At 61.4% G+C, this 57,065-nt stretch carries 49 protein-coding genes and 1 pseudogene (2 of these 50 only partly in view); 27 read left to right on the forward strand and 23 right to left on the reverse strand.

Going from position 1 to position 57,065, the window contains the following annotated elements:
* The 7 genes from alr to rpsF form a co-directional block, all read right to left on the reverse strand.
* Positions 1-1,184, reverse strand: the 5' portion of a protein-coding gene (gene alr, locus ACOQOT_RS06090) for an alanine racemase (protein ID WP_420561457.1). The gene continues 46 nt to the left of window position 1, outside the view; 1,184 of the gene's 1,230 nt are visible here — the first part of the coding sequence; it begins with the start codon at positions 1,182-1,184; its stop codon lies beyond the left edge, outside the window.
* Positions 1,181-2,671, reverse strand: a complete 1,491-nt coding sequence (locus ACOQOT_RS06095; protein WP_420561458.1) for a replicative DNA helicase — start codon at positions 2,669-2,671, stop codon at positions 1,181-1,183. The genes alr and ACOQOT_RS06095 overlap by 4 nt, the downstream gene beginning before the upstream one ends.
* 179 nt (positions 2,672-2,850) lie before the next feature.
* Positions 2,851-4,098: a class I SAM-dependent methyltransferase gene (locus ACOQOT_RS06100; protein ID WP_420561459.1), complete on the reverse strand. Its 1,248-nt coding sequence runs from the start codon at positions 4,096-4,098 to the stop codon at positions 2,851-2,853.
* Between the two features lie 279 nt (positions 4,099-4,377).
* Positions 4,378-4,968, reverse strand: coding sequence for a 50S ribosomal protein L9 (gene rplI, locus ACOQOT_RS06105; protein WP_420561460.1), 591 nt, complete (start codon positions 4,966-4,968; stop codon positions 4,378-4,380).
* Positions 4,968-6,020 (reverse strand): DUF2232 domain-containing protein, encoded by a 1,053-nt coding sequence (locus tag ACOQOT_RS06110; protein WP_420561461.1) that lies wholly within the window; start codon positions 6,018-6,020, stop codon positions 4,968-4,970. The genes rplI and ACOQOT_RS06110 overlap by 1 nt, the downstream gene beginning before the upstream one ends.
* A 126-nt stretch (positions 6,021-6,146) precedes the next feature.
* Positions 6,147-6,392: a 30S ribosomal protein S18 gene (rpsR, locus tag ACOQOT_RS06115; RefSeq protein WP_045447431.1), complete on the reverse strand. Its 246-nt coding sequence runs from the start codon at positions 6,390-6,392 to the stop codon at positions 6,147-6,149.
* Positions 6,393-6,411: 19 nt separating this feature from the next.
* Positions 6,412-6,855, reverse strand: coding sequence for a 30S ribosomal protein S6 (gene rpsF, locus ACOQOT_RS06120; RefSeq protein WP_420561462.1), 444 nt, complete (start codon positions 6,853-6,855; stop codon positions 6,412-6,414).
* A 717-nt stretch (positions 6,856-7,572) separates the two neighbouring features.
* Between rpsF and ACOQOT_RS06125 the strand changes: the two genes are divergently transcribed.
* Complete coding sequence (locus tag ACOQOT_RS06125) at positions 7,573-8,403, forward strand: KilA-N domain-containing protein (RefSeq protein ID WP_420561463.1); 831 nt, start codon at positions 7,573-7,575, stop codon at positions 8,401-8,403.
* 186 nt (positions 8,404-8,589) lie between these two features.
* Here the strand turns inward: ACOQOT_RS06125 and ACOQOT_RS06130 are convergent, their stop codons facing one another.
* Positions 8,590-9,207 (reverse strand): GNAT family N-acetyltransferase, encoded by a 618-nt coding sequence (locus tag ACOQOT_RS06130; protein WP_420561464.1) that lies wholly within the window; start codon positions 9,205-9,207, stop codon positions 8,590-8,592.
* A gap of 119 nt (positions 9,208-9,326) precedes the next feature.
* On the opposite strand from ACOQOT_RS06130, the gene ACOQOT_RS06135 reads away from it, so the two are divergent.
* From ACOQOT_RS06135 to gmk, 8 genes are all read left to right on the forward strand, one after another.
* A complete protein-coding gene (locus tag ACOQOT_RS06135; RefSeq protein WP_420561465.1) occupies positions 9,327-9,836 on the forward strand; it encodes a DUF192 domain-containing protein in 510 nt (169 codons plus the stop codon).
* A gap of 781 nt (positions 9,837-10,617) precedes the next feature.
* The gene (gene fabD / locus ACOQOT_RS06140) at positions 10,618-11,559 is read left to right on the forward strand and encodes an ACP S-malonyltransferase (RefSeq protein WP_420561466.1); all 942 of its coding nucleotides are present in this window, start codon (positions 10,618-10,620) and stop codon (positions 11,557-11,559) included.
* Positions 11,560-11,801: 242 nt separating this feature from the next.
* The gene (gene fabG / locus ACOQOT_RS06145) at positions 11,802-12,542 is read left to right on the forward strand and encodes a 3-oxoacyl-[acyl-carrier-protein] reductase (protein ID WP_420561467.1); all 741 of its coding nucleotides are present in this window, start codon (positions 11,802-11,804) and stop codon (positions 12,540-12,542) included.
* 254 nt (positions 12,543-12,796) lie between these two features.
* Positions 12,797-13,033, forward strand: a complete 237-nt coding sequence (locus ACOQOT_RS06150; protein ID WP_045444330.1) for an acyl carrier protein — start codon at positions 12,797-12,799, stop codon at positions 13,031-13,033.
* 89 nt (positions 13,034-13,122) lie between these two features.
* Entirely contained in the window at positions 13,123-14,376 is a 1,254-nt protein-coding gene (fabF, locus tag ACOQOT_RS06155) for a beta-ketoacyl-ACP synthase II (protein WP_420561468.1), read from the forward strand.
* A 13-nt stretch (positions 14,377-14,389) separates the two neighbouring features.
* Positions 14,390-15,454 carry an endolytic transglycosylase MltG gene (mltG, locus tag ACOQOT_RS06160; protein ID WP_420561469.1) on the forward strand — a complete coding sequence of 355 codons (1,065 nt, stop codon included), beginning with the start codon at positions 14,390-14,392 and terminating at the stop codon, positions 15,452-15,454.
* Positions 15,455-15,677: 223 nt separating this feature from the next.
* On the forward strand, positions 15,678-16,568 hold the full coding sequence (locus ACOQOT_RS06165; RefSeq protein ID WP_420561470.1) for a YicC/YloC family endoribonuclease: 891 nt from the start codon (positions 15,678-15,680) through the stop codon (positions 16,566-16,568).
* Positions 16,565-17,203: a guanylate kinase gene (gene gmk / locus ACOQOT_RS06170; RefSeq protein ID WP_420561471.1), complete on the forward strand. Its 639-nt coding sequence runs from the start codon at positions 16,565-16,567 to the stop codon at positions 17,201-17,203. Before ACOQOT_RS06165 ends, gmk begins: the two co-directional genes overlap by 4 nt.
* Positions 17,204-17,417: 214 nt before the next feature.
* Here gmk and ACOQOT_RS06175 read toward each other — a convergent pair whose 3' ends face one another.
* The 7 genes from ACOQOT_RS06175 to lptF form a co-directional block, all read right to left on the reverse strand.
* Complete coding sequence (locus ACOQOT_RS06175; RefSeq protein WP_420561472.1) at positions 17,418-18,467, reverse strand: alcohol dehydrogenase; 1,050 nt, start codon at positions 18,465-18,467, stop codon at positions 17,418-17,420.
* A 132-nt stretch (positions 18,468-18,599) separates the two neighbouring features.
* Positions 18,600-19,451: a 16S rRNA (adenine(1518)-N(6)/adenine(1519)-N(6))-dimethyltransferase RsmA gene (gene rsmA / locus ACOQOT_RS06180; RefSeq protein WP_420561473.1), complete on the reverse strand. Its 852-nt coding sequence runs from the start codon at positions 19,449-19,451 to the stop codon at positions 18,600-18,602.
* The gene (gene pdxA / locus ACOQOT_RS06185) at positions 19,448-20,443 is read right to left on the reverse strand and encodes a 4-hydroxythreonine-4-phosphate dehydrogenase PdxA (protein ID WP_420561474.1); all 996 of its coding nucleotides are present in this window, start codon (positions 20,441-20,443) and stop codon (positions 19,448-19,450) included. The genes rsmA and pdxA overlap by 4 nt, the downstream gene beginning before the upstream one ends.
* Before the next feature lie 9 nt (positions 20,444-20,452).
* Positions 20,453-21,751, reverse strand: coding sequence for a peptidylprolyl isomerase (locus tag ACOQOT_RS06190; protein ID WP_420561475.1), 1,299 nt, complete (start codon positions 21,749-21,751; stop codon positions 20,453-20,455).
* A 104-nt stretch (positions 21,752-21,855) separates the two neighbouring features.
* On the reverse strand, positions 21,856-24,045 hold the full coding sequence (locus ACOQOT_RS06195; protein WP_420561476.1) for an LPS-assembly protein LptD: 2,190 nt from the start codon (positions 24,043-24,045) through the stop codon (positions 21,856-21,858).
* Between the two features lie 35 nt (positions 24,046-24,080).
* Positions 24,081-25,178: an LPS export ABC transporter permease LptG gene (lptG, locus tag ACOQOT_RS06200; protein ID WP_420561477.1), complete on the reverse strand. Its 1,098-nt coding sequence runs from the start codon at positions 25,176-25,178 to the stop codon at positions 24,081-24,083.
* 6 nt (positions 25,179-25,184) lie between these two features.
* Positions 25,185-26,333, reverse strand: coding sequence for an LPS export ABC transporter permease LptF (lptF, locus tag ACOQOT_RS06205; RefSeq protein WP_420561478.1), 1,149 nt, complete (start codon positions 26,331-26,333; stop codon positions 25,185-25,187).
* A gap of 246 nt (positions 26,334-26,579) precedes the next feature.
* Between lptF and ACOQOT_RS06210 the strand changes: the two genes are divergently transcribed.
* The 4 genes from ACOQOT_RS06210 (at position 26,580) to ACOQOT_RS06225 (ending at position 29,841) form a co-directional block, all read left to right on the forward strand.
* A complete protein-coding gene (locus tag ACOQOT_RS06210; RefSeq protein WP_420561479.1) occupies positions 26,580-28,073 on the forward strand; it encodes a leucyl aminopeptidase in 1,494 nt (497 codons plus the stop codon).
* Between the two features lie 2 nt (positions 28,074-28,075).
* On the forward strand, positions 28,076-28,525 hold the full coding sequence (locus tag ACOQOT_RS06215; protein ID WP_420561480.1) for a DNA polymerase III subunit chi: 450 nt from the start codon (positions 28,076-28,078) through the stop codon (positions 28,523-28,525).
* A 92-nt stretch (positions 28,526-28,617) separates the two neighbouring features.
* Entirely contained in the window at positions 28,618-29,532 is a 915-nt protein-coding gene (locus tag ACOQOT_RS06220; RefSeq protein WP_420561481.1) for an MBL fold metallo-hydrolase, read from the forward strand.
* 6 nt (positions 29,533-29,538) lie between these two features.
* Complete coding sequence (locus ACOQOT_RS06225) at positions 29,539-29,841, forward strand: GIY-YIG nuclease family protein (RefSeq protein ID WP_420561482.1); 303 nt, start codon at positions 29,539-29,541, stop codon at positions 29,839-29,841.
* A 197-nt stretch (positions 29,842-30,038) separates the two neighbouring features.
* Here ACOQOT_RS06225 and ACOQOT_RS06230 read toward each other — a convergent pair whose 3' ends face one another.
* Entirely contained in the window at positions 30,039-31,946 is a 1,908-nt protein-coding gene (locus tag ACOQOT_RS06230) for an ABC-F family ATP-binding cassette domain-containing protein (RefSeq protein WP_420561483.1), read from the reverse strand.
* 165 nt (positions 31,947-32,111) lie between these two features.
* On the opposite strand from ACOQOT_RS06230, the gene ndk reads away from it, so the two are divergent.
* The gene (gene ndk / locus ACOQOT_RS06235; RefSeq protein WP_420561484.1) at positions 32,112-32,534 is read left to right on the forward strand and encodes a nucleoside-diphosphate kinase; all 423 of its coding nucleotides are present in this window, start codon (positions 32,112-32,114) and stop codon (positions 32,532-32,534) included.
* A gap of 181 nt (positions 32,535-32,715) precedes the next feature.
* Here ndk and purN read toward each other — a convergent pair whose 3' ends face one another.
* Together purN and purM are read right to left on the reverse strand one after the other, a co-directional pair.
* Entirely contained in the window at positions 32,716-33,360 is a 645-nt protein-coding gene (purN, locus tag ACOQOT_RS06240) for a phosphoribosylglycinamide formyltransferase (protein ID WP_420561485.1), read from the reverse strand.
* The gene (purM, locus tag ACOQOT_RS06245) at positions 33,360-34,454 is read right to left on the reverse strand and encodes a phosphoribosylformylglycinamidine cyclo-ligase (RefSeq protein ID WP_420561486.1); all 1,095 of its coding nucleotides are present in this window, start codon (positions 34,452-34,454) and stop codon (positions 33,360-33,362) included. Before purM ends, purN begins: the two co-directional genes overlap by 1 nt.
* A gap of 278 nt (positions 34,455-34,732) precedes the next feature.
* On the opposite strand from purM, the gene ACOQOT_RS06250 reads away from it, so the two are divergent.
* From ACOQOT_RS06250 to ACOQOT_RS06275, 6 genes are all read left to right on the forward strand, one after another.
* Complete coding sequence (locus ACOQOT_RS06250) at positions 34,733-35,827, forward strand: DUF2066 domain-containing protein (RefSeq protein WP_420561487.1); 1,095 nt, start codon at positions 34,733-34,735, stop codon at positions 35,825-35,827.
* Positions 35,828-35,868: 41 nt separating this feature from the next.
* Positions 35,869-36,471, forward strand: coding sequence for a CDP-alcohol phosphatidyltransferase family protein (locus ACOQOT_RS06255; protein ID WP_420561488.1), 603 nt, complete (start codon positions 35,869-35,871; stop codon positions 36,469-36,471).
* Positions 36,468-37,574: an AI-2E family transporter gene (locus ACOQOT_RS06260; protein WP_420561489.1), complete on the forward strand. Its 1,107-nt coding sequence runs from the start codon at positions 36,468-36,470 to the stop codon at positions 37,572-37,574. The genes ACOQOT_RS06255 and ACOQOT_RS06260 overlap by 4 nt, the downstream gene beginning before the upstream one ends.
* A 35-nt stretch (positions 37,575-37,609) precedes the next feature.
* Positions 37,610-38,293 carry an HdaA/DnaA family protein gene (locus tag ACOQOT_RS06265; protein ID WP_420561490.1) on the forward strand — a complete coding sequence of 228 codons (684 nt, stop codon included), beginning with the start codon at positions 37,610-37,612 and terminating at the stop codon, positions 38,291-38,293.
* A gap of 199 nt (positions 38,294-38,492) precedes the next feature.
* Positions 38,493-40,664 carry an RNA degradosome polyphosphate kinase gene (locus tag ACOQOT_RS06270; protein ID WP_420561916.1) on the forward strand — a complete coding sequence of 724 codons (2,172 nt, stop codon included), beginning with the start codon at positions 38,493-38,495 and terminating at the stop codon, positions 40,662-40,664.
* A 15-nt stretch (positions 40,665-40,679) separates the two neighbouring features.
* Positions 40,680-42,200: an exopolyphosphatase gene (locus ACOQOT_RS06275; protein WP_420561491.1), complete on the forward strand. Its 1,521-nt coding sequence runs from the start codon at positions 40,680-40,682 to the stop codon at positions 42,198-42,200.
* Between the two features lie 22 nt (positions 42,201-42,222).
* Here the strand turns inward: ACOQOT_RS06275 and rnd are convergent, their stop codons facing one another.
* Positions 42,223-43,401, reverse strand: a complete 1,179-nt coding sequence (gene rnd / locus ACOQOT_RS06280; RefSeq protein ID WP_420561492.1) for a ribonuclease D — start codon at positions 43,399-43,401, stop codon at positions 42,223-42,225.
* Positions 43,402-43,646: 245 nt separating this feature from the next.
* On the opposite strand from rnd, the gene aspS reads away from it, so the two are divergent.
* Positions 43,647-45,464, forward strand: coding sequence for an aspartate--tRNA ligase (gene aspS, locus ACOQOT_RS06285; RefSeq protein ID WP_420561493.1), 1,818 nt, complete (start codon positions 43,647-43,649; stop codon positions 45,462-45,464).
* 303 nt (positions 45,465-45,767) lie between these two features.
* Positions 45,768-49,052 (forward strand): carboxyl transferase domain-containing protein, encoded by a 3,285-nt coding sequence (locus ACOQOT_RS06290; RefSeq protein WP_420561494.1) that lies wholly within the window; start codon positions 45,768-45,770, stop codon positions 49,050-49,052.
* Positions 49,053-49,054: 2 nt separating this feature from the next.
* Here the strand turns inward: ACOQOT_RS06290 and ACOQOT_RS06295 are convergent, their stop codons facing one another.
* Positions 49,055-50,299, reverse strand: a complete 1,245-nt coding sequence (locus ACOQOT_RS06295; RefSeq protein WP_420561495.1) for a cation:proton antiporter — start codon at positions 50,297-50,299, stop codon at positions 49,055-49,057.
* A 330-nt stretch (positions 50,300-50,629) separates the two neighbouring features.
* Between ACOQOT_RS06295 and ACOQOT_RS06300 the strand changes: the two genes are divergently transcribed.
* Positions 50,630-51,013, forward strand: a complete 384-nt coding sequence (locus ACOQOT_RS06300; RefSeq protein WP_420561917.1) for a YHS domain-containing (seleno)protein — start codon at positions 50,630-50,632, stop codon at positions 51,011-51,013.
* 117 nt (positions 51,014-51,130) lie between these two features.
* Here ACOQOT_RS06300 and ACOQOT_RS06305 read toward each other — a convergent pair whose 3' ends face one another.
* Positions 51,131-52,036, reverse strand: coding sequence for an MBL fold metallo-hydrolase (locus ACOQOT_RS06305; protein ID WP_420561496.1), 906 nt, complete (start codon positions 52,034-52,036; stop codon positions 51,131-51,133).
* An 80-nt stretch (positions 52,037-52,116) separates the two neighbouring features.
* On the opposite strand from ACOQOT_RS06305, the gene ACOQOT_RS06310 reads away from it, so the two are divergent.
* From ACOQOT_RS06310 to ACOQOT_RS06325, 4 genes and pseudogenes are all read left to right on the forward strand, one after another.
* Positions 52,117-52,443, forward strand: coding sequence for an ArsR/SmtB family transcription factor (locus ACOQOT_RS06310; RefSeq protein ID WP_420561497.1), 327 nt, complete (start codon positions 52,117-52,119; stop codon positions 52,441-52,443).
* 46 nt (positions 52,444-52,489) lie between these two features.
* Positions 52,490-52,717, forward strand: a pseudogene (locus ACOQOT_RS06315) (rhodanese-like domain-containing protein); the annotation flags it as partial.
* A 96-nt stretch (positions 52,718-52,813) separates the two neighbouring features.
* Positions 52,814-53,011 carry a YgaP family membrane protein gene (locus ACOQOT_RS06320; RefSeq protein ID WP_420561918.1) on the forward strand — a complete coding sequence of 66 codons (198 nt, stop codon included), beginning with the start codon at positions 52,814-52,816 and terminating at the stop codon, positions 53,009-53,011.
* Positions 53,012-53,043: 32 nt separating this feature from the next.
* Positions 53,044-53,835 carry a sulfite exporter TauE/SafE family protein gene (locus tag ACOQOT_RS06325; RefSeq protein ID WP_420561498.1) on the forward strand — a complete coding sequence of 264 codons (792 nt, stop codon included), beginning with the start codon at positions 53,044-53,046 and terminating at the stop codon, positions 53,833-53,835.
* Between the two features lie 11 nt (positions 53,836-53,846).
* Here ACOQOT_RS06325 and ACOQOT_RS06330 read toward each other — a convergent pair whose 3' ends face one another.
* Both ACOQOT_RS06330 and ACOQOT_RS06335 read right to left on the reverse strand, forming a co-directional pair.
* Complete coding sequence (locus ACOQOT_RS06330) at positions 53,847-54,392, reverse strand: fasciclin domain-containing protein (protein WP_420561499.1); 546 nt, start codon at positions 54,390-54,392, stop codon at positions 53,847-53,849.
* Positions 54,393-54,704: 312 nt separating this feature from the next.
* Positions 54,705-57,065 carry the 3' portion of a vitamin B12-dependent ribonucleotide reductase gene (locus ACOQOT_RS06335; protein WP_420561500.1) on the reverse strand. It continues 1,404 nt past the right edge of the window, so only the last 2,361 of its 3,765 coding nucleotides appear in the window; its start codon lies off the right edge, out of view; it ends in the stop codon at positions 54,705-54,707.

Consider the following 57,065-nt stretch of genomic DNA (forward strand, 5'->3'; position numbering starts at 1 on the left):
GCCATGCCATGCGGCGCGGAATGCCCGGATACAGCCGGTTTATACGTCCTATGGTAGCGGTTTCCCAAGCGCGTTAGCACTTCATAGCCAATTGTTCCGGCGGCTGTTGCAAGATGGTCAATGCTCACTCTAGCACCCAGGATTTCCGCCATATCTCCCACTTTGGGTAAATCCTTCGGGAGCGCGCTGACATCCGCCGTGATCAGGTCCATGGAAACGCGCCCGGCGAGCGGCACGCGGTACCCGCAAATCACAACTTCTGCTTGTTGTTTTTGATCCCCCACCCGGCGGAAAAACCCGTCCCCGTACCCTACCGCAATCGTGGCGATTCGCATGGGGCCGTGGGCGGTAAAGGTGGCGCCATAGCCCACCGTCTCCCCCGCTTCCAAATGCCGGACCTGCAGGATGCGGCCCGAGGCATAGACGGCGGGCTCGAAAGGGCTTTCCCGGTGCTCATGCATGGGATTGCCGCCATAAAGCCCGATGCCGGGCCGCACGAGGTCGAAATGATAATCCGGCCCGAGAAAAACCCCTGCCGTGTTGCAAAGGCTGGCGCGCGCTTCGGGAAAACGCGCGCGCAAGGCGCGGAAGCGCTCAAGCTGGCGCTCGTTCATTGGGCTTTCCGCTTCCTCGGCGCAGGCGAGATGGCTCATCACGAGCTCGACCTGAAGCGCGGCACGCGCCTCCTCATTCGCCAGCAGCCAGTCCGCTTCTTCCCGCTCGAGGCCGAGCCGGTTGATGCCCGTGTCGAAATGAAGACCGGCAGGCAGCTTGCCCGCGCTTTCAGAGTCTGCGCTCTGGGTAAAGGCAAGCCAGTCTTCGACCTGCGCGCGCGTCGCCAGCATGGGGGTAAGTCCATGCTCCGCATAAAGAGGACCGGCGCCCGCAAAGAACCCGTCCAGCACGTAAATCTGCGCGTGCGGCAGGAGCGCGCGCAGCCGCACCCCTTCCAAAGGTTCGGCGACGAAGAAGTCCGTACAGCCGGCTTCGGCTAAAACCGGCGCGACTTTTTCCATGCCAAGCCCGTAAGCATCGGCTTTGACGCAAGCGGCGGCTTTCGCCGCGCCCGCTTCCTTTGTGATGCGCCGGTAATTCTCCGCGATTGCGCCCAGATCGATGGTCAGGCTGCTGCCGCTCGCCGCCAGGGCCAGCGCGGGATCTATGTCGATGGGCGTGAGGCTCAATACATTTCTTCCGGCAGGTGGTCCTGGGCAATGTAATCGCCGAACCGAGTAATCTCGGACTGGAACTGCAGCTTCACGGTGCCGGTCGGGCCGTGGCGCTGCTTGCCGATAATCACTTCGGCAAGGCTATGCACCTTTTCCATTTCTTCCTGCCATTGCAGGTGCTCGGGCGTTCCCTCGCGGGGTTCCGAGCGGGCGACGTAATATTCCTCGCGGAACACGAACATTACCACGTCGGCGTCCTGCTCGATGGAGCCGGATTCGCGCAGGTCCGAAAGCTGCGGGCGCTTGTCCTCGCGCGCTTCCACTTGGCGCGACAGCTGGGAAAGGCCGATGATCGGCACATTGAGTTCCTTGGCGAGCGCTTTCAGACCCGTGGTGATTTCCGTCACTTCCTGCACGCGGTTTTCGGTGCGCGAGCCGGCAAGGAGCTGAATATAGTCGACCACCAGCAGGCCGAGCCCGTGCTGGCGTTTCAGGCGGCGGGCGCGGGCGGCAAGCGTTGCGATGGTCAGCCCGCCCGTGTCGTCGATATAGAGCGGCAGGCCCTCAAGCTCCTGCGCGGCCTGCACGAAATGATGCCATTGATCCTGGTCGATCTTGCCGCGGCGCAGCTTTTCGGACGGAATGCCCGAATGCTCGGCCAGAAGACGCGTGGCAAGCTGCTCGGAGGACATTTCCAGCGAGAAGAACCCGACAACCGCCCCGTCCGTCACATGCACCGAGCCATCAGGCCGGTGCTCGGCCTTATAGGCGCGCGCCGCATTGAAGGCGATATTCGTGGCAAGCGCGGTCTTCCCCATGGAAGGGCGCCCGGCCAGAATGATGAGGTCGGAGGCCTGCAAGCCGCCCAGCCTTTCATCGAGATCGCGCAGCCCCGTGGAAATGCCCGAGAGCCCCCCGTCGCGCTGATAAGCGGCAGCGGCCATATCGACGGCGGTGGTGATGGCGCTCGCGAAAGCCTCGAAGCCGCCTTCATACTTGCCTTTTTCCGCCAGGCTGTAGAGTGCTTGTTCCGCATCCAGAATTTGCGCGGAAGGTGGATCGTCCACCGGCGCGTCATAGGCGCGGTTATGCACTTCCTCGCCGATATGAATGAGATCGCGGCGGATGGCGAGATCGTAGATCGTGCGTCCGTAATCTTCCGTGTTGATCAGCGTCGTCGCGGAGGCGGCGAGGCGGGCGAGATATTGCGTGCCGCCGATTTCCTTGATCGCCTCGTCCTGCTCGAAATAGTGCTTGAGCGTGACGGGGCTGGCGAGATGGCCTTGCGTGATCAGCTTCGTGGCGGTTTCGAAAATGCGCCCATGCAGCGGCTCGTAGAAATGGCTCGCATCCAGAAAGGCCGCGACCCGGTCATAGGCCTCGTTGTTGATCAGGATGGCGCCCAGAAGCGCTTGCTCCGCCTCCAGGTTATGGGGCGGTGTGCGGTACGTGATGTCTTCGTCGCTCCCATGCGGGGCGAGCCGGTCGAGTGCTGTTTCCATGCGTTCTTTATGCCAGAGGCCGGAGCAAGGGGATAGGGCTTCGCGGCCCCGCCGCTCAAGGTTTCACAGGAAAGATTTTCATGCCTGTGAGTAACGGGGAAAACTGTGGCTAACACATGGCAAGGACAGGCGTTTTGAGGCGCCTGTCCTTTGTGAGTAATTGAGCTGCGATGCTCGCGTCAGTCCGCTCCGATGGCGGTCTGGCGCGGCGGCACATCGTCCCGGTGCGCCCGCTCCCAGTCCAGCATGTAATCGCGGGTGATGGGCAGCGCGCCGATCTCCTTGGCGATCTGGAACTGGAAGACCACCATGCCTTCATGCCGGAAGGAGGTTTCGGAGCCGGCGAGATAGAACTCCCACATCCGGCAGAAGCGCTCATCGTAAATGCGCGCGGCAAAGTCCCGCTTGGCCATGAAGCGGCGGCGCCATTCGCGCAAGGTCTCGGCGTAGTGCAGCCTGAGCACTTCCAGATCGCCGAGCAAGAGGCCTTCTTTTTCCAGCACCGGCGCGACTTCGGAAAGGGCGGGAATATAGCCGCCGGGGAAAATGTATTTCTTGATCCAGGGATTGGTGGAACCTGGCACGTCGAGCCGCCCGATCGTGTGAATGAGCGCTACGCCGTCGGGTTTGAGCAGGTTGCGCACATGCTGGAAATATTCGGTGTAATGGGTCACGCCCACATGCTCGAACATGCCCACCGAGACGATGCGGTCGAACTGATCATCGAGCACCCGGTAATCCATCAGGCCGAATTTCGCTCTGTCGGCAAGGCCGCGCTCGGCCGCCCGGCGCAGCGCCACGCGGTGCTGCTCCTTGGAAAGAGTGACACCCAGCACCTTGGCGCCTGTCTCCTCGGCGAGATAAAGCCCGAGCCCGCCCCAGCCGCAGCCGATATCGAGCACGCGCATCCCCGGCTCGATCTTCAGCTTGGCCGCGATATGGCGCTTCTTGGCAAGCTGGGCTTCTTCCAGGCTTTGGCCCGGCCGCTCGAAATAGGCGCAGGAATATTGTTTGTCTTCGTCGAGGAAGAGATCGTAGATGCCGCCATCGAGGTCGTAATGATGGGCGACATTGGCCTGCGCCTTGCCGATGGGATTGTACTGGTCTATGCGGCGGCGCGCCCGGCGCAGCGTACCCAGAAGCGAGGCGAGGGGATGCGCCCAGCCGGTGCCGATATTGGAGAGCAGAAGATCTAGAAGATCGTAAATGCCCGCCGGCTCGTCCACCGTCAGCGTGCCGTCCATATAGGCTTCGCCGAGATGAAGATAAGGATTGAGCGCCAGCTTGTGGTGCAGGGACTTGTGATGCAGGCGCATCGTCACCGGATGCCCCGTCCCGTCGCCGAAACGCAGCTCCTTGCCATCGGCACCAATGACGGTGAGATCACCGTGCCGGACGATTTTCTGTAAAACCCAACCAAACAGCATGCTTGCCTCCTCTAGCGCCAAGATGAACGCGGCTACGCATAGTTCGGTCTTCCGTCACTGCCCGAATGGTTCCTGCAACAGGCACCCCCCTTGCCCGGAGCGGGGGCGCATCCGGGAACAGGCAGAACGACACTTCTATTCAAGAGGCAAGGCAGGGGGGCGTGCAAGCCCTATCTGCGACAAAAAACGGTCATGATGGGCCCCATGAAAGGCGCATGAAAAAGGGCGCGGCGGGAAGGCCCAGCGCGCCCTTTTGAAAAGTAGAACGGGAACAGCAGCTTAGCTGTTCAGTTCCTCGTCTTCGCCTTCGGTTTCTTCGTCGGCGGCGAGCACGCCTTCCTCGAAGAATTCTTCGGCTTCGATCTCGTCATCCTCGTCCTGGCGGCCGAGAACGTTTTCACCGCGGGCCTGCGCCTCGGCTTCGTCCTGGGTGCGGGCGATGTTCAGCGTCACGGTGGAAAAGACTTCCGGGTGCAGCATGATGCGCACGCTGACGAGGCCCAGTTCCTTGATCGGCTTGTCCAGGATCACCTGGTTGCGGGCGGTGCTGAAGCCGCCATCGGTCAGAAGACCGGCAATGTCGCGGGTGCTGACGGAGCCGTAAAGCTGGCCGGTTTCACTGGCCGAGCGGATCACCACGAAGCTTTCGCCGTCGAGCTTGGCATGGACGCCTTCGGCCTCCTTGCGCAGCTCCAGGTTGCGCGCTTCAAGCTGAGCGCGCTCTTCTTCGAAACGGCGAAGATTGTCCTTTGTGGCACGGCGTGCTTTGCCGCGCGGCAGAAGGAAGTTACGGGCAAACCCGTCCTTCACCCGGACCACATCACCCATTTGACCGAGCTTTTCCACCCGCTCGAGAAGCACGATTTCCATTAATCTCTCTCCTTGCCCGGGCTCCCGCTTGCCGCCGACAACCGGCCGCGCAGGTTCAACCAGGGATCCATCATGCCCAGGAGACCGACCGGAACGGCAAGCCACCCGAAAAACAGCAATAGGAAGTAAAAAAGGCCCAGAACGACGATCCGGGCTTTCCAAGCGCGGGAGATAGCATGGATTATCGCCAGACCCAACAGAAAATATGGGATGAAAAGGGCAATAATCAGCGCGCCCATGAAATGGGCGATTTCCCCCGGAATGAAGGTAAAGAGGAAGCAGGCCCCGAAGGCCCAAAGCAGCGGGCGGGGCAGTTCCATGCGGTCAAAATCGGGCATGGGCCTGAGATTATGGCCGAAACGCATCAAAATCCGCTGTCCGGCGGCCATGGTGGCTAGAATGACGAAGAGCCAGAGCGCGGTGGCCGCTGCCGGCAGGAGCGCGGCGGCGAGCGCTACAAGGCGCTGCGGCTCGACCGGCAGGCCCTGCTCGGCCACGAAACGCGCGGCGGCCCCTGATTCCAGCAGGGACTGGCCCGCCGTTTGGCGGAGCGCGGCGGCAAGCCCCTCATAGCCCACCCAGATGATTCCCGCCTCCGCGATGACGAGCAGGAGAGCGGCTACCAGCGCCGCCCAGACCGCGATATCGCCGGGCGGGCACCAGATCACCCCTTCGGCGGGGGCGGGATGGGCATCGCTTGCCTCTTCTTCCCCGCGCTCTTCAGCAGGTTCGGGCGGATAAAGCCCCCGGCGGGAGACATGCGGGGCGGGGCGCTCGTAAAACAGCGCCTGCCGGCTCAGCCAGAAAGCGGGAAAAGCGGCGAACAGGAAAAAGGTCAGCCCGGCCGAAAAGCTGGAAATGAGGGAGAGGAACACGAACCCGGCGGCCCCGGAAAACGCGGCCATGCGCCCGCCCCAGCCGAGCCCGGCAACGAAAAGCGGGATGGGCGAGAGCAGCAAGGGCAAAAGAGCGAGAAGCGAGCCAGAGGCCGTTGTGAGAAACAGAACGGCGCTGACGAGACCGGCCCCCAGTCCAATTATCCATTGCGGCATTGGCAAGGCTCCTTGGGGCGGCGGGACAAGGGGGCGCGGGCTTTAAGGCTCCAGGCCTCCCCTGAAGATAAGGAAGATAAGAAACGGGCGCGGAACCTGGGTCCCGCGCCCGTCAAATCCGGCTGCTTACTTGATGATGTAAGGCAGCAGGGCCAGGAAGCGGGCGCGCTTGATGGCGCGGGCCAGCTCACGCTGCTTCTTGGCCGAGACAGCCGTGATACGGCTGGGGACGATCTTGCCGCGCTCGGAAATGTAGCGCTGCAGCAGTTTCACGTCCTTGTAATCGATTTTCGGCGCGCCTTCCCCGGAGAAGGGGCAGGTCTTCCGGCGGCGGAAGAAAGGACGGCGAACGGGTACTTGCGGAATAGCCATGTGTCTTTCTCCTTAAGCCTTAGTCGTCGGAGCGGCGCGGGCCGCGTTCGGAACGCTCACCGCGGTCGCCGCGGTCACCTCTGTCACCACGATCGCCGCGGTCACGGTCGCCCCGGCGTCCGTCCCGGTCGCCGCCGCGGTTCTTGCTCTGCAGCATGGCGGAGGGGCCTTCTTCCAGCTCGTCCACACGCAGCGTCAGCGAGCGCAGCACGTCTTCGTTCAGGCGCTGCTGGCGCTCCAGCTCCTGCACGGCTTCGTGCGGGGCGTCGATGTTCAGAAGCGTGTAGTGGCCCTTGCGGTTCTTGCGCACCCGGTAGGTGAGCGAGCGCAGGCCCCAATATTCGGTCTTGGCGATGGAGCCGCCATTTTCGGAGATGACGTTTTTGAACTGCTCGACGAGATTGTCGACCTGTTGCTGCGACACGTCCTGACGCGCGATAAATACATGCTCGTAGAGAGCCATGATGCCTTTCCTTCACTTTGGACGTCCCCGGCGCCGAGCCCCCTTTGAGCCCGGATATTGGAAAGGCTCGAAAGGACCAAAGAAGCGGGGACACGGGAGCCCGGGATTTCTGGCGAAATGCCCTGCCGGAGATCGCTCTCCAGTGCTCCGTTCAGCCCCCAACCGAGGCACGTTGTTTAAGGTGGCGGAATATACGGATTTCCCGCCCCGATGCAAGGGGGGAGTGGGGGAAGGGGCGAGGCCCGGCTGGACGGGGCAGGGCATGCCACCTCTCGTTAATCTCCGGCGTCACCCCGCGGCCCCGCCCGCGGGGTCCACTCGCCTCCCAGCCCGGCGGAAAGGTGGAGGGTGCGGGCAGCCCCGCGAGCAAATCGCAGGGCGACATCTGTTGCTTCTAAGAGAGTTTTGGGGGCAGGCGCAAAAAAAGCTGCTTTTCTGCCAAGATCGCCGCTTTTTTGAGCTTAGCGCTTGTGTTTTAAATTGTCGCGACGCGACACCATGAAGCGCGAATGCTGCCCACGGCCCAAAGCAACGCTTGTTGCAAAATGGTACATTATGTGATAGAATATAAGGTGAACGGAAAAAGGCCAGCGTTGCCCCGCTGGCCCTTTCCTAACATCAACGCCCTAAAGCGTCCCTTTTGTTATTAGCGCGGATAATACGACGTCCGGTTGAATTGTCAACACGTTTTAGGGCTCCACATAAGGATCCCTTTATATGCAGTATGAGTTACAGCTCATTGAGCACAATGTACGTGGAAATATCATCCGTCAGCGAGCTTCGGATGGTTATATTAATGCAACGGCCATGTGCCGAGCCGCAAAAAAAGAATGGCCTCGCTATAGGGAGCTTAAGTCCACTGGGTTGTTTTTCAGAGCCCTTTCTATGGACCTCGGCTTAAATGAGGCTCAGCTTGCCATCAATAATCTTGGCACCCTTGAGGCAGACAGGAAGAATCAAGGCACTTGGGTGCATCCGCAGGTCGCAATCGATCTAGCTCAATGGTTATCACCAGAATTTAAGGTCCTCGTGACCCGTTGGGTCTTTGAATGGATGTCGGGCAAAGAGATGCCCGGCAATCGCAACCGTGGACATATTCCGGATTTTGTAGACCGTTTTCATCGAAACCAAAAACAAGTGCCCGCAGGGCATTTTTCGGTAATCAGTGAATTGTTTGTCGTCGCATATGCTCTGTTGGAGCGAGAGGGGTACGTACTCCCAGAGAAAGGAATACACGGCAAGGCCGTTAGTCCGGACATTAGCGTCGGTAAGCATTTTTCGAAATGGCTTCATGAAACGTATCCAGACATAGCCTCAACTCACAGAACATACACACATCTTTTTTCAGATGGGCGAACAATATCTGGCGTGAAGGCATACCCAAATCGAATGCTGGGCGTCTTTAGAGATTACGTAATTAATACGTGGATGAGAGAGCACGCACTGACGTATTTCAAGCGTGTTGATCCACCGGCTATCCCATACGTTCAGTCCGTCATTCAATCGCTTCCATCTCCTCAGGCGTACGAAATGTTGACTTCAGACTAATTACAGAATGGGAGACTTCGGTCTCCCATTTATCTGTATACAATTGGAATGGCAGCGTTGTTGTGTAGTGTCTCCCGTCGATGCAACGGTTCGAAACCAGCACAGATTAATCATTAGATACACACGGCCAATAGCAATGCTGCATGGACCCTCAGGGCAAGCTAGAGGGTGACGCGTGATGGGCGCTCACCCCACCTCCAGCTGCATTTCCGTTGCCGATGAAAAGCCGAAGAGAAGGCGCAGCGGGCCCATATGCTGTGTACGGACGGGTTTGAAGCCGAAGCGGGTATAGAGCGCGCGGGCGCGGGGGTTGATGTCGATGACATCGAGGCGGACGGCTGAAAGGCCGCGATGGCTGGCTTCTTCCGCAATAGCCTTGAGCAGTGCGGTGCCGACGCCTAGGCTGCGCGCTTCGGGCCCGACGAAAATCCCGTCCATCAGAAGAATGCCCTGGCTGGTCGGCCGTTCGAGCAGCTGTAGCAAAAGCCCCCGCCAAAGCCCGCCGAAAGTGCCGTAAACGCGTGCTAGGTCGGCCATCTCCCCGCCGACGAAGGCGCCCTCCGGCGTTTTGAACCCGGCAACGCCGAGCAGCTTTCCCCCATCCGAGACCGCGCTGATGGCATGGGAAGGATCGAGCACGCTTTCGATGAAGCGGCAGGCCTTTTCCGGCGGGTTCAGCATCAGGCCGAGCTTGCCCTGAAACGCCTCCCAGAAATACGCCGTGGCCTGCGCCCGGTGTTCTGGGGCAAGCCCCTTTGCGACAGTGAAAGCGCGCGCGGCGGAAACGGGGGGCGTTTCGTCCATCTCTCATCCTCCCTTATTCTTTTGTAGATCGGGAGCGCGTGCGAAAGATCAAGCGCGGGCGCGCACCAAAGTGGGGGAAAGCGCAGACAGGAGAAAGCCGCCGCGCTAAACTTGCGCGCATGACCGCATCTTTCTCTTTCCGTTTTCTGCTCCCCGCCGCGCTGCTGCTTTTGGCGCTGGCGGCAAGTTTTGCGCTTGCCGGTTTCACGTTGCCGCAAACTTACAGCGACGCGCAGGGCGAGCTGCCGCGCGCGCCGCTGACGCTGGTAACGGAAAAAGGCCGCTTCGATTTTTCCGTGGAAGTTGCCGATGAGGAAGAAGAGCGCCAGCGCGGGCTGATGCACCGCCCCGCGCCGGGTGCGGATGAAGGCATGCTCTTTTTATGGCCGGGCGAGGCGCCGCGCGAGCGGGCCTTCTGGATGCGCGCGACGCCGGCCTCCCTCGACATTCTTTATCTCGGCCAGGACGGGCGCATTCTTTCCATCGCCCCTGAAACGGAGCCGAATTCCGATAAATTCATTCCCTCGCGCGGGCCCGCGCACGGCGTCCTGGAACTGCGCGCCGGCCGCGCGGCGGAGATGGGCGCAAAGGCAGGGGACAAGGTGCTGCACCCTTATTTTGCGGAGTGAGGCACACCCACGACTGTCACCCCGGCCCCCGTGCCGGGGTCCAAGCAACCCCTCCGCCTGCCGCAGCGCCGCATGGACCCCGGGACAGGCCCGGGGTGACGTTTTTAAGTGGGGTGAGGAAGTGCGTTCTTGCAGCATTCGGGCGTGTGTCGACGTGCAGGATGCACCGCGCCCTGCAACACCCACTCACTGTCACCCCGGCCCCCGTGCCGGGGTCCAAGCAGCCTCTCCGCCTGCCTTGACGCTGCATGGACCCCGGGACAAACCCGGGGTGACACTTTTATGTGGGGTGAGGAAGTGCGTTCTTGCGGCGTGCGGGCACGTGTCGACGTGCGGGATGCGCCGCGCGCCGCAACACCCACTCAATGTCACCCCGGCCCCCGTGCCGGGGTCCACGCGCCCCCTCCGCCTGCCGCAGCGCTCCATGGACCCCGGGACAAGCCCGGGGTGACGCTTTTATGTGGGGTGAGGAAGTGCGTTCTTGCGGCGTGCGGGCGCGTGTCGACGTGCGGGATGCGCCGCGCCCCGCAACACCCACTCACTGTCACCCCGGCCCCGTGCCGGGGTCCACGCGGCCACGCCGCCTGCCGCAGCGCTGCGTGGAGCCCGGGTCAAGCCCGGGGTGACACTTTTATGTGGAGCGGGGAAGTGCGCTCTCTTGGCGCCGGGTGGGGCCCGCATATGCCGCAAGCAGCCCCCTCCCGCTTGACACCGCGCCCGTCCGCGTTATCCATGACGGACCCGCGCGGGACGCGGGAGCACAGCGTCAAAGGGAGCAAGCATGACACGCGCATTCACTTTTCCGGGGCAGGGGTCGCAGGCCGTCGGCATGGGCAAGGAACTGGCCGAGGCGTTTCCCGCCGCCCGCGAGGTTTTCGAGGAAGTGAATGAGGCGCTGGGCCAGAATCTTTCGAAACTCATGTGGGAAGGCCCGGGCGAAGAGCTGACGCTGACGGAAAACGCGCAGCCCGCGCTGATGGCCGTCTCGCTCGCCGCCATGCGCGTTTTGGAAAAAGAAGGCGGCTTTGCGCTCGCCGATAAGGCGGCTTACGTGGCCGGTCATTCGCTCGGCGAATATTCCGCTCTTGCCGCCGCCGGCACGTTCACGCTGGCGGATACGGCGCGGCTTCTCAAAACGCGCGGCCAGGCCATGCAGAAGGCCGTGCCCGTGGGCGAAGGGGCGATGGCCGCCGTGCTCGGCCTTGAATTTGAAGATGCAAAGGCGGTGGCGGAAGCGGCCTCCGACGTCGGCGTCTGCCAGACCGCCAATGACAATGCGCCGGGCCAGATCGTGCTGTCGGGCGCCAAAGCTGCTGTCGAGCGCGCCGCCGAGCTTGCCAAGGAAAAAGGCGCCAAGCGCGCCATGCTGCTCGACGTGTCCGCGCCTTTCCACTGCGCGCTGATGCAGCCGGCCGCCGACAAGATGGCCGAAGCGCTGGGCACGGTTGAAATGCGCGCGCCTGCCGTGCCGCTCGTCGCGAATGTGACGGCGGGCCCGGTGGATGATCCTGAAGTGATCCGCAAGTTGTTGGTCGAGCAGGTGACGGGCATGGTGCGCTGGCGCGAAAGCGTTGCCTGGCTTGCGGAAAATGGCGTCACCTCGGTGGTGGAAGTCGGCTCCGGCAAAGTGCTCTCCGGCCTTGCCAAGCGCATTTCCAAGGAACTGACGGCGGCCAATGTCGGCGCGCCCGGCGATGTGGAAGCGTTTCTGGCTTCGCTCTAACGGCCTTCTGTCGTCACCCACGGGCTTGACCCGAGGGTGACGAAGAAACAAAGCACAAGCCCGTGGGTGACGAGGCGGACGCAGAAATAAATGCAGTTGAGGCTTGCGCAGCCACGGCGAATAACGGCAGATAGAAGCCAGGTTTTATAAAGCCGGATTTTGTAAAGGCGGACGCGCTGTCCGGTTCAACGATAGGCCGGTTCAATGACACGCCGGTTCAATGACACGAAGGGGGAGGGATCATGTTCGATCTCACCGGAAAAAAAGCTCTGATCACCGGCGCCTCGGGCGGCATCGGCTCGTCCATCGCCAAGGCGCTGCACGGCCAGGGCGCAACGCTGGCCATTTCCGGCACGCGCCGTGAAGCGCTCGAAGCGCTGGCCTCGGAGCTGGGCGGCGAGCGGGTGCATATCACGCCCTGCAATCTTTCCGATCTCGAAGCCGTGGACGCCCTGCCCAAAGAGGCGAGCGAGGCCATGGGCGGGCTCGACATTCTGGTCAACAATGCCGGCATCACCCGCGACAACATCTTCATGCGCATGAAGGATGAAGAGTGGGAAGAGGTGCTGAAAGTGAACCTCACCGCCGGTTTCCACCTCTCTCGCGCCGTTTTGCGCGGCATGATGAAGGCCCGCTGGGGCCGCATCATCGGCATCACCTCGGTGGTGGGCGTCATGGGCAATCCGGGCCAGGCGAATTATGCCGCCTCCAAGGCCGGCATGATCGGCATGTCGAAATCGCTCGCCCAGGAGGTCGCCAGCCGCAACATCACGGTGAATTGCGTCGCCCCCGGTTTCATCAAAACCGCCATGACGGATGCGCTGGACGACAAGCAGCAGGAGGCCATTTCGGGGCGAATCCCTGCCGGGCGTCTCGGTACTTCCGAGGAAATTGCCGCCGCCTGCCTCTATCTGGCGAGCGAGGAAGCGGCCTATGTCACCGGCCAGACCATTCACGTAAATGGCGGCATGGTGATGATCTGACGAAATTTCCTTGTGAAAACAAGGGCTTGCCGGCAAGTTTCAATTCCCGTGAAGAATTGGCTGCTTATTGGCAAACATCGGGAAAGTGTGGTACTCAAGCCGCGAATTTTTTCTTGCGGCGGGTAACGGGACAGGCCACAACCTGTTCAATTTCCTGATGAAGGAAAGCGCCACGTTTGCATCCTTGACGCCATCTATTTGTGAGTGCGGGGGGCGCGAGGCTGGTCAACCTGGAGAGGATCTGAGGACTGGAAATGAGTGATATTGGAGAGCGCGTTAAAAAGATCGTGGTGGAGCATCTGGGTGTCGAAGCCGACAAGGTGACGGACAATGCCAGCTTTATCGACGATCTCGGCGCCGACAGCCTGGACAACGTCGAACTCGTGATGGCGTTTGAAGAAGAATTCGGCGTGGAAATTCCGGACGATGCGGCAGAGACCATCCAGACGGTTGGCGATGCCATTCGCTTCATCGACGCGAATTCGAACTAAACAAGTAAAATGAGGCCGCGGCACATCGGGTGCTGCGGCCTTACTTGCGTTTGCTGCCCCGGGTGGGCCGCGCACACGGGAGGAATGTCATGCGACGGGTCGTAGTCACCGGGTTGGGCATGGTCTCCCCGCTAGGTTGCGGTGTAGACACCACCTGGAAACGTTTGATCGCCGGGGAATCCGGCGCCAACACCATCACCTCATTCGATACAAGCGACTTGCCCTGCAAGATCGCCTGTGACGTGCCGCTGGAAGGCGAGGGCGCGTTCAATCGCGACGATTGGATGGACCCGAAGGAATCGAAGCGCGTGGACGAGTTCATCGTCTATGCCGTTTCCGCCGCCACCCAGGCGCTGAGCGATGCGGGCTGGAAGCCCTCCACCGAGGACGAGCGCTGCCGCACCGGCACGCTGATCGGCTCCGGCATCGGCGGGCTGCAGGGTATTGCCGACACCGCGCTCACCTTGCATGAAAAAGGCCCGCGCCGCGTCAGCCCGTTCTTCATTACCGGCCGTCTGATCAACCTGGCCTCAGGCTATGTCTCGATCCAGCACGGCCTGAAAGGCCCGAACCATTCCGTCGTCACCGCCTGCTCGACCGGCGCCCACGCCATTGGCGATGCGGCCCGCCTGATCGCGCTCGACGATGCGGATGTCATGGTTGCGGGCGGCACGGAATCGGCCATTTCGCGCATCGGCATCGCGGGCTTCGCTGCCTGCCGGGCGCTTTCGACCGCTTATAACGATACGCCTACCAAAGCCTCCCGTCCTTACGACAAGGACCGCGACGGCTTCGTCATGGGCGAGGGCGCAGGCGTTGTCGTGCTCGAAGAGTATGAGCATGCCAAAGCGCGCGGCGCGAAGATTTACGGCGAGATCGTGGGCTATGGCCTCTCCGGCGATGCCTATCACATCACCGCGCCCTCCGAGGATGGCGATGGCGGTTACCGCTCCATGCAGGCCGCATTGAAGCGGGCGGGCATTTCCCCCTCCGACCTTGATTATGTGAACGCCCATGGCACCTCGACCATGGCCGACACGATCGAGCTCGGCGCCGTCACGCGGCTGCTCGGCAATGCGGTGGAAAAGGTCTCCATGTCTTCCACCAAATCCTCGATCGGCCACCTTCTGGGCGCGGCCGGGGCGGTGGAAGCGATCTTCTGCCTGCTGGCCATGCGCGACAGCAAGCTGCCGCCGACGCTCAATCTCGACAACCCGTCGGTCGAAACGAAAATGGATCTGGTGCCGAACGTGGCGCGCGACAAAGAAGTCAATTACGCGCTTTCCAACTCGTTCGGCTTTGGCGGAACCAACGCATCACTCGTGATGCGCAAGGTGGATTGAGTAGCCTCGCACAATGACGGGTGACGACGCCGGCGAAACGGCGACAGTGGCAGATCAGGAAAAGGCGGCGCCCTCCAAGGGGCGGCGCCTTTTGCTTTGGGCGCTCCTCAGCGCGCTTGGCCTCGCGCTTCTGGGCGCTGCGGGCGTGGGCGGGCTCTATCTTTACGGCAAGCACCGCTATGAGGCGGAAGGCCCGCTTGAGGCGCCGGAAATCGTTTTCCTGAAACGCGGCATGGGCCTGAACACGATTGCCCGCGTGCTGGAAGAAGAAGGTGCGGTCGACAGCGCGCTCATCTTCCGCCTCGGCGTGCGCCTGGAAGGGCTTTCGGCGGCGCTGAAAGCCGGGGAATATGAAATTCCCGCCCGCGCCTCGATGCAGGAAATCGCGGCGCTTTTGCATGAAGGAAAAGCGATCCTCCACAAAGTGACGGTGCCGGAGGGGCGCACGAGCCACGAGATCGTGGAAATCGTCAAAGCCGATCCCGTGCTGGTGGGCGAGGTGAGCAAGGTGCCGGAAGAAGGCGCGCTCTTGCCCGAGACTTATCTTTTCGAGCGCGGCACGAGCCGGGATGAGATTCTGGCGCGCATGGCCGCCGCCCATGACGCGGTGATGGAAGAGCTGTGGCCGGCCCGCGCTGAGAACCTGCCGATCAAGACGGAAGAGGAGGCGGTCATTCTCGCCTCCATCGTCGAGAAGGAAACCGGCGTTGCCGAAGAGCGCCCGCGCGTTGCCTCGGTCTTCGTCAACCGGCTCAACCGCGGCATGCGCCTGCAATCCGATCCGACGATCATTTACGGCATTACCGGCGGCAAGGGCCCCCTCGGCCGGCGCATCCGCCGCTCGGAGATCGACGGCGCCACACCCTATAACACCTATCAGATCGACGGGCTGCCGCCGACGCCCATCGCCAATCCGGGCCGGGCGGCCATCGAAGCGGTGCTCAATCCACCCGAAACGAAAGATCTCTATTTCGTAGCGGACGGCACGGGCGGCCATGCCTTTGCGTCTTCGCTGAAAGAACACCTGAAAAATGTCGCCGCGTTCCGTCGCATTCAGCGGGAGCGGGGAGAGCGGTAGAGAGTCTTGCTGGCCACAGACCTTGCAGCACACTCTGCCGTCACCCCGGGCTTGTCCCGGGGTCCACAAGGCTTCTCTTCTTGGCGCAAACGCTGCTTGGACCCCGGCTCGGGGGCCGGAGTGACGGCTGTAAAGGAGGCGGGCACCCGGATGCGCCATCACCAAAAGCGCACGGCCCTGTTATAGTGCGTTTCAAGATTGAACTGATTCTGAAGGACGCCTGATGAGCCTATCGAGCATGACCGGTTTTGCCCGCGTGGAAGGCGCTGAAGGCGGTGCGCGATGGCACTGGGAGCTGCGTTCCGTAAACGGAAAGGGCCTCGATCTGCGCCTGCGCCTGCCGCCCGGTTTCGAGGCAATGGAGCCGAAGCTGAAAGCCATCGCGCAAGGCGCGATGAAGCGCGGCAATGTGCAGGCGAATTTACAGCTCACCCGCGAAAACGCCGCCAATGTTCCGCGCCTCAATGAAGACGTGCTGAAAGGCGTACTCGCCGCTGTTTCCCGTCTCAGGGATCATCAGATTTATCTGACCGATTCCACAGCCGAAGGCATTCTCTCGCTAAAGGGCGTCATGGAGGCGGGTGAGGCGGAAGAAGGCGAGGAGGCGCGCGCCGCCCTTGAAGAAGCGCTGGTGGCAAGTTTCGCCGAGGCCGTGAAGGCGCTTGCAAGCGCGCGGGATGAGGAAGGCGCTAAACTTGCGGCGCTCCTGGAAGGCCAGGTCAAACGGATCGAGGAGCTGACGGGCGAAGCGGCGGCATCGCCTGCCGCAAGCGCAGAGGCGATGCGCGAGCGGTTGAAACGCCAGGTGGAAGAATTGCTCGGTGCTTCTCCCGCGCTGAATGAAGAGCGGCTCGCGCAAGAGGCGGCGCTTCTCGCAACCAAAGCGGATGTGCGCGAGGAGCTCGACCGGCTGGGCGCCCATGTGGAGCAGGCCCGCGATCTTCTTGCCTCCGATGAGCCCGTCGGCCGGCGGCTCGATTTTCTCACCCAGGAATTCAACCGCGAGGCCAATACGCTTTGCTCGAAAGCCGCCGATGTGGCTCTGACGCGCATCGGCCTTGAGCTTAAGACCGTTATCGACCAGCTTCGCGAACAGGTGCAAAACGTCGAATGAATGATCCCGAAATCAAACGCCGCGGCCTGATGCTCGTTCTCTCCTCGCCATCCGGGGCGGGTAAGACCACCTTGTCGCGGCTACTGCTTGCCGATGACCCGAACATCACCATGTCGGTTTCCGCCACCACGCGCAAACCGCGCCCGGGCGAAAAAGACGGCGTCGATTATTATTTCCTTTCGACGGAAGATTTCGGCCTGAAAGTGAACCGGGGCGAGTTTCTGGAGCACGCCAAGGTTTTTGACAATTATTACGGCACCCCGCGCGGGCCGGTGGAAGAGGCGCTCTCGGATGGGCGCGACGTTCTCTTCGATATCGACTGGCAGGGCACGCAGCAATTGATGGAAAGCGCGGAGGACGATCTGGTGCGCGTCTTCATTCTGCCGCCCTCCGGCCAGGAACTTGAAATGCGCCTCAAGAAACGCGCCCAGGACCCGCCGGACGTCGTTGCCTCGCGTATGGCCAAGGCTTCTGACGAGATTTCTCACTATACGGATTATGACTACATCATCGTCAATGAAGATGTGGATATGAGCCTGACGCGCCTGAAATCCATCCTGACCGCCGAACGGTTGAAACGGAAACGCCAGGTCGGCCTTTCCAATTTTGTTCGGGGGCTACAGCAGGCGCTGTAGTTCCTTATCTTGTGCTTGGGCTTGATCCGAGCATTGTGGACCCCGGCATAAAGCCGGGGTGACACCCTGAATGAGTGGCGGGGCGGTGCTCCAAATTCAAAGCGTCACCCCGGCTTTATGCCGGGGTCCATGCAGCCTCTCGGCTAACACACACCGGCAAATAAAAAGGGAGCCCGAAGGCTCCCTCTAATTTTCTGTCCGGTGTGCGCCGTCCTTAAGGCTTCAGCACCACGCGGCCCATGATCTTGCCCTCGCGCAGATCGTCCAGCGATTTGGAGGCCTGATCGAGCGGGCGTTCTTCGACCGGGATGGGATCGATCTTGCCGGCTTTTACCAGCGCCATCATTTCATGGGTTTCGCCGAGCGAGCCCACATAGGCGCCGCCGATAGAAATGGCGCGCATCGGGAACATCGGGATCGGCATGGCAAAGCCGCCGCCGAAAAGACCGACCACGATCACCTTGCCGCCTTTGCGCACGATGGAAGAGGCGAATTTGAGCGAGGCTTCCGAGCCGACGAAATCGACCGCGGCGGGCACACCGCCATTCGTGTCGGCGAGCACCTTTTTGATCGCATCGGCGTCTTTCGGGTTATAGGTCTGGTGCGCGCCTGCGCCCATAGCCGCTTGCAGCTTTTGCTCATCCACATCCGCGCCGAGCGGGGCATTGTCGAACATGGCTTTGGCGAATTGCAGGCCCATCATGCCGACGCCGCCGAGACCGACCACCATCACCCGCTCTTCCGGGGAAATGTCGCCGAGCTTTTTCATCGCCGAATAGGCGGTGAGGCCTGAGCACATATAAGTTGCGGCAAGGCCTTCTTTTACACCGGTATAATCGAGCAGATATTTCGCATCCGGTACCATGACATGGGTGGCATAACCGCCCGCGACCTGAATGCCGAGCTGGCGCGGCTTGTTGCAAAGCTGCTCTTCGTCGCGCTTGCAGGTCGGGCATTCGCCGCAGCCGATCCAGGGATAGACGACGCGCTGGTCGCCGACCTTGACGTCTTTGACGTCCGGGCCGACGGCAATGACTTCGCCTTCGATTTCATGGCCGAGCGTGAAGGGCAGCTGGCGCCCGCCGCGCACATCGAGCTTGTTGTCGCCGCCGAGATCGAAATAGCCGTCATGCAGGTGCACGTCCGAATGGCACACGCCGCAATGGCTGACTTTCACCAGTACCTCGCCGCCTTTCGGCTCGGGCATATCGGTGGTGACTTCCTGAAGGGGTTGACCATATTCGACGATTGCTTGCGATTTCATCCGGGATACGCCTCCTGCGCCGTGTTGTGGCTGTTGTTGCCGGTCCTGGCGGGCCGGGGTTTAAAGAGTGAATACATCGCCGCGGCCCCTGGGGCAATGCCCGCTTCGGGCAGGGGGCGGCGCCTTAAGGGCTCAAGCGGCCTTCATTGCCTCATAGGCGCGGGCGAGGGCGCAAAATTCCTCGATGGAAAGCCGCTCGGCCCTCTCTTCCGGGCGCAGGCCCGCCGCCTCGATCAGCGCGGGGGTATTGAGGCCCAAGGTCTTAAGGCTGGCGCGGATCATCTTGCGCCGCTGGCCGAAAGCGGCCGCCACCACTTTTTCCAGCGCTTTGGGGGCCGCCGGGGCGAGCGGTGCGGCGCGCGGCAAAAGGTGCACGATGGAGGAGGTGACCTTGGGCGGCGGCGTGAAAGCCGCCCGGTCCACATCGAAGGCTTTATATGCCTTTGTGCGCCACTGGGCGAGCACGGCAAGGCGGCCATAGGATTTCGAGCCGGGCTCGGCAACGATGCGGTCCGCCACTTCCTTCTGGAACATCAGCGTCAAGCTGTCATACCAGGGCGGCCAGGGCTCGGTTTGCAGCCAGCCGACCAGCAGCACGGTGGCGATATTGTAAGGCAGATTGGCGACGATGCGCGTGGGCCCGCCGCCCGCAAGAGCCGCCATATCGGTTTTCAGCGCATCGGCGTCGATGACTTCAAGCCGGCCCGGATAGGCGGCGGCGATGTCTGCCAGCGCGGCAAGGCAGCGCTCGTCCCGCTCGATGGCGATGACTTTACGCGCCCCTTCGGCAAGGAGCGCCCGCGTCAGCCCGCCGGGCCCCGGGCCCACCTCGATGATCGTATGATCCTCGAGCGAGCCTGCTGTGCGGGCGATGCGGCCCGTCAGGTTGAGATCGAGCAGGAAGTTCTGCCCGAGCGATTTTTTGGCGCGCAGCTCATGCGCCGCGATCACCTCGCGCAGCGGCGGCAGATTGTCCGGCGTCATTTGGAGCTACTCCGCCGGGCGGCCATTTCACCGGCCAGGCGCAGCGCCTCGATAAGGCTGGCGGGATTGGCGATACCCTTGCCGGCAATGTCGAAGGCCGTACCATGGTCGGGCGAGGTGCGGATGATCGGCAGGCCAAGTGTCACATTGACGCCCCGGTCGAAATCCAGCGTCTTGATCGGGATAAGCGCTTGGTCGTGATACATGCAAAGCGCGGCGTCATAGTTCTCGCGGGCTTTGCCATGAAACATCGTGTCGGCGGAAAGCGGGCCTTTCACATCGATGCCGTCGCCGCGCAACGCTTCAAGCGCGGGCTGAATGATCTCTTCTTCTTCCTTGCCCATGCTGCCGCCTTCGCCCGCATGGGGGTTGAGCCCGGCCACGGCAAGGCGCGGCTCGGCGATGCCGAAATTTTCCTTAAGGGCCCGGTGGACGATCCGGGCTTTTTCCTCGATAAGCGCGCGGCTAAGCGCGGCAGGCACGGCAGCAAGCGGGATATGGATCGTCAGCGGCACGACTTTGAGAAGCGGTGAGGCGAGCATCATGACCGGCGTGCCGCCTGTCAGGGCGGCCAGAAACTCCGTGTGGCCCGGATGTTTGAAGCCTGCCTGATAGAGCACGCCTTTATGGATGGGGTTGGTGACAACGGCACCGGCGCGGCCTGTCTCGGTCAGCTTTACCGCTTCCTCGATGGCCGTGATCGTGCCCGGCGCATTGGCTGGGTCCGGCACGCCGGGCTTTGCCGCCGCGCCGAGTTTGATGGGAAGCACGGGCAATGCGGTATCGAAGATGCTGGCGGCTTCCTCCGGCGCGGCAATTTCCTTGATGGGCACATCAAAGCCGAGGCTTTTTCCAAGCGCTGCAAGACGGGCAGGATCATCCAGCGCGAAGAAGACCCCGAGCCCTGCACTTTGGCGCGCAAGCCAGCTTTTCAGTGTGAGCTCCCCGCCGATCCCGGCCGGGTCTCCCATGGTGAGGGCAAGGGGCAGCATGCGCTTAAACTAGCGCATCTCCACAATGGCGTCGCGGCGCAGGTCGCGCAAATGGCGGCGGGCCATCATGGAAAGACGCTGGTTGAAAAGGTTGTTCTCGATGCTGTCCCGGGTGATCTGCGTACCCTGATCGTCCCAGCGGTTGCAGACGATGAAGACTTCGATGCCTTGCGGTGTGCGCTGAGGCGGGGCGACTTCCCCGGCCTCGCGCGCCTGCAGCAGACCGCGCAAGGGTTCCTGGATCTGCCCGGCTTCGACTTCCGTCGGCTGGGAGACCTGAGCGCCCGGATAGGCTTCGGCCTGCTCGCTGACGCGGGCGCAGGTGCGGAAATTGGAAACCAGTTCATCGGCCTGCGTGCGGCGTGCTTGAACGGCGGAGGCGGGCGCTTCCGGTCCAACCGGCAGCAGCACGCGGACGACCTCGAAGCGGTTGCGCAGCGGATTGGGACCATTGCCCTGCTGCTTGTTGATGAGCTGAACGATGTAAAAGCCGTTCAGCGTTTTGATCGGATCGGAAATCTCGCCCGGCGACATGTTCACGATCTCATCGGCAATAGGAGAGGGAAGCTGGCTGGCTGCGAGCCAGCCGATATCGCCCCCTGCAGCGGCTGTCGCCGACTGGCTGAACTGTGCGGCAACGGCGGGAAAGGGAATGCCCTGGCGCATCTGCTCGACAAGGCGGCGCGCGCCGTTCTGCATTTCCCGTTCCTGGGCGGCATTCTCAAAACCGAGATAGATTTCTGCTACGTGATATTGCACCTGATTGGCTTCCTGCTCGATCTGGCGCATCTTTTCGTCGACTTCCTGATCGCCGATTGTCACCAGCGGGGCAAAGCGGTTGCTGATCACCTTGTTCCAGGCAATGTCGGCATAAATCTGTGAGCGGAGCGTTGCGATATCGATGCCGTTTGCTTTCAGGAATTCGGCGATTTCTTCCCGGCTACGGTTGGAGCGGGAGGCGACGCGTTCCAGCGCTTCATCCACTTCTTCTTCGGTGACTTCCAGCTCCAGCCGCTCGGCTTCGGCGACTTGCAGTTTCTCGTCCACCAAACCGCGCAGCACCTGGGTGCGCACGCGCTCGACATTTTCCGGTGTGGCCGGCAGGTTGGAGGTGGAGAGCACGAGCTTCATGCGCTGCTCGACGTCATAGCGTGAAACGACACGGTCGTTCACCACGGCGGCAATGCCTTGCACGTTCTGCGCATGGGCCGGAGTGCCGGAGACGGGAAAAGATCCTGCCAGTATCAGGCCCGCGCAAAAAAGGGCGGCTTTGAGCGGCAAGGCGCGGCTGAAACTCGATGCAGACAATGTAAAATACCTAGCTAAGTTCATGATTTTCAAAAGAAATCTTTTCCCGGATGTTCTGATGACGGCAGAATAACGTGTCGTACCGGACTTTCAAATGCCCTTGTTTACTCCCCGGACGAAGAGATGCCGGAGGAGAAGCCGGCAGTACCCAAGTGCTTAAAGGTCAATTGCAACATGATGGAATTGTCCGGCTCGATATCGCGGTCGCGGAAGAATTCCTGCTGATAGGCAAGTCCCAAAGCAAAGCATTCGTCCTGATAATAGAGCCCAAGCTGATTGTTGAGTGTTTGCTTATTCTCCAAGTCCCTGCGGGTATAGCCGCGCAGCGACCAGTAGTCGGAGAGTTTATAATTTGCTGTTGCGCTCAGCTCTTCGCGGGTGCCCAGCCGCGCCGATTGAGAGGCATCGAAAAACGCATAAGTGCCGGATACCCAGAAAGGTCCGAGCTGCGTAAAGAGATCGACTTCGTTTCGGGCGAAGGAGAAATCGTCTTCATCGAGACGGAAACGATGCGCAAGCGAGAAGTTTTTAGAAGGGCGATAGCGTAGCCGGCCCACATAATCCGATTTTTGTTCGCGCAAGCCGGAATTTGGATCGAACTCGGTGTTTTCGCGGAAGCGCAAAGTCTGACCGATCAGGGCATCGAAAACGCCGCCGTCTTCACCGTAGAGCGAGAAGTTCAGCCCGACATTGGCGCGCGCGCCGCCTTCCCACCGATCAAGGCCGGGAAAGCGGTTGTTCTCGAAGAGGTTGATGGCATCGAATTCGAAGCTAAGAGAGTCCTCGTTCGGAATTTCATCCGGATTGCCGCCATTCGGTGCATAGATGAGCTGAACGATAGGCTCGACGACCTGGCGGGTGGAACCGCTGCTTCTCACCCAAGGCCAGCGCCATTCGATGCCAGCTGTCGGTAGGCCGCGGACTACGGTGTCGCCGTCCGTTCGCTGCGCAGCACTGATTTGAACGTCATCGGTATAATAGATATCGCCGCGCAGATCGACGAAGGGGCGGAAAATTTCACCGGTGCTTGTTACATGACGGCTTTCCCAGCCGAGCGTTGTCGAGAGGCGCTGCGAATCCGTGCCGCGCGCTCGGGTGAGGGACATAATATTCGTGTCCCAGGTCAGCTGTCCGCCTAGAATTTCCCGCTCCGGTTCGTAGTGATAAGTGACCAGCGGGGCAATGATCGGCGTTTCGGCGGAGACATCGTTCGAGAGAAGGCCTTGGAAAAAGAAGCTTTCGCCCAGGAACTCGCTGCGCCCGTCGATACCTTGCACGTAAACGCGGCTCGTTAGATCCGTTTCATCGGAAAGGTCGTAACGGCGCAGATAGGTGTCGTCGCTCGTTAGTTCGGTTTTGAACCCCCAGTTCCAGGTTTCATCGAGCTTGAACTTACCTTCCGAGAAAAAGCTGCCGCGAAAATCCGTATCCGCGGGTGTGCCGGGCTCAGGATCTGTCGGCTTTGTGCCGGTGATATCGAATTCATATTCCCCGCGATTGGTGCGGTGGCGGAATTCGGCCTGATAGAGAATGCCCTGCTTGGATGTATAACGCGGCGCTAGCGTCGCATCCATGTTGGGTGCGATCACCCAGTAATAAGGGATCTCGACCTCAGTGCCGAAATCTTCCGAGAAGCCGAGACTGGGAAAAAGGAAGCCTGACTGGCGGTCGACGGTGGGGTCGGGGTGAGAAAAGAACGGCACGTAAGCGACGGGGATGCCGAAGAACTCGAAGAAGGCATCCTCATAGATGATCTGTTGTTCTTTTTGGTTGTGGATCACCTTGTAGGATTTGATCTGCCAAAGAGGCTCGGCGCCCTCGGCTTCACAAACTTCGCACGGGCTGAAAACACCTTTGTGGAAGGTCGTCAGGTTGCCGCTTGAGCGCTTGGCCTCGACTGCCGTGATGCGGGTATTGTCCACCATGAGAACGGAGAGGCTTTCGGCGAAACCTTCTCCGAGTTCATCCGAAAGCCGGGCGCGATTGGCAAAAAGCACGTCCCCCGTGGGTTCCAATATGCGGATGTTGCCTTCGGCGGTGACGATGCCGGTTTTCTGTTCGTAGGTGACTTCATCGGCAAAGAGAATGCGCGGTCCGTAGACAATTTCGACATTACCTTTGGCCGTCACGACTTCGGTATCGCGATTGTAAATCAGCTCGTCTGCTTGAAGTAGAACCTCACCCGTCTCTTCGAGCGAGGCGGGGGTATTCCGGGCCGGGGCGGCATGAGCGGCGGCGCTCACGAAGAGGCCGGCTGACAGCCAGAGCGAGACGGCTTTCAGCCGCCTTTTCACACTTTTCCCCCCGCGTGCGGGAAACGCTTTCCGCACTATCCGTCCTCCAAATGAAACAACGCTGCAAGCCCCACCAAGGCCGTGAAGATGGCCGGCGCCCAAGCTGCCAGAAATGGCGGAATGATGCCAGAACTCCCGAGCGCCAAAGAGAGTTTTGTGAAGAAAAAGAAGACAAAACCCGAGAAGATGGCGCCGAGGACGAGTTGGCCGAAGCCGCCTAGCCGCGAAATGCGCATCGAGAAGATCGCGGCGACGATGACCATGGTGCAAAGAAGGAAGGGGCTCGAAATCAGCGAGTGCAGGTGAATGCGGTGCCGGAGCACGGAAAACCCGGCCTTGTCTGCAACGGCAATGAAATGAGGTAGGTCCCAGAAGGATATGGTTTCAGGCCCGGCGAAGCTTTCCTGTACCTGCTCCTTCTGGAGGTCGGTTGGAAGGCGGTAGGTCTCATAGAACCGGCTGGGTTCGTCGGGCTCCGTGACCCAGGCATTGGTCAGCGTCCAGAACCCTGCTTCGAGAGCCGCGGCTTCGGCATCGATTCGCCCGGCAAAGGAATCATCCGGCGCATATTGAAAGACGATGACCTCGCGCAACTGGATCTTATTCGCTTGGCTGCCCCGCAAGGCATGAACGACAGTCTTGCCCGAGTTCGTTGCCTCCCGCAGCCAGAGCCCCGTTTCGGCAACGGACAAGAGACTGGCCTTGCCTTTGATGTAGCGCGCTTCAAGCTGTTCGAAACGGCCGGTCAGAGTTGCGGCAACGGGATTATAGACCGTGATGCTGAAAACCCCGATCACAAAAGCGACGCAAAGTGCCGGCGCAAGAAACTGCCAGGCGGAGATGCCGGCCGCGCGGGTGACAACCAACTCGCTGCTACGGCTAAGGCGCAAGAGAGAGGCCATGCCGCCGAGGAGAACGGCAAAGGGAAGAAGCTGAATGCCTAGATTCGGGAGCCGTAAGAGCGCCATGGTCAGCACGGTGGCAAAGGTAATGCCTTCTTTATTTGCCGTGCGGCGGAGCAGCTCCACCATGTCGGCGAGGAAGACGATGGCAAGGCAGATGATGAAGGCCGCCATAACTGCCATGAAGAACTGCCGGCTGAGATAACGGGTAAGGGTCCAGGAAACGAACATGGGGGCTTAAACCTCCGCCGTAACTGGGCGCCGGTAGAAGCGCAGCTTCTCTCCGGCTTTGCGGAAAAGGTCGGGCCTGAGGATCATCGCAAGGCTTATGAGAATGACGGCGATGGGCACCGCGTAAAGCGCGATGGCGAGCAGCGGCGTCTTGACCGTGAGGTTCTGGATGCCGAGGCAGAGAATGCGCACCAGGATGGCCACGGTCACCGCGCCGATGATCCGCACTGTATAGCCGCGCCGGTTGAACTCCGCCGAGATCAGGCTTGCGAGCGCAATGGCGGCGAACATCAGCGGATGAAGCAGAGTTGAGAGGCGCTGATGTGCTTCGGCAAAAAGCTCTGGATAATAATTCTGCCCATATACGTCGTCCTCGGCGGGCCAAAGAAGTTCATGGAAGAAGCGTTCGGAGGCTTCGTAATATACATCTTCCGGATCGCCCGCGAGATAGGCGAGGTCATAGGTGTATTTGTCGAAATAAAGCAGCGTGATCGAAGGGCCTTCATCGGTCTTGATCGTGCGCTGGATGTTGCCGTTGAACATCAAGAGCCGCGGTCCGGCATCCGATTTAATGAGCTGCCCGTTCTCGGCCATGTAGGTCACGGGTTGCACCGGGTCGCGGTTGTCATGCACGAGAATGCCCTGGATCGTGCCGCCCGCGCCTTGCTCACGCACATAGACGGTCAGACCTTGAGAGGGATTGTTGAACTGTCCTTCCCGGATGACGGCGGTGATCACATCGGTGCGGATCTCCTGAACGCGTGTCGCCACTTCGCGGAGCCCGGCTGGGCTGAGAAACATGCTCAGCGACATCAAAAGGAGAGAGACGGCAAGCGAGATGAAAATGACAGGCCGGGCGATGCCCCAGCGGCTGATGCCGGCGGAGAACATCACCACAAGCTCGCTGTCCGAATAAAGCCGGTGGAGGGCGTAGAGAACGGCGAAGAAAAAAGCGATGGGCAGAATGATCGTGATGACGCTCGGCATAGCGAGCATGGTCAGAACGAAATAGGTCCCGGCGGATTGCCCCTGCATCACCACTACGTCGAGCAGGCGCAGCGCCTGGGTGAGCCAGATGATGCCCGTTAGGATGAGAGTTGCCACGGCGAAGGGGCCGGCAATCTGGGTAATGATGTAGCGGGACAATCCCCTCATTGTCGGCCCTTCATTAAGTCGGTATCCGTCTCGGCCTTGCTGGCGCTTCTCGGGCCGCCTTGCGGCGGAATTTGCGGCTCCATCGAGGAGCCCCCTTTTTTACCCCCCGAATTCCGATAGGATAGCCCGCTAAGCGACCGGAATGGTTAGTATAAATAAATGCGCCCGCCGCGCGACCCTATCCTGGACATCTGTCCGTTAAGGGCGCGTGTAGCGGTTTCCTGGTGCAAAAACAATGAGGGTCTCATGAACATCTCTTTTGCCGATCATTCGCTGCCGCGCGCCGGCGTGCTGCTGCTTACCGCCCCCAAGGGAACGACCTTCAAGGGCCGGTTGGCCGAAATCGACAAAAAAACCGGCGGAACCCTCAAAAAAGCGGCGAAAGCGGCCAATTTCGAAGGAAAAAAGGGCAGTTTCGTTGAACTTTTGGCGCCGAAAGGCGTTTCGGCGGCCCGCCTCGTCATCCTGGGGCTCGGCGATCCGGCGGAGCTGACGCCGACGGAAGCAGAAAATCTGGGCGGCAAGATCGCAGGCCGCTTTGCCGAAGGCACGGATAAGGATCTCGCCATCTGGCTCGATGAGACCAAAGGCCTCGCGCTGGAAATGGATGAGCTGGCCGCCCGGCTCGCCTTCGGCATGAAGCTGCGCGCTTACCGATTCGACAAATACAAGACCAAGAAAAAGGACGAGAACGGCAAGGTCAAACTCGCCAAGGCCGTCATTATGTCGGATGCGACGGCGAAAGCGCGGCGCACTTTCTCCGATCTCGCCAAACTTGCCGACGGTATTTTCTTCGCCCGCGACCTCGTCAATGAGCCGGCCAATATCCTTCATCCGGAAGAGTTTGCGGCGCGCGTAAAGGAGATGAGCGAACTTGGCCTCAAGATAGAAGTGCTCGGCGAAAAGCAGATGGAAAAACTCGGCATGGGCGCGTTGCTCGGCGTGGGGCAGGGCTCGCGCCGGGAAAGCCAGCTCGTCGTCATGCGCTGGGAAGGCGGCAAGAAGGGCGAGCAGCCCATCGCCTTTATCGGCAAGGGTGTCTGTTTCGACACGGGCGGTATTTCCATCAAGCCGGCGGCCAGCATGGAAGACATGAAAGGCGACATGGGCGGGGCGGCCTGCGTGGCCGGTCTGATGCGCGCGCTTGCAGGCCGCAAGGCGAAGGTGAACGCGATCGGCGTGATCGGGCTCGTGGAAAACATGCCCGACGGCAATGCCCAGCGCCCGGGCGACATCGTCACCTCCATGTCGGGTCAGACCATCGAAGTGATCAACACCGATGCCGAAGGCCGCCTCGTGCTGTGCGATGCGCTCTGGTATACGCAGGACCGCTTCAAGCCGAAATTCATGATCGACCTTGCAACGCTGACGGGTGCCATCATGATCTCGCTCGGCCAGGAATATGCGGGTCTCTTCTCGAACGATGACGAGCTTTCCGATCAGCTTTTCAATGTGGGTGAGCGCGAAGGCGAAAAGGTTTGGCGCATGCCCATGGGCCCTGCCTATGACAAGATGATCGACAGCAAATTTGCGGACATGAAAAATGTCGGCGGCCGTTTCGGCGGCTCGATCACGGCGGCGCAGTTCCTGAAGCGCTTCGTCAACGATGTACCCTGGGTCCATCTCGACATTGCCGGCACGGCCATGTCCTCGCCCGCCAGCGACATCAACACGAGCTGGGGCTCGGGTTACGGGGTGCGCCTGCTCGACCGGCTGGTCGCCAGCCACTACGAGGACTGATCTTGGCCGAGGTGCTTTTCTATCATCTCATGCAAATGCCGCTCGAGCGGGTTCTGCCGGACCTGCTCGAGCGCTCGCTGCAGCGCGGCTGGCGCGCGGTGGTGCAGGTGGGGAACGAAGAACGCCTCGAGCCGCTCAATAGCGTTCTTTGGACGTATAAGGACGATAGTTTTCTGCCCCATGGCACGAAGGCGGACGGGCCGCCCGAGATGCAGCCCGTTTTTCTGACCACGCAGGATGAAAACCCGAACGAGGCAAACGTCCTCTTTCTGGTGGACGGGGCGCCGGCTGGCGACCTGACCCCTTACGAGCGCGTGGTACTGCTTTTCGACGGCAACAATCCGGAGGCGGTGACGAAAGCCCGCACCGACTGGCAGCAAATCAAGGCCGGTGGGCATGAGGCGACATACTGGCAGCAAAGCGATCAGGGACGCTGGGAGAAAAAGGCTTAAGGCCTAAAATATTTTATCCCCGCTTGAATGGCGGGCGGTAATCGCCATTTGCGTTAGACGTAACTCGGCACGGCATAGGAGGGGGGAGTTCCATGTCCAAGGGCAAGACCATATCGGCCATTGTCGCGCTGCTCGTCATCGTGCTTGGCGCGGCTTATTACTGGTATGTGGTGGAAAGTCATGTGCCGGAAGATCCGCAATTCTCTCTCAACATCGAAACGCTGCGGCAGAAGGCGAATGCCGTTTCCGGCGATAAGCCCACCTCCATTGCGGTGGAACATGTCGGCTCGCTGGAATTTCCGGGCGCCGCCGTGATTTCAGGCGGGGAATGGTCCATGCGGGAAATGGCGGTCTATTCCTACAAGATCGTTTTCCCGAACGGGCATATCGTGGTCGATACGGCGGCTGAGCCTGAACAAGCGAAAGAGGCTGGCGCCACCGCGGTCGATATGGACTCATACGGGCGCATGATGGCGGCGATGGAAAGCGCCGATCATATCGTCATCACCCATGAGCATATGGATCATATCGGCGGGCTTGCGGCGGGAGCCGATGGCGAGCGTTTCCGCAAGCAAATGACGCTTACCGAAGAGCAGCTTGCCTTTCCCGTCTACCGGGCGCCGGCTGAGTTTCAGGAGGGCGCGCTGGAGGGATACGAGCCGCTGTCTTATGAAGGCACGTACGCGCTGGCGCCCGGAGTAGTGCTGATCAAGGCGCCGGGCCATACGCCGGGCAGTCAGATGGTTTTCGTCCAGCTGCAAGATGGCAGCGAGTATCTGATGATCGGGGATATCGCCTGGCATTTCGACAGCGTGACCACGATGAAAGCGCGGCCCCGTTTCGTCAGCTATAATTTCCTCAATGAAGACCGCGACATGGTGCATTGGGAGCTGGCGGAACTCAAACGCCTGCATGAGGAAGAACCCGGCATCATCATGATGGCGGGGCACGACAGGGCGTTGGTCGAGGGCTATGTCGAAGAAGGAAAACTGCGCGCAGGGTTCTAGGCGGTGATGAGCGCAGAAGCGCGTGTTCCTTGCGTCTATATGCTGACCAACCGGCCCGGCGGCGCGCTTTATGTCGGCGTCACGCGTGATGTAATCCGGCGTGTCTGGGAACATAAAACGGATGCGGCGGGCGGGTTCAGCAAAAAGTATCGGTTGCATACGCTCGTTTATGCGGAGTTTCACGCAACCATGCCGGATGCGATTGCGCGGGAAAAGCAGATCAAAGGATGGCGCCGCGCCTGGAAAGTGGCGTTGATCGAGAAAGATAATCCGCAGTGGCGGGATCTCTACGAAGAGCTTGCCTGCTGACTGTTTTGGGCCCGAGAAAACGGCAGGGAGATTCCGGATCATAAGGCGCGCAGCCGAAAGACTGGCGTCTTTCGGGCTTGCCTAATGTCCGGAATGACGGTTTTTAATTCTCGTCATTCCGTGCGCGTTGCGGCATGAAATGACGCAATGCAGACACGGAATCCGGGCAGACACGGAATCTCTACGCCGTGCAAATATTACCCTGCCTTCGCTTCCTGCTGGGCGGTGTCATAGGCTTCGCTGGCGGCGAGCCAGTCTTCTTCCAGTTTGGAAATCGTGGCGAGCGTGTCCGCGCGCAGCTTGGCGATCTGGGCGGCCTTGTTCGGGTTCTGCTGGTGAAGGGCGGGATCGGCGAGCGCTGCTTCCATTTTCTCGACGCCCTTTTGCAGGCGGGCCATTTCTTTTTCTGCCGCCGCGATTTTCTTTTTCAGCGGTGAAAGTTCGGCGCGCGCTTGAGCGGCGATGCGCCGGGCGTCTTTCTTGGCGATGATAGCGGCTGCTTCCTCGTCGATATTATTTTTGCGCGCGCCGGAGCGCCGGTTGCGGTCGAGCAGCCAGCGCTTGTAAGCCTCGATGTCTTCTTCCCAGCGGGAAACGCCGCCTTCGGCAACGATCCAGAGTCGGTCCGCGCAGGTTTCGACAAGATGCGGGTCGTGACTGATCAGAATGACCGCGCCTTCATATTCATTCACCGCCATGACCAGAGCTTCGCGGGAATCGATGTCGAGATGGTTCGTCGGCTCGTCGAGGATGAGGAGATGCGGTTTGTCGAAGGTCGCCACGGCAAAGAGGAGACGCGTCTTCTCACCGCCCGAGAGATTTTCGACCAGCGTGTCGGCTTTCTCCGCGCCGAAACCGTAAAAGCCCGCACGGGCACGCACCTGCGCCTGCGTTGCATCGGGCATCAGCTCGCGGAAATGATCGTAAGGGCTCATTTTGGGTTTGAGTTCGTCGAGCTGATGCTGGGCGATGTAAGCGACGCGCAGCTTCTTTGATTTATAGCAATGGCCCGTCTCGACCCGCAGCCGGTCCGAGAGCAGTTTGGCGAAGGTGGATTTGCCGTTGCCGTTCGCGCCCAAAAGGGCGATCCGGTCATCCTGGTCGATGCGCAAATCGAGATCGCGCAGGATAGGCTTGCTGGGCTCATAGCCGACGCTGGCATGTTCCAGCCGGATGATGGGCGAGGCGAGCGGGCGCTCGGGCGCGGGGAAGTGAAAAGGCTTCACCCGGTCTTCCACGATATCGGCGATAGGTTCGAGCTTGGCGAGCGCTTTCAGGCGGCTTTGCGCCTGGCGCGCCTTGCTGGCCTTGGCGCGGAAGCGCTCGACGAAGGATTCCATGTGGCGGCGCTGGGCTTCCTGCTTCTTTTTATAGGCCATCTGCTGTTCGAGCTTGGCGCGCCGCTCTTTCTCGAACTGGTCATAGGTGCCCGTGTAATACGTGAGCTTGCAGTTTTCCAGATGCAGAATGCCGTTCACCGCGCGGTTCAAAAGATCGCGGTCGTGGCTGACGATGATGACGGTGTGGGGATAGGACTTCAGATAGCTTTCCAGCCAAACGGTGCCCTCAAGGTCGAGATAGTTCGTCGGTTCGTCGAGCAGCAGAATATCGGGCTGGGAAAATAGAATGGCGGCAAGCGCGACACGCATCCGCCAGCCGCCCGAATATTCCGCGCAGGTGCGCCGTTGTGCCGCCTCGTCGAACCCGAGCCCGGCCAGGATTGTTGCCGCGCGGGCAGGGGCACCATGGGCATCGATGTCGGACAGGCGGGTCTGGATCTCGGCAATGCGGTGCGGATCGCGCGCCGTTTCCGCCTCGGTGAGCAGCGCGGCGCGTTCTTCATCGGCGGCGAGCACATAGTCGATCAGCCGGTCGGGGCCGCCGGGGGCCTCCTGAGCCATCATGCCGAGGCGGGCGGCTTTGGGTATGGATATGCCGCTATCCTCGCCGGGGATTTCACCGGCGATGAGTTTGAGGAGGGTGGATTTACCTGTCCCGTTGCGCCCGACCAGGCCGACCTTGTGGCCCTTGGGGATGGCCGCGGTGGCATGATCGAGCAGCACCCGGCCCTCGATGAGATATGTCAGATCGTTAATATGCAGCATTTTGTCGCCTCGGACCCGGCTTCTAGCATGGCCGGGGCGCCTCAGGGCAAGGATTTCCGGCGCCCGCGCGATTTTTTGAGCCGCGAGGGCTGTTGCCGCCGCGCCCGCCGCCCGCTATAAGGCGCGCAAATCCTTTCGACCCTCAGGAAACGGGAAAGACTTCACATGGCTGTTCAGCGCACCTTCTCCATCATCAAGCCGGATGCGACCCGCCGGAACATCACGGGCAAGATTATCGACCGGCTGGAAAGCGCGGGCCTGCGCGTCGTTGCGCAAAAACGCGTTCATCTGACCAAGGACCAGGCGGAAGGCTTCTATGCCGTTCACAAAGAGCGCCCCTTCTTCGGTGAACTGGTCTCCTTCATGATTTCCGGCCCCGTCGTCGTGCAGGTTCTGGAAGGCGAAGATGCCGTTGCCAAGAACCGCGAAGTGATGGGCGCAACGAACCCGAAGGAAGCGGCCCCCGGCACGATCCGCGCCGACTTCGCCGAGTCCATCGAAGCCAATTCCGTGCACGGCTCGGACGCGCCGGAAACGGCTGCCGAAGAAATCAAGTTCTTCTTCAAGGACGAAGAAATCGTCGGCTAAGGCTGATGGTTTTGGAAGTTTGGCGGGCGTCCTTCGGGGCGCCCGTTTTGTTTGCGTGCGGCAAAGACTGCATGGACCCCGGGTCGAGCCCGGGGTGACGCGGAGTGTGTGTGGCAGGTCTGTGCACAAAACGAAGCTGTCACCCCGGCCTCCGAGCCGGGGGCGACGAAATGTCGGGAATTCAAAGCCCCGGCACGATCAGCGTGGGCGGCAGGCCTTCGGGGGCGGGGGAGATGACGGCGCGTTCGTTGACGATGCGCACGCGCCCTTCCGCGACAAGGCGCAAGGCGAGGGGGTAGAGCTTGTGCTCGGCCTCCAGCACGCGCTGGGCCAGCGTTTCTTCCGTGTCGTCCATCATAACGGGCACGGCGGCCTGGGCGATGATGGGGCCTTCATCCATTTCCGGACGCACGTAATGCACGGTGGCGCCGGAAATGCGCACGCCCGCCTCGATGGCGCGGGCATGGACGTTGAGGCCTTTGAAGGCGGGCAACAGGGAAGGGTGGATATTGATCTGCCGGTTCCACCATTTTTCGACAAAGCCGTCCGTCAGGATACGCATGAAGCCGGCATTGCAGATGAAATCGGCGCCCGCTTCTTCCAGCGCTTCGCTGAGGCAGGCATCGAACGTGTCGCGCTTGGCAAAATCGCGGTGATTGATGGCGCGGGCGGGAATGCCGGCTTTCTCCGCAATCTCAAGGCCTTTGGCGCCGGGATTGTTGGAAATCACCGTCACGATGTCGGCCGGAAAATCCGGCGCGGCGCAGGCCTCGATCAGCGAGGCAAGATTGCTGCCCCGCCCTGAAATGAGAACGCCGACTTTCATTAGGCAGCTCCCGCAGGCGCCGAGCCGAGCTCGCCATTAATGACGACATGAGGGGCGTCCGCAGCGCGCTCTTTCAGCGTGCCGAGCGTGAAGACGGTTTCGCCTTCCCGTTCCAGAAGGGCGGCGACGTCTTTGGCGCGTTCGGCTTCCACGGCGAGAACCATGCCGATGCCGCAATTGAAGGTGCGGCCCATTTCATCGCGCTCGATGCCGCCGAGTTTCATCAGCCAGCGGAAGACAGGGGGCAGCGACCAGGCTGCGCCGTCGATCTCGGCCATCAGATTGTCGGGCAGGACGCGGGGAATGTTTTCGGTAAAGCCGCCGCCGGTAATATGGGCCATGGCTTTGACCGCGCCCGTTTCCTTGATCGCGGAAAGAAGCGGTTTCACATAGATGCGGGTGGGGGTGAGCAGCGCCGCGCCGAGCGAGGTGCCGGGGGCGAAGGGGCAGTCCGCGCCATAGGACAGCTCGTGATCACTCACCAGGCGGCGCACCAGCGAATAGCCGTTGGAGTGAACGCCGCTCGAGGCAAGGCCGATGAGCACGTCGCCTGCGCCGATATCGGCGCGCGGCAGAAGCGTGCCCCGCTCGGCTGCGCCCACGGCAAAGCCGGCAAGGTCATAATCGCCTTCGGCGTACATGCCCGGCATTTCCGCCGTTTCTCCGCCGATGAGCGCGCAGCCGGCCTGGCGGCAGCCATCCGCGATGCCCGCGACCACGTCTTCGGCAATGCCGACGGCCAGCTTGCCGGTGGCGAAATAATCGAGGAAGAAAAGCGGCTCTGCGCCCTGCACGATGAGATCGTTGACGCACATGGCCACAAGGTCGATGCCCACCGTGCCGTGGATGCCGCTTTCGATGGCGATTCGCAGTTTCGTGCCTACCCCGTCATTGGCGGCGACGAGCACGGGATCGGTGAAACCGGCTTCTTTCAGATCGAAAAGGCCGCCGAAACCGCCGAGGCTGCCATCGGCGCCCGAACGGGCGGTGGAGCGGGCGAGCGGGCCAATGGCTTTGACAAGCGCGTTTCCCGCGTCGATATCGACGCCGGCGTCTTTATAAGTGTAGCGGTTAGGGCGGTCGGACGAGGACATCTCAAGCCTTTATCGAGAGGGAGGCCCGGCATACGGCCCATGGGCGGGTTTCATGAGCGGGGCCAGTGACTTTCTGGGCGCTAACCCACCCGAAAAACGGCCATAAAGCAAGTGCTTCGCTGCCTTTAAATGCGAGGCGGGAAAAGTGCCGCAGCCGCCTTCCGGCTCCCCCGGCCTTGGTGTAGGGTCGGCTTTCGTGAAGGAAAAGCGGCTCCGGCCCGATTTCCAAAGTTTTTTCAAGAAGTTCAGAGTTTTCGGGAAGCAAAGGCGCAAGGGCGATGGAAACGAGGCGGGGCTCTTTTTTTGCAACTTTGGCGGCAATCACGGCGCTGGTTCTTTCGGCCGTGCTGGGCGCCGCGCCAGCCAGTGCAGGCGATGTTTACCGTGTCTCGGGCATTCCGGTCGATGCGAGCGCCGAAAATGCGACGGCGGCCCGCGCCAAGGCGGTGGCCGAGGGCCAGACCCGCGCTTTTGAAGAAGTGCTGCGCAAGGTGACGCGGCGCGAGGACTGGTCGCGCCTGCCAGCCGCCGATGAAGCGACGGCGCAGAGCCTCGTGCGCTCCTTTCAGGTGGCGGGGGAGAAGACCAGCACGACGCGCTATCTTGCGACCTTGACCGTGACCTTCAACAGCGAAGGCGTGCGCCGCCTGCTGCGCCAATACGATATTCCTTATGCCGATACGCAGGCAAAGCCCGCGCTGCTGCTGCCGCTCTGGCGCGACATTGGCGGCACGCGGCAATTGTGGGACGACAATCCCTGGCGCGCGGCCTGGACGGGTATGGACCTTGCCAACCGGCTGACCCCCCTTACGCTGCCGCTCGGCGATCTGGAAGATCTGACGACGCTGAGCGCGGAGGCGGCAGCGGCGGGCGATGATGCCGCCCTGCAAGCCTTTGCCGAACGCTATGGCACGAACCGCGTCATCGTGGCCGAGGCTTCGCCTGCCGGTGAAAGCGGGCTGCAAGCCGATATGGTGCTTTATGAGGCAGGCTCCGTCATGCCCGCGCGGCGCTGGAGCCGCCGGGTGAGCGGTGAGGAAAGCCTGGAGGCGCTGGGCCGCCAAGCAGCCGAACTTTATCTCGATCATCTGGCCGAGGAATGGAAAGCTCAGAGCACGGTTGCCAAGGGAGAAGCGGCGGCGCTTTCCGCCTCCGTGCGTTTCAATTCCATGGGCGAGTGGGTCTCCATCAAGCGCAAACTCGAGCAATCGCCGAATGTGAGCCGGGTGACGCTGGTCGGTCTTTCGACGGAAGGGGCGCTGGTGGAGATCGATTATCAGGGCTCGGCAGACAGTCTCGGCCTCACTCTTGCCCAGCAGAACCTCTCCTTGATGGAAATGGAGGGCTATTGGGTGCTGGCGGCGCGCCAGTGATCTAAAGCCTTCCCGATTGCCCGGAGCACCGGCGCTACCCCATGAACCAGCTGCCGAACATCATTACCATCGCGCGGCTCTTTTTGGTGCCGGTGATCATCTATTCGATCCTGAACGGTGAGATGATGCTCGCCTTCTGGCTGTTCGTGGCGGCGGGCCTGTCGGATGCGGTGGACGGGTTTCTTGCCCGCCAGCTTGCCGCCCGCTCCGAGCTTGGCGCTTATCTCGATCCCGTGGCGGACAAGGCGCTGCTGGTGAGCATCTACGTCTCGCTGGGCTGGGCGGGGTTCTTGCCGGACTGGCTGGTGCTTCTCGTCGTCTCCCGCGATGTGATGATCGTGGGCGGCGTGGTGCTTGGCTGGGTAATGGCCATGCCGCTTGCCATGGACCCGGCGCTGATTTCGAAAGCCAATACCGCCGCGCAGATCGCACTTGCCGCGCTCGTGCTGGCGGTGGCGGGCAGCGGACTTGAGGCGGCAGCGGCGGTCGATATGCTGGTCATCGTGACGGCGGCAACGACAGGTGTTTCCGCGCTCGGATATTTGTTGCGCTGGGGCGGGCATATGGGGCTTTGGGCGCTGCCCGGGCGGCCGGCGGCCGATACCGTTTTGAGCGAAGAGCAGGGAAAAAGGGAAAATCCATGACCGTTCAACGCCAGGCGCTTTTCTGGGGCATCGGACTTTTCGTCTTCATTCTATTGCTATGGCTGCTGCGCGGCATTCTTCTGCCTTTCGTCGCAGGGTTGGCGGTGGCTTATCTGCTCGACCCCTTTGCCGACTGGCTGGAGGAGCGCGGCTTTTCCCGGCTGCTGGCGACCAGCATCATTACGGTGATTTTCGTGCTGCTGATCGTGGCCTTTCTGGTTCTGCTCGTACCGTTGCTTTACGAACAGACGGTAGCGCTGGTCGAAAGCCTGCCCAGAATTGCCGACCGTGTGCAGGAATGGCTGGCGCATTTGAGCCAGGGCCGGGTCGGCGAAGTGCTTTTAGGCAGCACGGATATTCGCGACACGATCGATAAGGCGGGCGCGGGACTTGTTTCCTGGGCGCTGAGCGCGCTGGGCGAGGTGTGGAAACAGGGCGTGGCGATTATCAGCCTTTTCTCTCTCGTCGTCATCACGCCGATCGTCGCGTTTTACATGCTGCTCGACTGGGACAACATGGTGGCGCGGGTGGATGAGCTTTTGCCGCGTGAGCATGCCATGACCATTCGCGGCCTTTTCCGGGAAATGGATGCGGTGCTGGCCGGGTTCGTGCGCGGGCAGGGCACGGTGTGTCTGGTGCTCGGCACGTTCTATGCCATCGGCCTGTCACTGGCCGGGCTCAATCTCGGCCTCGTTGTCGGGCTTGGTGCGGGGATTATCAGCTTCATTCCCTATGTCGGCACGATCAGCGGCTTTCTGGTGGCGACGCTGCTCGCCATTTTGCAGTTCGGCCCGCAGGATTATATGTCGATCGGCGTCGTGATCGGTGTCTTCGTCATCGGGCAGTTCGTTGAGGGAAATTTCCTCACCCCCAAACTCGTGGGCAGCCGTGTCGGGCTGCATCCGGTCTGGGTGATGTTCGCCCTTTTTGCCTTCGGCGCGCTGTTTGGTTTCGTCGGCGTGTTGCTGGCCGTGCCCATTGCCGCAGCCATCGGTGTGCTTGCGCGTTTCGGTGTGCGCAGTTATGAGGCAAGCCCGCTTTACCGGGGCACCGGGCTTGGACATGAAGACCTGCAAGGCGTCCGTAAAGACAGTGATGAGTAAGCGTAGAGGGATGCGTAAGCGTAAAGGAGAGATGGGTGAAAGCTGAGCAGCTTCCCCTGGAACTGGAACACAGGCCCGCGCGCGGCCGGGAGGACTTTCTTGTCGCCCCGGCGAACGAACATGCCGTGGCATTGATCGACCGCTGGCCGGACTGGCCCGACGCGGTGCTGGCGCTGGCCGGTGCGCCCGGCACCGGCAAGACGCATCTTGCCGAGGTGTGGCGCACGCGCTCGGGCGCGCGGCGCATCGAGGCGGCAAAGCTCACCAAGAAAGAAGTGCCGGAGCTTGCCGAAGCAGGCGCGGTGATTGTCGAAGACGGCGAGACGCTCTCAGGCGAAGGGCTGCCCGCGCTGTTTCATCTCATCAATCTGGTGCGGGAGACGAAGGGGTTTCTTTTGCTCACGGGCAAGGAGCCGCCCGCGCGCTGGCCGGTCAGCCTGCCCGATCTGTCCTCGCGGCTGAAAGCGGTGCCTTGCGCGGAGATCGGCGCGCCGGACGATGCGCTTTTATCGGCGCTGATGATCAAGCTCTTCGACGACCGCCAACTTGCCGTGCCGGCGCCCGTCATTTCCTATCTCGTGCCGCGCATGGAGCGCTCTTTTGCGGCGCTGAGCGCGCTGGTGGAGGCGCTGGACCGGGCCTCCCTTGCCGGGAAACGGCCCATAAGTGTGCCGCTGGCCGCTGAAATCCTTAAAAACCGGGAAGAAAGCGCCCTTTAGGCCGTAAAGGACGCCTTAAAACCTGCCGTGCTTGTCATGACTCGGTTACGTTTTTGACGTAATTTCAAGGACATCTGGAATTTAACGGAACGCGCGGGAAGCCCGCGCGCCCGGGGAAATGATTATGAGCGCATCTTCAGGATCGAGCGAAGCCATTCAGCAGGTGCCTGCCGTGGTGGCCGCAGACGGGCCGCTGGAAATGAAACATGCGGCGGTGGATAGCGCGAGTTTCGAGCATATCGACCCGGCCTCGGCTGCGCGCTTCATGAACCGCGAGCTTTCCTGGCTCGAATTCAACAAGCGCGTTCTGGAAGAATGCGGCAATCTCAATCACCCGCTTTTGGAGCGGCTGCGCTTTCTTTCCATCTCCTCGAACAATCTCGATGAATTTTACATGGTGCGCGTGGCGGGCCTGCGCGGGCAAGTGAATGCGGGCGTCGAAACGCTGAGCCAGGACGGGCTTACCGCCGCCCAGCAGCTTGAGCGGGTGAATGCCGCCGCCAATGAGCTGATGGCGGAACAGCAGCGCCAATGGGACTCGCTGCGCCAGGAGATGCGGGAAAACGGCATTGCCGTGCTCGACCCGGAAGAAGTGACGGCGGAAGAATATGACTGGCTGGAAACGCGTTTTCTGGAACAGGTCTTTCCGGTTCTGACGCCGCTTGCCATCGACCCGGCGCACCCTTTTCCCTTCATTACCAATTTGGGTTTCACGCTCGCGCTGCAATTGAGAAGCCGCAGGCTCGGCACCTCGATGGAAGCGCTTTTGCCGATCCCCGCGCAGATCGAACGCTTCGTGCGTCTGCCCGACCAGACGGGCGGCGCGTCTGGCATTCGTTTTCTCAGCCTTGAAAACTGGATCGGGCTTTTCCTCGACCGGCTTTTTCCCGGTTATGAAGTGATGGGCCAGGGCGCTTTCCGCATCATCCGCGACAGCGATATCGAAATCGAGGAAGAGGCCGAAGACCTGGTGCGTTATTATGAAAGCGCGCTGAAGCGCCGCCGCCGGGGCACGGTGATCCGCTTGAAGATGCAGGCGAGCATGCCGCCTTCCTTGCGCGAGTTCGTTGCCTCCGAGCTGCATGTTTCGACGCAGGAAGTCGTGCTGGTGGACGGGCTGCTCGGCCTTGCCCAGACCAATGGCCTCATCGTCGATGACCGGCCGGATTTGAAATTCACGCCCTATAATGCGCGCTTCCCCGAGCGGGTGCGCGATTATGGCGGGGATTGTTTCGCCGCGATCCGCGCCAAAGACATTGTCGTGCATCACCCTTACGAAAGCTTCGATGTGGTGGTGCAGTTCATCCGCCAGGCCGCCAACGATCCGGATGTCGTGGCGATCAAACAAACGCTTTACCGGACCTCGAAAGACTCGCCCATCGTGCAGGCGCTGATCGAGGCGGCAGAGGCGGGCAAGTCCGTCACCGCGCTTGTGGAGCTGAAAGCGCGTTTCGACGAGGCCGCCAACATCGTCTGGGCGCGGAACCTGGAACGGGCGGGCGTGCAGGTCGTGTTCGGCTTCATCGAGCTGAAGACCCATGCGAAGCTTTCCATGGTGGTGCGCCGGGAAGGCGGGGCGCTGCGCTCTTATGTGCACCTTGGCACCGGTAACTATCACCCGATCACCGCGAAGATTTACACCGACCTTTCCATGTTCACGACGGACCCGGCGATCGGGCGCGACGTTGCGCGGATCTTCAACTATCTGACGGGCTATGCCGAACCGGAAGAGCTGGAACAGATCGCTATGTCGCCGGTGGGTTTGCGCGCGCGGCTTCTGGAAGATATTCGCGGTGAGATCGCCCATGCCAAGGCGGGCCGGCCCGCACAGGTCTGGGCGAAGATGAATTCGCTCGTCGATCCCATCGTCATCGACGCGCTTTACGAGGCAAGCCAGGCAGGCGTGCATATCGATCTCATCATGCGCGGCATTTGCTGCCTGCGTCCCGGTGTGCCGGGGCTTTCGGAGAACATCCGCGTAAAGAGCATTGTCGGGCGCTTTCTGGAACATTCGCGCATCGTCTGCTTCGGCAACGGTCACGGGCTGCCGTCCGATGACGCGAAGGTTTATTTCTCCTCCGCCGACTGGATGCCGCGCAATCTCGACCGGCGGGTCGAGGTGCTGGTGCCGGTGCGCAACTCCACCGTCCATGCGCAGATTATGGATCAGATCATGGTTGCCAATTTGAAGGACAACCAGCAGAGCTGGCGGATGCTGCCCGATGGCAGCTATCAGCGTATCAAACCGGCGCCGGGTGAGGAGCCTTTCAACGCCCACCATTTCTTCATGGACAATCCGAGCCTCTCCGGGCGCGGCAGCTCACTTGAACGGGACGAGCCTCCGGCTGTAGAACTGAAGTCCCGAAAATAAACGCAAGTCCAGTCCGTGACCTCAAACTCCCCCGGTAAGGGCCCCGCGCATACCTCGCGCAAGGGGCCATATGGCATCATCGATATCGGCTCGAACTCGGTTCGGCTGGTCGTATATGCCGGCGCAACCCGCAGTCCCGTGCCGATTTTTAACGAAAAGGTCATGGCGGGCCTTGGCCGCTCTGTGGCGCGCACGGGCAAGCTGGATGAGCAGGGTGTTGAACGGGCGATCAAGGCGGTGCGCCGGTTTGCGGCGCTGAAACGGGAAATCGGCATCAAGAAGCTGGATGTGGTGGCGACTGCCGCTGTGCGCGACGCGGCGGACGGGCCGGATTTTCTGAAGAAAATCGCGGCTTTTTTCGATCAGGAGGTGCGGCTTCTTTCAGGTGAGGAAGAAGCGCGGCTGGCCGCGTCGGGCATTCTCTCGGCCATCCCGGACGCCGACGGGGTGGTAGGCGACCTTGGCGGGGGGAGCCTCGAGCTTGTGGCGGTATCCTCCGGCACGCTGGCGCCCGGCATTACCATGCCGCTCGGGCCTTTGCGCCTTGAAGCGGCAAGCGAGGGCAATCTCGCGCGGGCCGGTGAGATTGTCGATGCCGAGCTGAAAAAGGTCGAGTGGCTGTCTTCCATGAAGGGCCGCCCGCTTTATGCGGTGGGCGGGGTCTGGCGCAACCTTGCGCGCATACACATGGCCCAGTTCAATTATCCGGTGCGCGTCCTCCATCATTATGTGATCCCGCAGCGCGATGCGGCGCAGCTTGCCGGGCTTCTGGAGAAAATGGGCCCGAAGAGTCTGGCGCGCATTCCCGATATTTCCTCCCGCCGTATTCCCGCGCTGCCCTATGGCGCGCTGGTGCTGGAGCGGCTTTTGGCGGCGACGGGGGCAAGCCATGTCGTTATCTCCTCCTTCGGTCTGCGCGAAGGGGTGGTCTATGACGGGCTGGAGGCGGAGGAAAAGCGCAAGGACCCGCTGATCGAGGGGTGCAAGGACCTGGCCGGGCGCCTTGCCCGTTTTCCCGAGCATGGCCAGGAACTGGCGAGCTGGACCGAGGCGCTCTTTTCAGATGGCGGGTTTGGCGAGAGCGCGGCGCAGAAACGGCTGCGTCATGCCGCTTGCATTCTTGCCGACATAGGCTGGTATGTGCATCCCGATTACCGCTCGCAGCACGCCATGCAGCAGATCTTGCTCGCCCCTGTCGTCGGCATCGACCATCCGGGGCGTATGTTCCTCGCGCGGGTGGGCTTTCACCGCCATGAAGGCAATGCGGAAGCCGAAGTGCTGGGGGACCTGACGAGCCGCTTGAGCAAGGAAGAGGCTTACCGTGCGCGCATTCTGGGCCTTGCGCTCCGCCTTGCCTTTTCGCTCTGCGCGGCCCGGCTGGGGGTTTTGCCGCTGACCCGGCTGCGGATGGACGAGAAATGCGTGCGGCTCGAACTGCCCAAAAAGATCGAGAGCTTTATGGGCGAGACGGTGCAAAAACGCCTGAACGCCCTTGCCAAGGCGGCAGGGCGTACGGCCGAAGTGGTGATCGGGTAAGCCGCCGCGCCAGTCCGCTGCGTCAGTCCGCCGCTGCTGCGGTGCTTTCCTCGCGCAAGGGAGCGGCGACGAGCTTCTTGCCTTTGACGGAAAGGCCGAGCTTGCCATGTTTGAGGGCAAGCGCGTCGGCGCCGAAAATCTCCCGCCGCCAGCCGGTGAGCGAGGGCACCTTGGCTTTGTCGCTCGCCGCGATTTCCTCAAGCTCGGAGACCGTTGCGATGAGCTTCGAGGCCACATCGTGCTCTTCCGCCTTCAGCTTCAGGAGCACTTTCAACAGCTCGACGATGGGGCCGATGCCGGGCGGCATGACGTGGTTATTGCCGGGCTCGGGAATGTCGTCCTCAGGTGTTGCCATGCCTTTTTTGATCGCCTCCATGAGGCCGGCGGCGCTGCGCGAGCCGCTGAAGCCCTTGGGCACAGCGCGCAAACGGTCGAGGTCTTTCAGCGCCTTGGGCTGCTGGGTCGCGAGCTCGAACAGCGCATCGTCCTTCATCACCCGGTTGCGCGGCAGGTCGCGGCTTTGCGCCTCGCGCTCGCGCCAGGCGGCAAGTTCCATCAGAACCCCGAGCTGGCGCTTGTTCTTCACCCGTGCTTTCAGCCGCTTCCAGGCATCTTCGGGCTTGAGGTCATAGGTCGCCGGGCTCTGCAGGATGGCCATTTCCTCGGCCACCCAGCGCACGCGGCCCTGATCGGAAAGCTGCTTGGCGAAAGCCTCGTAAACGGGCCTGAGATGGGTGACGTCGGCCAGCGCGTAAGCCAGCTGTTTTTCGGTCAGCGGGCGGTGGCTCCAATCGGTGAAACGGGAGGTCTTGTCCACTTTTTCGCGGGCGATCTTGCGCACCAGCGTCTCGTACCCCACGGATTCGCCGAAGCCGCAGGCCATGGCCGCGATCTGCGTGTCGAAAAGCGGGTCCGGGATCACCCCGCCCATATGGTAGAAAATCTCGATATCCTGCCGGGCGGCATGGAACACCTTGATGACCTTGGGATGCGCCATCAGCTTGTAGAAGGGCGCAAGGTCGATGCCCTCGGCCAGGGGGTCGATCAGGAAGCCTTCTTCCGTATTCGCCACCTGAATGAGGCAGAGCTTGGGCCAATAGGTCTTGTCCCGCAAAAACTCGGTATCGACCGTGATGTAGGGGGCCGTTTCGAGCTTTTTGCAGAGAGTTTCGAGGTCTTTTGTGGTCGTGATCATATCCATGGCGCCGATCCTATACCCCAATCCTTAGCCCTTGTCGCCTCCCGCTCCAAGGCGCGGGGCAAAAGCCCGGAAAAGTGCTGGGAAAGTATGGGGAAAGTACGGGGAAAGCTTGACAAATCGCCCCTTTCCATGCGCTTTTCGGCCCCCAAAGGGCCATGCGGCGCGCCTCCGCGCCGGGCTCATTTCTAAGATTCGCCCCCGGAATTTCGCATTCCGGCAAAGGGCAGGGACGTCAGGATCGGCAGATGCATTCATATCGCTCTCACACATGCGGCGAGTTGACCAAGGCTCAAGTGGGCGAAACCGTTCGCCTTTCCGGCTGGGTACACCGCAAGCGCGACCATGGCGGCCTGCTTTTCATCGACCTGCGCGACCATTACGGCATCACGCAGCTCGTTTTCGATCCCGATTTTGCCGAGCCTTTCGCCGCTGCCGAGCGCGTGCGCGCGGAATCGGTGATCAGGGTCGAAGGCCCGGTGATCGCCCGCAGCGCGGAGACGGTGAACGAAAATCTCGTGACGGGGGCCATCGAAGTGCAGGTAAAGAGCATGGAAGTGCTCTCGCCGGCCGAAGAACTGCCGCTGCCGGTTTTCGGCGAGCCGGACTACCCGGAAGACACACGCCTGCGCTACCGCTTCCTCGACCTGCGCCGCGAAACGCTGCATGAGAACATCGTGCTGCGCTCGAAAGTGATTTCCTCGATCCGCCGGCGCATGACCGATGAAGGCTTCATGGAATTCCAGACGCCGATCCTCACGGCGTCTTCGCCGGAAGGCGCGCGTGACTTCCTCGTGCCCTCGCGTCTGCATCCGGGCCAGTTCTACGCGCTGCCCCAGGCGCCGCAGCAATTCAAACAGCTTATCATGGTGGCGGGTTTCGACCGCTATTTCCAGATCGCGCCGTGTTTCCGAGATGAAGACGCCCGCGCCGACCGCTCGCCGGGCGAGTTCTATCAGCTCGATATGGAAATGAGCTTTGTCGAGCAGGATGATGTCTTTGCCGCGATCGAGCCCGTGCTGCATGGTCTTTTTGAGGAATTCGGCAACGGCCAGGCGGTGACGCCTTATCCTTTCCCGCGCATTCCCTATGCCGAAGCCATGCGCAAATATGGCTCGGACAAGCCGGACCTGCGCATCCCCATTGAGATGGAAGAAGTCACGCCGCATTTCGCGGGCAGTGGCTTCAAAGTTTTTGCGAACCTTATCGCCAATGATCCGAAGGTCGAGGTTTGGGCGATCCCGGCGCCGGGCGGCGGCAGCCGCGCGTTCTGCGACCGTATGAATGCCTGGGCGCAGGGCGAGGGCCAGCCGGGCCTTGGTTACATCTTCTTCCGCGAGGAAGGCGGCGAGATTCAGGGCGCCGGGCCGGTGGCAAAAAATATCGGGCCCGAGCGCACCGAGGCGATCCGCACCCAGCTTGGCCTGAAAGACGGCGATGCAGTGTTCTTCGTTTGTGGTCAGCCGAAGCATTTCGTCTCTTTCGCGGGGCAAGCCCGCGTCAAGATCGGCACCGACCTTGAAAGCCTGCCGAAGAAAGAAGGTTTTAATTTCTGCTGGGTCGTCGACTTCCCCATGTATGAATGGGACGAGGAAGAAAAGAAGATCGACTTTTCGCACAACCCCTTCTCCATGCCGAATTATCCGCATGAAGACTTCGTCAAGCTGGACCGGGAGAAAGATGCCGACACCATTCTCGGCATGACCGCTTTCCAGTACGACATCGTCTGCAACGGCATCGAGCTGTCCTCGGGCGCGGTGCGGAACCATCGCCCCGAAGTCATGTACAAAGCCTTCGAGCTTGCCGGCTACGGCAAGGACGTGGTGGAGAGCAAGTTCGGCGGCATGCTGAGTGCGTTCAAATACGGCGCGCCGCCGCATGGCGGTCTTGCCCCCGGCATCGACCGCATGGTGATGCTGCTGGCCGGTGTGGACAATCTGCGCGAAGTGACGCTCTTCCCGATGAACCAGCAGGCACAGGACCTGATGATGCAGGCACCGTCCGATGTTTCGAACGCGCAGCTGCGTGAGTTGAACATCCGCGTGGTGCAGCCGGAGAAGAAATAAGGGCGGCTCGTCTTTCTCTGGTCAATGCGCCGGCGGCCAGTAGGCATCACCATTCGTGCCAAAGGCAATATGGACCCCTGCATAAAGCCGGGGTGACAGCCTGAGCAAGCTGGTAGGCACATTCCTTTCGCGAAGTTCTGGCCTTTCGCGAAATTCTGGCCTCTCGTAAAATTCCGCGTGTCACCCCGGGCTTGCCCCGGGGGCCAGGCAGCCTGGCCGCTTGCCGCTGCCCAGCCGTTTGACACCCCGTAAAGCCCTCTCTACTAAAGCAGAAAAGATAATTCGCTTGGGGAGGCCCGGTTCATGAAAAGCGTGCTCATCGCAAATCGCGGGGAAATTGCCATTCGCATCGCGCGGGCGGCGGCGGATCTGGGGCTGCGCACGGTTGCCGTCTATGCCGAGGACGATGCGCGCGCGCTGCATGTACGGGTTTGCGATGAAGCGGCGGCCTTGAGCGGGGAAGGGGCAGGCGCCTATCTCGACATTGCGCAGATCGTGGCCGAAGCGAAGAAAATGGGCTGTGATGCCATCCATCCCGGCTACGGCTTCTTGAGTGAAAATGCCGCCTTTGCTGAGGCCTGCGCAAAGGAAGGCATTACTTTTGTCGGCCCCTCGCCCGAAGCGCTCTCGCTTTTCGGTGATAAGGCGGCGGCACGGGCGCTTGCGGAAAAAGAAGGTGTGCCGCTTTTCCCCGGCACGAAAGGCGCGGCGAGCCTTGAGGAAGCGCGGGCCTTTCTGGAAGCGCAAGGCGAAGGCGGCGCGATCATGCTTAAAGCGCTGGCCGGCGGCGGCGGGCGCGGCATGCGCGCGGTGACGGATGCGGGCGAGCTTGCCGAAGCCTATGAACGCTGCCGCTCGGAAGCCAAAGCCGCTTTCGGCAATGACGCGGTCTATGCGGAGAAGCTCATCCGCAAGGCGCGGCATATCGAAATTCAAATTGTCGGGGACGGTGCAACCGTCATCGATCTGGGCGAGCGCGAATGCACCTTGCAGCGGCGCAATCAGAAACTCGTCGAGATCGCGCCGAGCCCTTCGCTGGAGCCGGCCCTGCGCGAGGCGCTTTGCGCGGCGGCCCGCAAACTTGCCGGTGCCGCAAGGTATAAGGGGCTCGGCACATTCGAGTTTCTGATCGATGCGGAGGCCAAAGATCCGCTGAAAAGCTTCGCCTTCATGGAAGCCAATCCGCGCCTCCAGGTCGAACACACGGTGACGGAAGAAGTGACCGGCATCGATCTTGTGAAAACGCAGCTGCGTATTGCAGCCGGTGCCTCGCTTGACGAGGTGGGGCTGAGCGCCCCGCCTGCGCCGCGCGGCTATGCCGTGCAGCTGCGCGTCAATATGGAAAAAATGACGGAGACGGGCGAGGCGATGCCCGCAGGCGGCACGCTCAGCGCCTTTGCGCCGCCGTCCGGCCCCGGCATCCGCGTCGACACGTTCGGCTATGCGGGCTACCGCACGAGCCCTCATTACGACAGCCTGCTTGCCAAGCTCATCGCTTATTCGCCCGCGCCTGATTATGGCGAAGCGCTGGGCCGGGCCTACCGCGCGCTTGGTGAGTTTCAGATCGAAGGGGTGGTGACGAACAAGGCGTTTTTGCAGAACCTGCTCGCCCGCGCCGAGGTCAAAGCGAACGATGTCTATACCGGTTTCATTGCCGATCATGCCGCCGAGCTTGTGAGAGAGGCCGAACACCGCGCGCTTTATTTTACGGCGAATGAAAATGGCGCCGCTGCCCATGCGGTTCATGCGGTGGAGGGGCCGGCGGGAACAGAGCCCGTTTCCTCCACCATGCAGGGCAAGGTGATCAGCATCGATGTGGCCGAAGGCGAGCATATCGCCAAAGGCCAGCAGATCGCCGTCCTGGAAGCGATGAAGATGGAGCACACGATCAAAGCGCCGATCAGCGGGACGGTGCGCAAGATCGCGGCGGTGCCGAATGCCACGGTAATGGACGGCGAGGCGATCCTTTTTATCGAGGAATCGGACGGCGCGGATGCGGCGGAAATTGCGGAAGAAGAAGTCGATCTCGATTATATCCGCCCCGACCTTGCCCATGTGATCGAGCGCCACGCACTGGGGCTCGATGAGAACCGGCCCGACGCCGTTGCCCGCCGCCGGAAACGCAATCAGCGCACGGTGCGGGAGAATATCGATCATCTGTGCGATGAGGGCAGCTTCATCGAATATGGCGCGCTGGCGCTTGCCGCGCAGCGCCGCCGCCGTTCCATGGAAGATCTTTTGAAGATGAGCCCGGCGGACGGCCTCGTCTCCGGCATCGGCACGGTGAACGGCGATCTTTTCGGTGAGGAAAAAGCCCGCGCCATGGTGATGGGTTATGACTTTACCGTCTTCGCCGGCACGCAAGGGGCGATGAACCATAAGAAGATGGACCGCATGCTCTTTCTGGCCGAAGAGCAGAAACTGCCTGTCGTGCTTCTGGCCGAAGGCGGGGGCGGGCGCCCCGGCGATACGGATGTGGCAGGCGTTGCCGGCCTCGATACGCCGTCTTTCCTGACTTTCGCGAAACTGAGCGGTAAGGTGCCGCTGGTTGGCATGACCTCCGGACGCTGCTTTGCGGGCAACGCCGCGCTGCTCGGCTGCTGCGATGTGATTATCGCAACCGCCGATTCCAATATCGGCATGGGCGGCCCGGCCATGATCGAAGGGGGCGGGCTGGGCGCCTACGCGCCCGAAGATGTCGGCCCTTACGACGTGCAGCGCAAGAACGGCGTTATCGATGTCGCCGTGCAAGATGAGGCTGAAGCCATTGAGGCCAGCAAGAAATACCTTTCTTACTTCCAGGGGTCTACCAGTGACTGGGATGCGGAAGATCAGCGCAAGCTGCGCCACGTCATTCCCGAAAACCGGCTGCGCGCTTACGATGTGAACAACGTCATTGCCGGGCTTGTGGACAAAGGCTCCGTGCTGGAGCTGCGCAAGGATTTCGGCATCGGCATCAAGACGGCGCTTGTGCGGGTCGAAGGCCGACCCATGGGGCTGATGGCTAACAATCCTTTTCATCTCGGCGGGGCGATTGACGCGGATGCGGGGGACAAAGCCGCGCGCTTCATGCAGCTCTGCGATGCTTTCGGTCTGCCCATTCTCTCGCTCTGCGACACGCCGGGCTTCATGGTGGGGCCGGAAATCGAAAAGACCGCGCAGGTGCGCCATGTCAGCCGCATGTTCGTGACGGCGGCGAATGTGCGCGTGCCTGTTTTCGCCGTCGTGCTGCGCAAGGGCTACGGCCTCGGCGCGCAGGCGATGACGGGCGGCAGTTTCCATGCGCCTTTCTTCAACATCTCCTGGCCGACCGGCGAGTTCGGCGGCATGGGGCTGGAAGGGGCTGTGCGGCTCGGTTACCGGCGCGAGATGGAAGCCATCGAGGACCCGGACGAGCGCGAGGCGTTCTTCCAGAAAATGGTCGCCAAATATTATGAGAACGGCAAGGCGACCAATATGGCCTCGTTCCTGGAAATCGATGCGGTGATCGACCCGGCCGAAACGCGCCACTGGATCGCGCGCGGGCTGAAATCGCTGCCACCCATCGAACCCGGCCTGAAAGGCCGCGCCTTTATCGATACCTGGTAAGCCTATTTCGCTTTCTTGCGGGGGCGCCTCAGCGGCAGCTCGATGCGCTCGGCATGGGCGGCGTAAGCACGCGCGAGCGGCACGGCGGAAAGCCCGTGCGCGTAAATACTGAGAAGCACGGTCAGGGAGACGAGGCCTGCCAGATCGGTGAAAGCCGCGCCCGGCCCCAGCGTTTCGAACGCAAGAAGCAGATAGAGAATGGAGGCGATGCCGCGCGGGCCGAACCAGGCGAGAATGCCTTTCGAGCGCCAGCCGAGCCCCGTGCCCGTTAGCGAGACGACGATGGGCACGATACGGATGATCGTGAGGCTCGCCAGCGCGTAAAGCGCCATGGTGCCGCTCCAGGCTTCTGCGCCCAAAGGCACGATGAGAAGGCCGAAAAGAAAGAACATGATGAGGGTGAGAAGTTCGGCCTCGGTCTGTGAAAACTCTTTCAGATATTTCTGCGCGCTGACGCAGACGGTGAGCGGGATCATCAGCCCCGCCACATAAGCGGCGATAAAGCCGTTGGCGTGGACGAGTTCGGCGCCCGCATAGGCAAGAACGGCAAGGGCGGGAGCGACAAGGCGCTGATAGAGCGGCTGCATCCAGCCGCGCCGCGCCGCATAATCGATGAGCTTGCCGCCGCCAAAGCCGAGAACGATGCCGCAAAGGGGCCCGAGCACAAGATGCCGGGCGAGGGTCAGCGCGCCTTCGTCATAGGCAAGGCCCATGCTGCCCCCGGCAAAGGCGAGCAGAATGAGAATGGGCGGCAGAGCGAAACCGTCATTAAGCCCGCTTTCCGCGTTCAGAGTTTCGCGCAAGGGCTCGGGCACGTCCTGATCCTCCAGGATGAAGCGGCCGAGCGCGGCATCGGTGGGCGAGAGAATGAGCCCTGCCAGAATGACGAGCCAGAGCGGCCAGCCCGGAAAGAGCACATAGGCAAGGGCGGCGCCCGCGAGAATCACCAGAGGCAGGCCGATGAAAAGCATGCGCGCCGGCCAGCTTTCTTCCTGAAGCAGATGTTTCGGTTTGAGATGGGCCGAATCAGTAAACAGAACGATGGCCAGCGTCAACTCACCCAGAAGCCGGATATGGGAAATATCCGAGGCCTTGGGACCGCCATTTTGCAGCGCAAAGCCCGCCGCCGCCCCGATGGCGACAAAGAGCATCGGCCCCGTCAGATAGCCGGCGACCTGCCGCCTTGAGATCGTGCCGTAAAAAAGCAGCACGGCGGCCCCCAGAAAAAGCGCGGCAAACTCTGACATTTCGTGTCCTTTTTCGGCGCCGTTATCCCGGCGGTGTCTCCCCGGCTTTCCCGAGCCGGCGTGCCGGCGAAACGGGTTAAGCGAGCCTCTTAAGAGCTTAACGCGCCCTCACGCATTTTTGTGCGGGCTTGATTGGAAAAGCCTTTGCGCAGCGGTCATCTTCAGCCCACGCAAAACAGCGTAAGCGACCAGCAAGCGGAAGGACATTCCATGGCACATCAGTATCCGGCAAAGAGTTTCGGGTTCAAAGACCTGGTGCACGGCTTTGCCGTGAGTTTCGGCCTGCTCGGTGCGCTGATCATTGCCGTGGCCGGGACGACCCCCGCGGCTATGGCAGCCAGCAAGGGCGAGATCTATACCGAGGACGGCGTGGCGATCAACGGCACGGACCCGGTTGCCTATTTCACGCAGAGCAAACCCGTGCAGGGCTCTGCCGATTATACGCATGAGTGGAAGGGCGCGACCTGGCGTTTCGCCAGCGCGGAGAACCGCGACCTCTTCGCCGCAAACCCTGAAAAATATGCCCCGCAATATGGCGGCTGGTGCGCTTATGGCGTGGCCAAGGGCGCGAAAGCGACGACGGAGCCCGAACTGTGGACCATCGTCGACGGCAAGCTTTACCTGAATTACAGCCCGAAAGTTCAGAGCACCTGGGAAGAGGATATTCCCGGTTACATCGAACAGGCGGACGAAAATTGGGTGGCACTTCAGTAAATCTCATCCCCAGACCTGAAGCCGCTCAATTGAAAGGCCCGGAGAGTGTTGCTCCGGGCCTTTCTTTATGGCGGGCAGAGGAGGGAAGCTCGAACCCGCTTAAGGCGCAGACATTTATTAGCGCTGGGCCGCTTCCAGGGAACTGTCTTCCAGCTTTAGCGGCACCTTGAGATAGCGCACGCCGTTTTCCTCGGCTGGCGGCAAATGCCCGGCCCGGATATTGACCTGGATCGAGGGGAGGAGCAGGAGCGGCGCATCGAGCCCGGCATCGCGCTTCTGGCGCATGGCGACATAGTCGGCCTCGCTCACTCCTTCATGGACATGCACATTGCGGGTGCGCTCTTCTTCCACGCTCGTTTCCCAAGCATAAGTATCGCGTCCCGGCGCCTTGTAATCATGGCACATGAAGAGCCGCGTCGTGCCGGGCAGGGCGAGCAGTTTCTGGATGGAGCGGTAAAGCGTTGCCGCATCCCCGCCCGGAAAGTCCGCCCGTGCGGTGCCGTAGTCCGGCATGAAAAGCGTGTCGCCCACAAAGACATTGTCGCCGATCTTGTAAGAGACGCAGGCGGGCGTATGGCCGGGCGTGGCGATAACCTCGCCCGTGAGGGTACCGATCTTGAACGTCTCGCCTTCTTCAAAGAGGTGATCGAACTCCGTGCCTTCGCCCGAAACGTCCTTGGCGTTGAAAACGGGCCGGAAGATTTTCTGCACTTCGCGGATGCGCGCGCCGATGCCGACGGGCGCGCCGGTCTTCGCCTTGATATAGGGCGCGGCGGTCAGATGGTCTGCATGAGCATGGGTTTCCAGCACCCAGGTGATGGTGAGGTCTTTTTCCGCAGCCGCTTTCAGAAGCGCGTCGGCGGAGCGGGTCGAGGCCTTACCCGAGCGGTGATTGTAATCCAGCACCGGGTCGATAATGGCCGCCTCGCGCGTCGCCGGGTCCCACACAAGGTAGCTCACCGTGTTGGTGGGTTCGTCGAAAAAGGCCTCGATTTCGGGTTGCGCCGTTTGCTGCGTGGTCATGGGACGCCTCCTTTGCTGTTCGTCTTGACATATATATTAGATAACACTAAATTAGCAATACCTAAAATAAAGGACAGAAAATGGCGGAAACCCTGGCCACCGATATGCCGGACGATCTGGAAGAACTGGCCGCGCGGGCAGGCGAGGCAGCGGCGATGATGAAGCTGCTCTCGAATGAAAACCGGCTGCTGATCCTTTGCCAGCTCGTGGCGCGCGGGGAAATGAGCGTCGGCGCGCTTGCCGAAGCGGTGGGGCTCGGCCAGTCCGCGCTCTCCCAGCATCTGGCGAAGCTGCGGGCGGACGGGCTGGTGGCGACACGGCGTGCGGCGCAGGTGATCCATTACCGCATTGCCGACCCGAATGCCGCAAAGCTGCTTTCCGTCCTGAAAGAAATTTATTGCCCCTGAACGTTATGCCCGGCCTCAAAGGCGCCGGGCTTTGATGGAGAAGACCATGACCGCACTCAAAACCATTACGCCGCAAGAGGCGGCGAAACTCGTAAAAGAAGGCGCGAGCCTCATCGATATTCGCGGCGCAGACGAACATGCCCGCGAGCGTATTCAGGGCGCGGAAAACTGGCCGCTTGACCAGCTCGCCCCGAAAAGCCTGACGAACCCGAAAGGCATGATCGTCTATCACTGCAAGACGGGCATGCGCACGGGCGCGAATGCGCAAACGCTGGCGGAAGCTGCCTCCTGCGAAGCCTTCATCGTGGAAGGCGGGCTCGATGCCTGGAAGAAATCGGGCTTGCCGGTGCTCGCCGATACGAGCCAGCCGATGGAAGTGAACCGCCAGGTGCAGATCACGGCAGGTGCGCTGGTGCTGAGCGGGATCGTGCTCGGCGCAGCCGTCTCCCCGGCCTTTTACCTGCTCTCCGCATTTGTGGGCGCGGGGCTGATGATGGCCGGGATCACCGGATGGTGCGGCATGGCGCGGCTGCTCGCCGTCATGCCCTGGAACCGGCGTGCCGCGTAACAGGTAGCCGTTTCGAATAGGAGCGCACGGCCATGGATCCTCAAATTCTTCTCGCTCTCGCCTCCGGTGCTCTGGTCGGGCTGACGCTCGGCCTCGTGGGCGGCGGCGGCTCCATCCTCGCCGTGCCGCTCCTTGTTTATGTGGTGGGGGTAAGCTCACCCCATGCGGCAATCGGGACGAGCGCGGTGGCCGTGGCGGCAAGCGCGCTTTTCTCGCTCGCCGGTCATGCGCGGGCCGCCAACGTCAAATGGCCCTGCGCGCTCACGTTCGCGCTTTCCGGCATTATCGGCGCAGCGCTTGGCGCGCGGGCGGGCCAGGCCGTGGACGGGCAAAAGCTGCTCGCACTTTTCGGCCTTCTCATGCTCGTTGTGGGCGCGATGATGCTGCGCCGCCGGGATGCCCTGGGCAATCCGGATGTCCGGCTGACCTTCGAAAGCGCTCCCCGCCTTGCTCCGAAGCTCGTGCTTGCCGGGCTTGGGGTCGGCGCGCTTTCCGGTTTCTTCGGTATAGGCGGCGGCTTTCTGATCGTGCCGGGGCTGATCGGTGCAACCGCCATGCCGATGCTGAACGCGGTGGGCTCGTCCCTCGTCTCCGTTGCCGCTTTCGGCGCCACCACGGCGACGTCCTATAGCCTGGCCGGACTGGTCGACTGGCCGGTGGCGGGGCTCTTCGTGGCGGGCGGCGCGGCAGGCGGTGCGTTGGGTGTTCTTCTCGCCCGCCGCCTTGCCGGAAAAAAGGCGCTGCTTACCACGCTCTTTGCCCTTCTGGTCATTGCAACCGGGCTGTACTTGCTCTGGCAAGGGGCGGAAGCGCTCCTCGCCTGATCCCGGCTCGTTTACTGAACTTCAGGCGCGTCCAGTTTCGGCGGCGTCACTTCCTCGAATTGCGGAATAGGCATGGCATCGAGCGGCACAATAAGCCCGTTCGAGGCTTCCTGGCTCGGGCCTGCCACATTGCCGCCGAAGCGCCCGCCATAGCGCAGCGGGTCTTTCGTGCCGTCGATCATGACCTTGCCTCGCTGGAAGGTCGTCATGCTCGTTACCTGTCCCGTCAGCGTTTCAGGCCGCACGCGCCCGGGCACGATCTGATAGAGGAGAAGCGCGGAGACGTTTTCCTTCGTGGAGGGGTTGAGCGGGGGCAGCATGTCTTCATAGCCGCCCGGAATGCTCTCGAAGGCCGCATTCACCGGCGCAAAGACGGTGCGTGGGCGCTCGTCCTGATAGCGCCATTCAAGGTCCGCCCCTTCGATGATCTGCACCAGGATGGAAAATTGAGGGTCGGCCTTCAGGGTCTCGTAAATATCCGCTGCTTTCGCCTGGCCGGGCAGGGCGGCGAGGGTGAGAAAGGCAAAGGCGGTCAAAAAAGTCGTCAAGCGGGCCATGATAAAGAGGTCTCTCTTTTGCGGGTTACGCTTCATCCAGCCTTGCGCTTCATTTTGTCGGAATTGCGACGGGGAAGGGGAGCGAAGGTTTTCCGCCCCTCGCTCCAATTCTCAAGCATACGGGTAAGCCGCAAGGCTGCTTGGACCCCGGCTCGGAGGCCGGGGTGACACTTTGCATTTGGGAGATGCAGTGCCTTCATATCTAGGCACACTTGTCACCCCGGCTTGACCCGGGGTCCACATAACGGTCCAGCTTGCTCATTGTTCCAATGGACCCTCGGGGCAAGCCCGAGGGTGATAGACCGGTCAATTTTAAGAGCAGCCGCTCGTCGAGCCGCAGGTGTCGCATTTCAGGCAGGTGCCGTTGCGCACCATGGTGAAGTTGCCGCATTCCCCGCAGGGCTCGCCTTCATAGCCCTTGAGGCGGGCCTGGGCGACGGCGGTCATGCCGGCGGAAAAAGAGGCGCTGCGCCCGCCGCCGGATGCCGCCCCCGATACCATCCGGGCGACTTCCACCGTATCGACTGTGGTGCTCATGACTTCCGGCCCGCGCATCTCGGCGGAAAGGGCTTCTGCCGACATGGCTTCTGCCGCCGCCTGCGCATCGCGCATGGCGGCGCTGGCGGTTGCCGAAGCTTCCGCGCTTACCGCGCCGCCGCCGCGCACCACGTAGAAGTTCTGGAGCTGCGGGTTGCGGGTGAAGCCGGGGCTGGCAATGGCCGAGGCCGGCAGCTTGCCTTCTCCCTCACCGCCGCCCAGCGCGTCGGGCGCGATCTGGGAGGGATCGACATGGGCAAGGTCGTTGCGTCCGAGATAAGAGATCGCCAGTTCCCGGAAGACATAATCGAGAATGGAGGTCGCGTTCTTGATCGAGTCGTTGCCTTGCACAAGGCCGGCCGGCTCGAAACGGGTGAAGGTGAACGCCTCCACATATTCTTCCAGCGGCACCCCATATTGCAGGCCGAGGGAGATGGCGATGGCGAAATTGTTCATCAGGCTGCGGAAGGCGGCGCCTTCCTTGTGCATGTCGATGAAGATTTCCCCGATCCGCCCGTCGTCATATTCGCCGGTGCGCAGATAGACCTTGTGGCCGCCCACCACGGCTTTCTGGGTATAGCCCTTGCGCCGGTGCGGCAGCTTGGAGCGCTCGCCGCTTTGATATTCGACGACGCGCTCGACCACTTTCTCCGTGATCTTCTCGGCAACCGCCGCCACGCGCTCGCTTTGCGGCTGAGCGTAAAGAGCCTCGGCGGGCGAGGTGGCAAGCGCGTCCTCGTCTTCCAGGTCTTCATCTTCCACAAGCTGCGCATTGAGCGGCTGGGACAGTTTCGAGCCGTCGCGGTAAAGCGCATTGGCTTTCAGCGCGAGTTTCCAGGAAAGCATATAGGCTTCCTTGCAATCCTCGACGCTTGCGGAATTGGGCATATTGATGGTCTTGGAGATTGCCCCGGAAATGAAGGGCTGCGCCGCCGCCATCATGTGAATATGCGAGCTTGCGGACAGATACCGCTTGCCGATGCGCCCGCACGGGTTGGCGCAGTCGAAGACCGGCAGATGCTCGTCTTTGAGGCCCGGCGCGCCTTCCACGGTCATGGCGCCGCAGACGTAAAGATTGGCTGCTTCGATTTCCCCGCGGGTAAAGCCGAGGGCGCGGAGCATATCGAAATCGAGATCGTCGAGTTCGTCTTCTGAAAGGCCGAGCTCGTCTGTGCAGAACTCACGGCCGAGCGTCCACTGGTTAAAGACGAAGCGGATGTCGAAAGCGGTGGCGAGATTTTCCTCGATCACTTCGATCTTTTCATCCGTAAAGCCTTTGGCTTTCAGCGCCTTGTGGCTGATATGGGGGGCGCCTTTCAGCGTGCCATGGCCGACCGCGTAATCGCCGATGGCTTTTACGGTCTCCGCGTCATAGCCCAGCGTCTTCAGCGCGAGGGGCACCATGCGGTTGATGATCTTGAAATGGCCGCCGCCGGCGAGCTTCTTATATTTCACCAGCGCGAAATCGGGTTCGATGCCGGTCGTGTCGCAATCCATGATGAGGCCGATCGTGCCGGTGGGCGCGATGACGGTGGCCTGCGCATTGCGGTAGCCGTAAGCCTCGCCCATGGAAACGGCAAGGTCCCAGGCGGCCTTGGCATGTTCGACGAGATCGGCCTGCGGGCAATGGGCATGGTCGAGCGGCACGGGCGCCATGTTCAGCGCCTCGTATCCTTCTTTGTTGCCATAGGCCGCGTTGCGGTGGTTGCGCATAACGCGCAGCATATGCGGCTCATTGTCCTTATAGCCGGGGAAGGCGCCGAGCTCGCGCGCCATCTGCGCGGAGGTCGCATAGGAAACACCCGTCATGACGGCGGAAATCGCGCCGCAAAGCGCGCGGCCTTCCTCGCTGTCATAAGGCAGGCCGCTTGCCATGAGAAGCCCGCCGATATTGGCAAAGCCGAGACCGAGCGTGCGGTAGCGGAAAGAGCGCTCGGCGATTTCCTTCGAGGGGAACTGCGCCATGAGCACGGAAATTTCCAGCGTCACCGTCCACAGCTTCACGGCGTGCTCGAAGGCTTCCACATCGAAGCGGCCATTCGCCATACGGAACTGCATAAGGTTGAGCGAGGCAAGGTTGCAGGCCGTATTGTCGAGGAACATATATTCCGAGCACGGATTGGAACCCCGGATTTC

The sequence above is a fragment of the Tepidicaulis sp. genome (assembly GCF_965222285.1).
GTDB lineage: Bacteria > Pseudomonadota > Alphaproteobacteria > Parvibaculales > Parvibaculaceae > Tepidicaulis.

Bases quoted from the DNA above. Each gene is read 5' to 3' on its own strand.
- ACOQOT_RS06130 (WP_420561464.1), bottom strand. From the start codon at position 9,207: ATGGACGAAACGCCCCCCGTTTCCGCCGCGCGCGCTTTCACTGTCGCA.
- fabD (WP_420561466.1), top strand. From the start codon at position 10,618: ATGACACGCGCATTCACTTTTCCGGGGCAGGGGTCGCAGGCCGTCGGC.
- ACOQOT_RS06250 (WP_420561487.1), top strand. From the start codon at position 34,733: ATGGAAACGAGGCGGGGCTCTTTTTTTGCAACTTTGGCGGCAATCACG.
- aspS (WP_420561493.1), top strand. From the start codon at position 43,647: ATGCATTCATATCGCTCTCACACATGCGGCGAGTTGACCAAGGCTCAA.
- ACOQOT_RS06325 (WP_420561498.1), top strand. From the start codon at position 53,044: ATGGATCCTCAAATTCTTCTCGCTCTCGCCTCCGGTGCTCTGGTCGGG.
- rsmA (WP_420561473.1), bottom strand. From the start codon at position 19,451: ATGACGCCGGACAATCTGCCGCCGCTGCGCGAGGTGATCGCGGCGCAT.
- lptG (WP_420561477.1), bottom strand. From the start codon at position 25,178: ATGTTCGTTTCCTGGACCCTTACCCGTTATCTCAGCCGGCAGTTCTTC.
- ACOQOT_RS06330 (WP_420561499.1), bottom strand. From the start codon at position 54,392: ATGGCCCGCTTGACGACTTTTTTGACCGCCTTTGCCTTTCTCACCCTC.
- lptF (WP_420561478.1), bottom strand. From the start codon at position 26,333: ATGAGGGGATTGTCCCGCTACATCATTACCCAGATTGCCGGCCCCTTC.
- rpsF (WP_420561462.1), bottom strand. From the start codon at position 6,855: ATGGCTCTCTACGAGCATGTATTTATCGCGCGTCAGGACGTGTCGCAG.
- ACOQOT_RS06150 (WP_045444330.1), top strand. From the start codon at position 12,797: ATGAGTGATATTGGAGAGCGCGTTAAAAAGATCGTGGTGGAGCATCTG.
- ACOQOT_RS06310 (WP_420561497.1), top strand. From the start codon at position 52,117: ATGGCGGAAACCCTGGCCACCGATATGCCGGACGATCTGGAAGAACTG.
- fabG (WP_420561467.1), top strand. From the start codon at position 11,802: ATGTTCGATCTCACCGGAAAAAAAGCTCTGATCACCGGCGCCTCGGGC.
- ACOQOT_RS06165 (WP_420561470.1), top strand. From the start codon at position 15,678: ATGAGCCTATCGAGCATGACCGGTTTTGCCCGCGTGGAAGGCGCTGAA.
- ACOQOT_RS06100 (WP_420561459.1), bottom strand. From the start codon at position 4,098: ATGCTGTTTGGTTGGGTTTTACAGAAAATCGTCCGGCACGGTGATCTC.
- ACOQOT_RS06295 (WP_420561495.1), bottom strand. From the start codon at position 50,299: ATGTCAGAGTTTGCCGCGCTTTTTCTGGGGGCCGCCGTGCTGCTTTTT.
- ndk (WP_420561484.1), top strand. From the start codon at position 32,112: ATGGCTGTTCAGCGCACCTTCTCCATCATCAAGCCGGATGCGACCCGC.
- ACOQOT_RS06230 (WP_420561483.1), bottom strand. From the start codon at position 31,946: ATGCTGCATATTAACGATCTGACATATCTCATCGAGGGCCGGGTGCTG.
- ACOQOT_RS06225 (WP_420561482.1), top strand. From the start codon at position 29,539: ATGAGCGCAGAAGCGCGTGTTCCTTGCGTCTATATGCTGACCAACCGG.
- ACOQOT_RS06220 (WP_420561481.1), top strand. From the start codon at position 28,618: ATGTCCAAGGGCAAGACCATATCGGCCATTGTCGCGCTGCTCGTCATC.
- ACOQOT_RS06305 (WP_420561496.1), bottom strand. From the start codon at position 52,036: ATGACCACGCAGCAAACGGCGCAACCCGAAATCGAGGCCTTTTTCGAC.
- ACOQOT_RS06210 (WP_420561479.1), top strand. From the start codon at position 26,580: ATGAACATCTCTTTTGCCGATCATTCGCTGCCGCGCGCCGGCGTGCTG.
- rnd (WP_420561492.1), bottom strand. From the start codon at position 43,401: ATGGATATGATCACGACCACAAAAGACCTCGAAACTCTCTGCAAAAAG.
- rplI (WP_420561460.1), bottom strand. From the start codon at position 4,968: ATGGAAATCGTGCTTCTCGAGCGGGTGGAAAAGCTCGGTCAAATGGGT.
- ACOQOT_RS06255 (WP_420561488.1), top strand. From the start codon at position 35,869: ATGAACCAGCTGCCGAACATCATTACCATCGCGCGGCTCTTTTTGGTG.
- fabF (WP_420561468.1), top strand. From the start codon at position 13,123: ATGCGACGGGTCGTAGTCACCGGGTTGGGCATGGTCTCCCCGCTAGGT.
- ACOQOT_RS06290 (WP_420561494.1), top strand. From the start codon at position 45,768: ATGAAAAGCGTGCTCATCGCAAATCGCGGGGAAATTGCCATTCGCATC.
- ACOQOT_RS06270 (WP_420561916.1), top strand. From the start codon at position 38,493: ATGAAACATGCGGCGGTGGATAGCGCGAGTTTCGAGCATATCGACCCG.
- purM (WP_420561486.1), bottom strand. From the start codon at position 34,454: ATGTCCTCGTCCGACCGCCCTAACCGCTACACTTATAAAGACGCCGGC.
- ACOQOT_RS06125 (WP_420561463.1), top strand. From the start codon at position 7,573: ATGCAGTATGAGTTACAGCTCATTGAGCACAATGTACGTGGAAATATC.
- ACOQOT_RS06175 (WP_420561472.1), bottom strand. From the start codon at position 18,467: ATGAAATCGCAAGCAATCGTCGAATATGGTCAACCCCTTCAGGAAGTC.
- pdxA (WP_420561474.1), bottom strand. From the start codon at position 20,443: ATGCTGCCCCTTGCCCTCACCATGGGAGACCCGGCCGGGATCGGCGGG.
- ACOQOT_RS06110 (WP_420561461.1), bottom strand. From the start codon at position 6,020: ATGCCGCAATGGATAATTGGACTGGGGGCCGGTCTCGTCAGCGCCGTT.
- gmk (WP_420561471.1), top strand. From the start codon at position 16,565: ATGAATGATCCCGAAATCAAACGCCGCGGCCTGATGCTCGTTCTCTCC.
- rpsR (WP_045447431.1), bottom strand. From the start codon at position 6,392: ATGGCTATTCCGCAAGTACCCGTTCGCCGTCCTTTCTTCCGCCGCCGG.
- purN (WP_420561485.1), bottom strand. From the start codon at position 33,360: ATGAAAGTCGGCGTTCTCATTTCAGGGCGGGGCAGCAATCTTGCCTCG.
- ACOQOT_RS06095 (WP_420561458.1), bottom strand. From the start codon at position 2,671: ATGGAAACAGCACTCGACCGGCTCGCCCCGCATGGGAGCGACGAAGAC.
- mltG (WP_420561469.1), top strand. From the start codon at position 14,390: ATGACGGGTGACGACGCCGGCGAAACGGCGACAGTGGCAGATCAGGAA.
- ACOQOT_RS06135 (WP_420561465.1), top strand. From the start codon at position 9,327: ATGACCGCATCTTTCTCTTTCCGTTTTCTGCTCCCCGCCGCGCTGCTG.
- ACOQOT_RS06260 (WP_420561489.1), top strand. From the start codon at position 36,468: ATGACCGTTCAACGCCAGGCGCTTTTCTGGGGCATCGGACTTTTCGTC.
- ACOQOT_RS06320 (WP_420561918.1), top strand. From the start codon at position 52,814: ATGGAAGTGAACCGCCAGGTGCAGATCACGGCAGGTGCGCTGGTGCTG.
- ACOQOT_RS06300 (WP_420561917.1), top strand. From the start codon at position 50,630: ATGGCAGCCAGCAAGGGCGAGATCTATACCGAGGACGGCGTGGCGATC.